The following is a 57,671-nucleotide window of genomic DNA, read 5'->3' on the forward strand; positions in this document are numbered from 1 at the left end:
AAGTTTATTTTGAAAAGTTGAAAATAGTGTATAAATATATTGAACCAAACGAGGTTTATTATTTTTCTAATGATAGGTTAATAAAGGCGAGGTGAAATATATGGGTAAATGGGATCCTGTAACTTCTATAGATATAGGTAATCATAGTATAAAAGGAGTTGTGATTAATTATTCTAATGATGGGAAAGAAGTTATTGCATATTCAACCATTAAGTCCAAAGGAATTGAATCAGGAGAAATAAAGGATGTTGTTGCGCTTAATGAATCTATGAATGTTTTGATTGAAAATTTGGAGGAACAAATTGGAAAAAATTTAAAAGGAGATTTTTTGGTCTCTTCAAGTGTGGGGAATTTCAAGCTTCAGGAGATTAGGGAAGAATTAATACTTACCGAATCTGAAAGTTCTGTTGCCATTAATGAGAAACACGTAGAAGAGTTGAAAAGTTTGATTTTAGGAACTATACTTGGGGATAATAATAATGTTTATCATTCATATATAAAGAAATATATTTTGGATGAAAAGAAAATAGTTTTTAATCCTGTTAACATGAATGCGAAAAAGTTAGAAGGTGTTTATTCATTTATAATTGGTGACAATATGCATAGAAGTATTGTAGATTATGCCACAAGGGATACAATAGGAGAGGCAGAATATTTCATATCTCCTATTTCAGCGGCAGAAGCTGTTTTGACTAGTTTTGAAAAGGATAGTGGAGTTGTACATGTGGATTTGGGACACTATTCAACTGTGGTTACCATATTCTTGAACAACGCACCTATAAAATTTGTGAGAATTCAAAAATCGATTAGGCATGTTGTATTAGACATAGCGAGGGTTTTGAAGACATCTATAAACGAAGCAGAAAGACTTTTAAAGATTTATGGAATAGCTGTTTTTGAAAATATTGAACCAAGTGTTATAGAATACAAGGCGTTGGATAACAGAACGAATTTAGAGGTAAATAGAGAACTTCTTGCAAGAATAATTTATGCAAGATTAAGGGAAATTTTCTTGAACGTTAGAAAAATTTATAGAGATGCAATGTTAGATTATAAAGAATTTAAAGATTTGGGAATACCAGGTGGTGTGGTTTTGACTGGTGGAGGTGCTAAAATTTCTAGGATTACAGATGTGGCCTCCGATGTGTTGAAATGTTCTGTGAGAGTTGGAAGCTTTGTAAATACAGATGAATTTATCATTGAGGAGAATGAACAAATATTGTCTGATCCGCAATTTTCAGCGGTATTTGGAAATGTTTTGCAATTTGAAAAAGAAGAGAGTTCAGAATTTATATCCAGTAAGAATAAATCAAAAAGTTCTTTTGGATTTGGTGAATTTTTTAGAAAATTGTTTAAGGGGGAATAAATATGGCATTTAATGTAAAAAAAGAAGAGAGTTTTTCAAAAATAATGCCTGTTATAAAAGTTGTTGGTGTTGGAGGAGCAGGTTGTAATGCCGTGAATAGAATGGTTGAGTCTGGTATAGATGATGTGAAGTTTATTGCCGTTAATACAGATGCACAAGTTCTTGAAGTAAGTAAAGCGGATGAAATTGTGCAAATTGGTGAAAAATTAACCAAAGGTTTAGGAGCTGGTGGTAATCCAAAAGTTGGTGAAGAGGCAGCACTTGAAGATAAAAAGAAGTTAGAAGAAATATTAAGGGGAACTGATATGCTCTTTATTACAGCAGGTTTTGGAGGCGGTACTGGTACTGGTGCAGCTCCAGTTATAGCAGAAATTGCTAAAAATTTGGGGATTTTAACTGTTGCAGTTGTTACTACACCGTTTTATTTTGAAGGTGATCCAAGGTGGAAAGCGGCAATGCAGGGAATTAGAAAAATACATCAACACGTAGATACATTAATAAAGATAAGTAATAATAAGTTATTGGAGGAGTTTTCTTCAGATATAACTTTTGTTGATGCTTTCAAAAAGGCAGATGAAACATTGTATCAAGGTATAAAAGGTATTTCCGAATTAATTACCAAAAGGGGCATTATAAATTTAGATTTTGCCGATATTGAATCTGTAATGAGAAATGCGGGAGCAGCAATGCTTGGAATAGGTGTTGGTAAAGGTGAAAATAGAGCTACAATTGCAGCGAGAAATGCGCTTGAAAGTAAATTAGTTGAACATCCTATTGAAAATGCAAATTCAATAATCTTAAATATAACAGCATCTAATAGTTTTAAATTACATGAGATGCAGGAAGCTGCTGTTATAATAAGACAAACATGCAGTGAGAATGCAGATCTCAAACTTGGTATAAATGTTGATCCTGAAATGCCTGAAGATGAAGTAAGAGTGACTTTGATTGCAACAGGTCTTGAGAGAGAAGAAGACTTTTTATACAGTCAAGAAGATATTCCTGCTTTGTTTAAATTTGGGTTGGAGGTAATGGGAAATGATGGAAAAAAAGTATAAACGATTGGGGGATATTTTAATTGATAGGGGGATAATTACAAAAGAAGATTTGGAATATGCATTACAGGTTCAAAAAAAGACAAGAAAGCCAATTGGAGAAGTTTTAGTTGAATTGGGATTTTGTACTTGGAATCAGATAGTAAAAGCATTGTCTAAGCAGTATGAAGTACCTTATTTTGCCGAAAAGCCCAAAGTAGATCCAACATTGAATTTGAATATGAAAAGAGAATTGATGGAGGAATTAAGGGCAGTTCCAATAAAGCTTGATGGAGATAAAATAGTAGTTGTTACAGATAACGTATATAACATTTCTTTGATAAAAAGAAGGTTGAAGTTTCTTTTTGGGAAAGAGATAGAAGTGTATCTTATAGCACCTGATATGTTTGAAGAAGTTTTAATGGAAGTTTCATCGGAAAAAAAGATGGAGTTTGAAGTTTCAGAATCATTATATGAGAATGAAGAAGGAGAAGAAGAGGAAGAAAATTTGGGTGAAATAGAAAATGAAGATACCCCCGTTGTTAGATTAGTAAACAATTTATTAACACATGCTATTGAATTAGATGCAAGCGATATTCATATAGAACCTACTGGGAAGAGAAATGTTGTTGTTAGATATAGAATTGATGGAGTTTTAAAGAAAATAACGGAATATCCAAAAAGTAGTCATGGTTCTGTTGTGGCAAGGATAAAAATTCTATCAAAACTTGATATCACTGAAAGACGAATACCACAGGATGGCAAGTTTTTTATGAATTTAAATTCTGAACAGTATGACTTTAGGGTTTCCACGATGCCGTCTGTTAATGGAGAAAAGGTTGTCATGAGAATTTTAAAAGTTTCTCAATCAAATAAAAAATTAGAAGAATTGGGCTATAGTGATTATAATTATGAAAGAATTAAGCAATTGATAACTCATCCATATGGAATTATATTGGTTACTGGTCCAACTGGTAGTGGAAAAAGTACTACATTGGTTGGAATAATTAATTCCCTTAACGATGAAGCTGTAAATATAGTTACAGCAGAAGATCCAGTAGAATATACTATTGAAGGTGTCACGCAATGTCAAGTAAATCCGGAAATAGGTCTTACATTTGCAAAGTATCTAAGAGCCTTTTTAAGACAAGATCCAGATATCATAATGGTCGGTGAAATTAGGGATAAGGAAACAGCAAATTTGGCTGTTGAGGCATCACTAACTGGGCATTTAGTTTTATCAACGTTGCATACAAATACTGCAGCAGGTGCAATTGATAGATTGCTGAATATGGGGATTGATCCAAGTCTTATCAGTTCTTCATTGATTGGAGTAATTGGCCAAAGATTGGTGAGAAGAGTTTGTAATAATTGTGCAAGAGAGGTATCCCTTGAGGGAGAGTATGCAGAATTTGCTAGAAAGCTTTTTCCTGAGATACCTTTAAAACAAAAAGTAGCAGTGGGATGTGAAGCTTGTAATAATACTGGGTATAAAGGTAGAACCGCTATTAATGAAGTTTTAATAGTAAATGATGAATTAAAATATTTAATAAATAATAGGGTATCACTTTCAGAGATAACAAAGGCTGCAAAGCGGGGAGGGATGCGTACTTTATTTGAGGATGGTCTTTACAAAGTTTTGAATGGAGAAACAACTCTTGAGGAAATTATAAGGGTGACAGGTGGAATGTATGAGGAATGAAGAATATAAGAAAAAATTGGAGGAAAAGGAAAAAAAACTAAAAGAAGAAATTCAAGGTTATAGAAAAAGAAGTATTTATATACTTTTTATAAATATAGTAGTTGTTCTTGTTATTTTTTTCTTGTTCAAAAGTTTGAATGTAAAAAATCCAAATTTAGTGAATGGATTTCAGGTTATTATTAAACATAAAACTGAGTTTTTTTCCAACGAAGAGATTGATGCAAAGGTTTATCTTATAAATACAAGAAATGCTTTGCAAAGTTTTGTGATTAATAATTTCCGTTTTAAAATTTTAAAAGAAAATATCCCTATATATAATTTCTACTACAATTCAAGTGTAAATTCTAATGTTGATAAACTTTCAAGTGTCTTGGTTTTTGATCTAAAGCGAGAAGTCACTATTAAGAATTTGACTGCTGGAATTTATAAAATTGTAGTTAATTTAAACTTAAATGGAAAAGATATAGAAGTTGAAAATACTTTCAATGTCAAAGAAGAAATATTAAAAGAAATATCTATGGATCCATTTTATATAGTTGGTGAAAAAATTTATCCACAAATTGTTATTGAAAATAAGACATCTACATCTGTGGAACTTAATGTAGAATCTTTAGAGTGGATTTTAGGAGGTAAATCATTTAAGGATATAAATTTAGGAAAATACAAACTTTTTAGTGGTGAAAGACTTTTTTTGGAATCTTCAAAACCATTTTTAGCCGAAAAAACGGGAATATTTACTTTAAAGTGTAGCTTAGTTATTAACGGACAGCTAAATGAGATTTTAAATAAATTTTTGGTTGTAAATGAGGTAGAAAGAAATTTAGAAGATTTAAAATTAAGAATATATTCCGATGAATATTTGAAGAAAAACTCACCTGTTAAATTTTCTTTTGAGATAAATAATCTCAAAAATAAAGAAAGGTATATTTTGATAAGAAAGGTAAATGTGTTAGTTCCAGAAGAAAATTATTCGTATGAAGTTAGTAATATGAAGGTTTTTTTAAACAAATATGGTGGGGTAACTTTATTTGAACTTCCTTTAATGTTTGAAAATAGTGGAAAGCACACGATAATTTTCAGATTAGTTTCCGACAATGAGATTTCGAAAGTTTTAACTTTAAATGTTCCGTGATATAATACATAAAGGAAAATAACAAATAATTTGGGAGGTGTTTTGATGAAGGAACCTATTATAAAGGAAACGGAAGAAAAGATGAAAAAAAGTGTGAATTCGATTGATGAAGAATTAAAAAAATTGAGAACAGGAAGACCATCTCCTGCACTTTTAGAAGAAATAAAAGTAGATTACTATGGAGTGCCTACTCCAGTAAATCAGGTTGCAACGGTAAATGTAACAGAAGAACGTTCGTTGATTATTAAGCCTTGGGAGAAAAATTTACTTGGAGCTATAGAAAAGGCAATTCAAAGTAGTGATTTAGGATTAAATCCAATGAATGATGGTAATGTTGTTAGATTGGTATTTCCTACTCCAACCACAGAACAAAGACAGAAATGGGTAAAAAAAGCAAAAGACATAGTTGAACATGGGAAAATTGCCGTTAGGAATATAAGAAGAGATAGTATAAAGGTGTTAAAAGAAATGAAAAAAGATGGAGAAATTTCTGAGGATGATGAAAGAAGGTTAGAAAAGGAAATACAAAACTTAACTGACAAATATGTTGAAGAGTTGGATAAGTTATTTGAGAAGAAAGAAAAGGAGATAATGGAGTTTTAATATGTTGCGGCATATAGCTTTTATAATGGATGGAAATGGAAGATGGGCGAAAAGACAAAATAAGCCTAGAATGTATGGTCATTACAAGGGAGCGTATAAAATTGAGGAAGTAGTAAGATGGTCTGCAAAACGTGGTGTAAAGTACACCACGTTTTATGCATTTTCAACGGAAAATTGGAAAAGACCGAAAAAAGAAGTAAATTTTATCTTTGGCCTTCTGCAGAGTAAAATTGCTGAATTTTACGAAAGAATGGATAAAGAAGGAGTAAAACTAGTCTTTTCAGGACGTCTAAAAGAATTGGGTGATAAGATATACAATATTTGTAGAGAATATGAAGAAAAGACGAAGAATAATGAGAGAATAGTTGTAAATATGGCAATAAATTACGGAGGGAGAGCAGAGATAATAGATGCTGTTAATAGAATTTTAGAGAGTGGACTACAGAAAATAGATGAAAATATTTTTAATTCGTTTCTTTATAGACCTGAAATTCCTGATCCAGATTTGATAATTAGAACTTCTGGAGAAATGAGGTTAAGTAATTTTTTAACATGGGAAGCTGCGTACAGTGAACTTTATTTTACAAATGTTTTGTGGCCAGATTTTTCAGAAAAAGATTTGCAAGAGGCGATAGATGATTATTTCAAAAGGAATAGGAGATTTGGGGGGATAAAGTGAAAGAAGAAACCAAAGTTAGGCTTTTTTCCGCATTAATTGTTGCGCCGGTTGTTGTTATATGCTTTGTTTCGTATCAAAGTTTGATAGGGCTAGTTTCCGCTATTGTTTTTTTGGCAAGTTCTGAGTTATATTTTTCAACGTTGATGAAGTACAAAAAAATGGGAGTAATTGTATTGTATATTATCATTGTTTCCGCATTTCCCGTTTTGTTTGGTTTATGGTTTATAAATTTTTCTATGGAATTGTTTAGTGTATTATTTATAATGGGTATTTTAGTAACATTAGTTTTGGTAAAGAATAAAGATATAGTTATGGAATATTTTGGTGTTTTTTCCATATCTATGATTTACATTTCATTTAATCTTTCTTTTTTTATTCCACTTTATAAATATTATGGTGCATCGCTGGCTTTACTAACATTAACTCTATCCTGGGCATATGATAGTTTTGCGTACTTTTTTGGTCTTGCTTTTGGGAAACACAAATTATCTAAAGTTTACAGTCCAAATAAAAGTTATGAAGGGCTTTTTGGAGGAATTTTTGGTACATTTATTTATGTTTTAATTTATTTTTATGTTATGAAAACCTTTTTTCAATGCAATACTAATATTAGTTATTTGTATTCTGTGCCTTTTGCTATAATTACAGGACTATTTGATACATTGGGAGATCTTTTTGAATCTGCTATAAAGAGGGCATATGGTTTAAAGCATATAGGAAAATTTATGCCTGGACATGGAGGAATGTTAGATAGAATAGATGGATTGTTATTTGTTGCTCCGATTATATTTATATTTTTGAAAATTTTTGTAGGTTAAGGAGGTAACTGTATGCAAAGCGAAGAGATAAGGCAGCTATTTCTAGAATTTTTCGAGAAGAAAGGTCATAAAATTTTACCTAGTGCTTCTTTGATTCCAGATGACCCACAATTAATGTTTACAGTTGCGGGTATGGTTCCTTTTAAACCTATTTTTTGGGGAAAGGTTGATCCTATTTATACACGTATAGCAACGTGTCAAAAATGTATAAGAACAACTGATATAGAGAATGTGGGAAGAACACCAAGACATCATACTTTTTTTGAAATGCTTGGAAATTTTTCTTTTGGTGATTATTTTAAAAGAGAGGCAATTGAATTGGCATGGGAATTTATAACACAAATTTTAAAAATACCAGAAGAGAAGTTGTGGATATCGGTGTATGAAAAAGATGATGAAGCATACGAAATTTGGAGAAATGTAGGAATACCTTCGCAAAAAATTTTAAGGTTGGGAAAGGAAGATAATTTTTGGGGGCCTGCGGGTCCTACAGGTCCTTGTGGACCGGACACTGAAATTTTTTACGATACAGGTATGGAAGTTGAAACTGCAGATGGCAAAGAACCAAATCCTGCAAATACAGAAGGGCGTTTTGTGGAGATATGGAATTTAGTTTTTACGGAATATTATCAAGATGAAAATGGAAATTTATTACCTTTGAAGAGAAGAAATATCGATACAGGTGCTGGGTTGGAAAGAATTGCCGCAATGATGCAAGGCGTATATTATAACTTTGATACTGATTTATTTTTACCTATTATAAATAGGATTTCTGATATTTTGAAAGTTGATTATGCAAAAGATCAGAGAAAGGACGTATCAATTCGTGTTATTGCTGATCATATTAGAGCTTTAGTATTTTTAATTTCCGATGGTGTGTTTCCATCTAACGAAGGAAGAGGCTATGTTTTAAGAAGAATTTTACGAAGGGCTGCAAGGCATGGTAAGTTACTTGGAGCAGATAGGCCATTTTTGTACAATGTTGTAGATGCTGTAGTAGAGAAAATGGGAAAGATTTACCCGGAAATTGTGGAGAAATCTAATTTTGTTAAAAAAATTATTCATGGAGAAGAAGAGAGGTTTTTACAAAATTTGAATAAAGGACTTGAAATTGTAGAAAAAGTTGTCAGAGAATCTGGGGGAAAAATAGATGGAAAATCTGCTTTTAAATTATACGATACTTATGGATTTCCACTGGATATTTTAAAGGATCTTGCAAATGAAAATGGATATGTACTTGATGAAGAGGGTTTCAATAAATACATGGAGGAACAAAGAAAAAAGGCGAGGAATGCAGCAGGAGAAGTTGAATTTTCTGAAAGAACAGAATATGAGTCTTTGAATTTTCACACAGAATTTGTAGGATACGATACACTAGAGACAGATGTAAAAGTTTTAAAGATTAAGACAGATGATTTTGTCGATAGTGTTGAAAACGTAGAATGTGAGTTGGTTTTTGATGTTACTCCTTTTTATCCTGAAAAAGGTGGACAGGTTTCCGATAAAGGTGTAATTAGTTTTGAAAATGGTAATTTTGAGGTCAAACATGTATATTTACCCGTTGAAGGAATAATAGTTCATAAAGGAGTGTTAAAGGGAAGGGTAAAAGTTGGTGATAAAGGTGTTGCAAGGGTGGACATGGATAAAAGAAAAGCTACTGCAAGAAATCATACAGCAACGCATTTATTGCATGCGGCGTTAAGAAAGATATTGGGGACTCATGTTAGACAAGCAGGTTCTTTGGTTGAACCTGAAAGATTGAGGTTTGATTTTACGCATTATGAAGCGTTAACAGAAAAGCAGATAAAAGAGGTTGAAAAGCTTGTAAATAAAATAGTTTTAGAAGCAATAGATGTGGAAACGGAAATTATGTCTTATGATGAGGCTGTTAGCAAAGGAGCGATGGCATTATTTGAAGAGAAGTATGGAGATAAAGTTAGAGTTGTAAAAGTATCAGATTTTAGTGAAGAGTTGTGTGGAGGTACACATGTAAAAAATACTGGAGAAATAGGATTGTTTAAAATTATCAGTGAGGGTTCAGTTAGTGCTGGTGTGCGAAGAATTGAGGCAATAACTGGAATGGTTAGTTTGAATTATTTAAAATCTCTGGAGAATAATTGGAAAAAGATTAAAAATTTACTTGAAGCAAATGACAGGGATGTATTTGCAAAAATTGAAAAATTGAAAACAGATATCAAGTTATTGGAATCAAAATTCAAAAAATTTCAGAAAAATATGGTTAATGTTGAGAAGTTATTGGAAGAAGTTAATTTGGAAAGTAACATAAAGTATTTAGTTAAAGAATTTGAAGGATTGGAAGTTGAGACATTAAGGGAGATATCCGATAGGATAATTGATAAGGGTGTGGATCTTGTAGTATTTTTTAACAAACAAAATGATAAGGTAGTGTTGATAGTAAAAAGAAGAAAAGACTTAAAAAAATTACATGCTGGTGAAATTGCAAAAACTTTATCTAAAGTTTTAGGTGGCGGTGGTGGTGGAAGACCAGATTTTGCCCAGGCAGGTGGCAAAGAAGTTTCAAAGATAAGTGATGCAAAGAAAAAATTAGTTGAAATTTTAAAGGAGTGTTAGTATGTTTAAAAGATACGATATGGGGATAGATTTGGGGACTGCTAATACATTAGTCTATGTAAGAGATAAAGGGATAGTAATAAATGAACCTTCGGTTGTTGCAATAAATGTAGAAAATGATGAAGTTTTAAAAGTTGGAAATGAAGCAAAAAATATGATTGGAAAAACTCCTTCATATATAAAAGCAATACGGCCATTGAAAGACGGAGTTATTGCTGATTACAATGTAGCACTTGCTATGCTTACTTATTTTATTAATAGAGCTCAAAATGGTTTTTCATTTTTCAGACCCATGGTTGTTGTTGGAGTACCTGTGGGAATTACTGAAGTTGAAAGTAGGGCAATACTTGAGGCAGGTAATGAAGCTGGTGCAAAACGAGTTTTTTTAATAGAAGAACCTATGGCTACAGCTATCGGTGCTAATTTGAATGTTGAGGAACCAACGGGCAATATGGTAGTGGACATAGGAGGAGGTACTACCGAAATTGCCGTTATTTCCTTGGGAAGTCTTGTTACTTGGACTTCAATTAGGGTTGCGGGAGATGAACTTGATGAGGCGATTATCCAATATGTAAGAGAAGTGTATAGAGTGATAATTGGTGAGAGAACAGCAGAAAGGGTTAAAATTGAGATTGGAAATGTATTTCCAGATAAGGAATATGATGAACTTGAAACGAGCATTACCGGAATAGATTTGTCAAGCGGACTTCCAAAAAGGCTTGTGTTAAGAGGTGGTGAAATAAGAGAAGCTTTGAAACCTATAATAATGCAAATTGTAGATTCTACAAAGGCAACTTTGGAAAAGACTCCTCCGGAGTTAGTGGCAGATATTACAGAGAAAGGAATAGTAGTTGCAGGTGGAGGAGCACTACTTAGGGGTATTACTACGTTGATGAAGAAAGAGACGGGAATAGAGGCGTTTGTTGCAGATGAACCTATGACTTGCGTAGCACGTGGTGCAGGGATGGTACTTGATAAAGTTTCAATATTATCAAGATTGAGGAGAAATGAATGAAAAAAGTAGAAATTCTGATGTTATCTTTTTTATTACTTATCTTTATTTTTATTTTTAATTATATGTTTGAAGATAAAGTTTTGGAAAGTGTAAATGTATTTTTTGAAAAAACATCTTATCCGTTTTTTTTACTAAGAAAAGGTTTAAATACTTTATTTGATGATGATGTAAAATATAAAATGGTGTATTTTGGCATCGAAAAGGATGAATTAGTTCCCTTAAGTTTTTCTGAAAAGGGGATTTACTTTTTTGGAGTAGATGCTACTGGTGTGATATTAACAAATGATAAAAGGTTATTTGGGATAGTAAATACTACTGGTAATTTTGTTTTTGTAAAAAAATGGTGGTATGATAAATTTGAAGTTACGGTGGTAACGGATAAGTTTGAAATTGAAGCGTTGCTTGATAATGGAAATTTGGAATTTTTTGATAGTGTAGAAGTAAAAAATGGAAATATATATTATTCAAAGTATTTACCATATGGAGTTTATTTGCACAATTTAGGTGTTAGGTTGGGTTATATAAAAGATGGGAAGGTCTATTTAAATCTTACAAATTTCAATCTAAATACACACTTTTTTTTATTAGAAGATTATATTAGGAGGAGATAGAATGGGTGAATATGAAAAAATGACAAAAGAGGAATTGATAGTTAGAATTAGAGAGTTAGAAGATGAGTTATTATTACTCAAAACAAGACAAAACGAGCTTGAAAGCTTGCTTACTGAATATTCAGAGATTGTAAAGAAGCAATTTGAAGCCTTTGATGATTTTATAAAAGATTTGGGAACAAAGAGAATGATTGACCCGTTAACAAGGGTTTATTCGAAAGAACATATATTGAAATTAATAAGCTATTATCATCAAAAAGCATTTGAAGAAAACTTTGAATATGCTATTATTCTGATTAAGTTGAGAGGAATAAATGAAAAAGAAGATTTTGAAAAGGAACAAATTATTATTACCTTAGGTAAAGTTTTAAGAGAATCGGTTAGAGTTCCTTTAGATAGTATTGGAAGATATTCATATGATTCATTCTTAGTGCTATTGACCGAAATTTCAAAAGAAAATGCAAATGTTGTAAAGGATAGAATAGAAAGTTTAATGAATATTAAACTTCCAGAAGTGGAGTTTGACATAAAAATGGCTACATATCCTTACGATTCAACAAACCTTGAAGAACTATTAAATATTGTGAAAGAATGAGGGATTAAATTGGGATATTTTGTGCTAGAAAAATCTGTATTAAATGGTGAAGTGGTTATTTCAGGTGCTAAGAATGCAGCGCTTCCTATTTTGGCAGCCACTATATTAATTGATGATGAAATAGAGTTACGTAATGTGCCCGATTTGCTTGATATTAGAACGATGATTGATATTCTAAAAGAGACGGGCAAAAATGTGTATTTTGAAAATAACATTGTTAGGATTTCGGGAGTTGCTAAGAATAAAGTGATTCCATATGATTTAGTAAGAAAAATGAGAGCTTCTTTTAACGTTTTAGGGCCTTTAGTGTTGAGGTTAGGAGAGGGGCAGGTTTCATTGCCAGGGGGGTGTGCAATAGGAGTTAGGCCAGTAGATTATCATATAATGGGGTTAAAAAAACTTGGTTTTAGTATAGAAATTGAACATGGCGAGGTTTTTGCAAAAAGAGGAAAAAGTGAAGGGGAAATTTTTATTACATTACCTTTTCCCAGTGTAGGTGCAACAGAACATTTAATGACAACTGCTGCATTATTAGATGGTGTAGAAGTTGTTATAGAAAACGCTGCAATGGAGCCAGAGATTGTTGATCTTCAGAAATTTTTGAACAAAATGGGAGCGAATGTAGTTGGTGCTGGAACGAGAAAAATTATAGTAAAAGGAGTTAAAAGACTTTCAGGTGGAACATATAGTGTAATGCCAGATAGAATAGAAGCGGGGACTTATGCTATATCTATAGCATCAACAGGTGGTGAAGGGGTTGTAAAAGGTATAATCCCAGAACATTTAGAGATATTATGGGAAGTATTGGAAGAAACAGGTACAAAGGTTGACATATTTGACTCATATGTTTATGTAAATGGTAAAAATAGGAAAAAGTCTATTAATATAAACATACAACCTTATCCAGGATTTCCCACTGATTTACAACCTCAAATTATGGTTTATTTATCTGTTGCAAATGGGGCTAGTATGATAATGGAAAATGTATTTAAAAATAGGTTTCATCACGTAGATGAATTGGTTAGAATGGGGGCAAAGATAAGAATATTTGATGGAACGGCGATAGTAGAAGGCGTCAAAAAATTAAGTGGAGCCAAAGTTGAGGGAACCGATTTACGTGCAACTGCTGCACTTATCATTGCAGGATTCCTTGCCGAAGGAAAAACAGAAGTACATAATGATTTTCATGCGCTAAGAGGGTATGAAAATATAGCGTATAAATTTAAAAAATTGGGTGGAAATATTAAACACGTAATTTGAGGTGATCTTTTTGAATAGAAAGGTTTTGTTGTTTTTTGTAGACGTATTCTCTACTTTAATAGCTGGAATTTTAGCTCTTTTTATTAGATTTGGTTTTAATTTTTCTGAGATGAGAAAATACGATGAGTCAATATACGTATACATTATAATTTCAGCGTTGGTATACATTTTTAATGGAAATTACAAAGTGGTGTGGAGATATGCAAACCAAAAGGATTTTTTGAAGCTTTTTAGAGCCTCTGTTATTTCTTATTTACTCGTTTTGTCATTTTTTCATTTTTATAAGGGAATAGTTTTACCAAGGTCAGTTGGGTTTGTAATGTTTTTATCTTCATTTATTTTACTAGTTGGTGTAAGACTTTTTTATCAATTTATAATAGAAATAAAAAAAAGTGTAGAAAACAAATACTTGATAATTGGAGCTGGAGATGTAGCTGTTTCAATTGCAGAAGAAATAATGAAATCTGGTATTGGTGATGTTGTTTGTTTTATAGATGACGATACAAATAAGATTGGCCGTACAATATTTGGAAGGAAGGTCTTTGGACCTCTTTCAAAAATTGATGAATATTTAAAGTTATTTTCGTACGATGAAATTATAATTGCTATACCAGAATTAAATAGTCAACGAATTAATAGTATAATTGAAAAAATAGATCTAAAGAAAACAAAAGTAAAAGTTATTCCTTCTTTCGAAGAACTTTTTAAAGATAAAATCAGAATTGAAGATATTAGGGAAATTTCTTTGGAAGATATAATCGGTAGAAAACCTGTAAGGGTTGATTTGAGCAGAATAAGGGAGTATATAAAAGATAAAGTTGTTATGATAACAGGAGCTGGTGGAAGTATAGGCTCTGAGATTTGTAGACAAATAGCTTTTCAAGAACCAAATCGAATTATTCTTTTGGGTAGAGGAGAAAACAGTATTTATGAAATTAACGAGGAAATAAGAGAAAAATTTCCCAATTTGGAAGTTTCAAGGGTGATTGGGGATGTGGAAAATTCGAAGTGGATGAGGGAAGTATTTAAAAAGTATAGTCCCGATATTGTTTTTCATACGGCAGCTCATAAGCATGTTCCTTTAATGGAAGAAAATCCATATGAAGCTATTAGGGTAAATGTATTTGGTACCGTGAATTTGGTGGAACTTTCATGTGAATTTAATGTTGAAAGATTTGTATTTATTTCCACAGACAAAGCGGTTAATCCAACATCTTTTATGGGGTTGAGTAAAAGAATTTCAGAACTTTATGTTCTAGCAAAAAAATGCCCTGTAAAGTTTTCAATTGTCAGATTTGGTAATGTTATTGGAAGTCGTGGGAGTGTTTTATGGAAATTTAAAAAACAAATTGAAAATGGAAGAGCAGTTACGATAACTCATCCGGAAATGAGAAGGTATTTTATGAGTATTCCAGAGGCTGTTTCGCTAGTTTTACAATCAACTATTTTGAATGGAAATTTGTTTGTTTTGGATATGGGAAAGCAGATATATATTGAAAGCGTTGCAAAAAAATTGGCAAAGATTCTAGGGAGGGATGATATTGATATAATTTATACTGGAATTAGAGAAGGCGAAAAATTATACGAGGAATTATTTTATCCTTACGAGGTTCCGTTAAAAACAGAACATCCTAAGATATATTCTGTGAATTTTTCGGTTCCAATTTCAACTGAACAAATTAAAAATCTTTCTAAAGAGATAATGGAGAATTTGTTAGTAGGAAATATTGAGAAAGCTGTTGGCATTGCTAGAAGAATTGTTCCAGAATTTAAATTTAAAGGAGGATTAAAATGAAGTTTATAGATTCATTTGTATTTAAATATGTAAAAAAAGAAAAAAAGAATGATTTTTCCAAAATTTTAAACGAGATATCTAAATTTTCAGAGCAAGGAATTAATTTTTCGGTAGAGTTAAATGAGAATATAGGGCGTTTAAGATTAGAATTGTACGAAACAAATCAAGAAAAAGATTTGATTTTTTTCAAGGGTTTATTATACACTAATATAGACAAAGTAGATTTTTCTAATTTGAGGGGATTTTCTGAAAAGATTGTATTACCATCTGGTTTAGTTTTAGATTATGCGATTTCCGAAGGTGCAAAGAGTGCCATTAAAGGGTTATTTTTAGACGGAGATGTAGCTTACGTAGTAGTTGACAGTAAAAAAACAGAAAAATTAACAAATAAAGCACTGGCAATTTTAGTGTTAGAATATTTGGTTAACAACGTCTTTGAAGTAAAGTTTAATCAAGATGATTATGAAATAGAGATTGAAACTGAATTAACTGATTATTTTATATAAAAAAGAGGTTAAAGCATGATAAGTGGTTTGGTATTATTATCAATAGGAGTGTTGCTATTATTTTCTATATTTTTTTCTTTTTCATTTTCTCTAATATTTTATTTTGGTCTTTTTATTGGAGTATTTGGTTTTTATAGGATAATAAAGGAATTTCCAAAAGGAGTTGCAGCTATTATATTGGGGATTATAGTTATACTGCATGGTTTAAGTTATATAAAATTAACATTTTTTGATTTCATTTTGGTACTAGTCAGTGCTGGGCTAATAGAAGTAGGCTTAGGATATATTGTAAAGAAAAAGTAACTAAAATGTGATATAATAGGGATTGCAATAAAAATAAATGGAGGTGGGCTAATGGGTGCTGTTGATAAAAAAAGAACTCTTACTCTGATAGGACATAATAGTTGTGGTAAAAGCATACTTTTATCTGCGATGTTGGTAAATGGAGGAAAGATTGATAAAGTTGGAAATAAAGAAGTAGATTTTGATCCCATTGAAGTAGAAAGAGGCTCAAGTATTTCTTCACACGTTGCAAAATTTGATTTTAATGGATATCAATTTACTGTTATTGATACACCGGGTTTTAGTGATTTTGTTGGTGATGTTATAAATGCGATATTTGTTGCCGAAAATATAGTTTCAGTGGTTAATGCAACAGCTGGAGTTGAAATTCAAACTGAAAGAACATGGAGTATAGCTGAGGAATTAAAAAAACCTATATCGGTGTTTATTAATCAGCTGGACAAAGAAAGGGCAAATTTTGAAGAAGCATTAGATAGTTTAAAAGAAAGATTTGAAAGAAAGTTTGTTCCAGTTTTTTACCCTATAGGTAAAGAAGATAGCTTTACGGGTATTGTAAATGTATTTTCGGGAGAAGCATTTGTTTACGAAAGTGGGAAGGCAAAAAAAATAGATATTCCCGAAGAACTAAAAGATAAAGTAGAAGAGTTAAGATCATCCATGATTGAAGATATAGTTTCTTTGGATGAGGAATTAATGGAAAGATATTTTGCAGATGAAGATATTAGTTCTGAAGAGCTTTTAAAAACTTTGAAAATTGGTTATAAAAATGGTGAAATTGTTCCAGTATTTTGTGGCTCTGCCGAAAAAAATATAGGTGTTGATAAATTTTTGGAAGTAATGTCAATTTTAGGTGTAAATCCACTAGAAGGAAATGCGTATAAAGCAGTTCTTGAATCTGGTGATGAAGTTGAGATTCTTCCATCAGAAGGTGAGCCCGTTGTTGCATACACCTTTAAAGCGATAGTGGATCAATTTGTCGGTAAGTTGAGCTTTTTGAAAGTAATTAGTGGAAAATTAACCGCAGGTGATACACTTGTTAATGTTAATAGAGGGGTAAATGAAAAAATTGGGCATATTTACTATCCTGTATTAAAAAATACAGAAGAAACTTCTGAAGCAACTTGTGGGGATATTATTGTTATTCCAAAATTGAAAGAGAGTGCCATTGGAGATACAATGACTCATAAAGATAGAAGATTAAAGATTGTATTACCTGAATTCCCAGAGCCAATGATTTCAAGGAGTATAAATCCAAAATCCAAGTCAGATATTGATAAAATTAGTAATGGACTTGCAAGACTTGCAGATTCTGATCCAACGTTTAGTTGGGAGTTTGATCCTGAAACTTCGGAAACAGTTATTTCGGGTATTGGAAATATTCATTTGGATGTAATGGTTGAAAGATTAAAGAACATATTTGGTGTAGATGTTGAAGTTGGAAAGCCAAAGATTGCATATAGAGAAACAATTACTGGAAAGGCGATTGGTGAACATAAACATAAGAAGCAAACAGGCGGGCATGGTCAATATGGACATGTGAAAATTGAAATAGAGCCAGTTGAAAGAGGAAAAGGGTTTGAATTTGTTGATAAAATAGTTGGAGGGGTAATTCCTAAAAACTTTATTCCATCTGTTGAAAAAGGAATCAAAGAGGCTATGAAAAAAGGATCACTTGCAGGATTTCCTGTAGTTGATATTAGGGTTACATTGTTTGATGGCTCGTATCATGAAGTTGATTCTTCTGATATTTCTTTCCAAATAGCTGCAATACAGGCATTTAGGAAGGCTTTTGAACAAGCAAGACCCGTATTACTTGAACCTATAATGGAAGTTTTTGTATTTGTACCAGATGAAAATGCAGGAGATGTAATGGGAGAAATTAGTTCAAGAAGAGGTAGACCACATGGAATGGAACCTGCAGGAAAAGGAGTTACAAAGGTAACAGCTGAAGTGCCACTTGCAGAGATGTTGGATTTCTCGGGTAGACTTTCTTCTATCACAAGTGGTAGAGGATATTTCACTATGAAATTTTCGAAATATGATATTGTTCCGCCAAACGTTCAAGAAAAAATTATTCAAGAAAGAAAAAGAGAAATGGAACAAGAATAATAAGTTTTAAATCTTGCGGGGCTAAAAGCCCCGCATTTTTTTAAGGAATAATTGTAGGTTGTGTAGAAAAATTTACTTGGAAAAGAATATTTGGAGGTTGAATATGGAGAAGAAAAACAAACTTCTAAAATTTCTAATAGCGTTTGTTATAGCAGTTTTAGTTATTTCGGAAATTTTGTTGTTTTCTTATTTTAATTTTTTATTAAAAAATGTATATGGTGTGGATGAATCATTGTTTTCAAATTTCAAGAGTTATGCTGCGTATTTGTTGAATAAAGTACCTATTTTAAATAGGTATGTAAAGTATGAGTCATTAAGTGTAAATGAACCCAAAAAGTACTTTACAGAAATATTTGAAAGTTATAAGAAAAATATAGAGGGGTTAATTAAGCAATCGGAAGAAAAATTGAAAGAGGCAGAAAAATTAAGAAAACAAAACGAAATTTTATACAATTCACTTAAAAGAATAGAGGATGAATGGAAAGAGAAAAAAATAAGTGAAGAATTATCCAAAACAAAAGTTTTTGATACTGCTAAGAATTTAAATAAATTAGTTGAAATTTTTAAAAATGGAGATGCAAATGAATTGGTACCGTTGATGAATAGTAAAGATGTGAATGTAGAGACATTAGCTGTAGTTTTTCAGCAGTTAGCTCCAGACTTAAGGAGTGAAATGGTACAAGCACTTGCAAAAGTAAATCCAACAAAAGCAGCTGCGGTTGTTAATAAAATTTACAATGTAAATGAAATTCTTAGTAATTTAAATGAAAAATTGGAATTTTTGAAAAAAGAGATTGATAAATTGTACACATTACAAAGTCAGTTGATATCACTTGAAGGATTTAACAAAGCAGTAAAAGGATATTTATCTTCATTAAGTGAAAACGAGATTTACTCAATGATTAATTTATACAAGGATTCTCCTAGAATTGTATATTATCTGCTATCTAATGTGGATGTCTCAATTACAAAAAGGATTTTAAAACGTTTAAAAGATGAAAATGAGAAACTTTTTGTTGAGTTAATAAAATTAGGTGGTGGAATAGAATGAATCTTTTAAAACAACTTATTGCTAATAACGTTGAAATGAATCATGGTAAAAATGTAAAATTAAAAAGCCAAAAAGAAAGTAATAGCGCTTTTAAACAATTAGTAGAGGAAAAAAAGAAAATTTTTGGAAAAACAGTTTCAAAAGAAATATTAAGGCTACAAGATGAACCTTTTGTAGATGAAAAAAAATTACTAAAGCATGTTATAGAAAGTTTGGAAACTTCTGTTAGTACTAAGAACTTAACAGAAGACGTTAAAGATAAGTTTTCAAATGTTGTTTTCGAAAGAAAAAATGGAGAGAATTCAAAAAAGAAAGAATATAAATTTAGTAATATGGATGGTAAAAAAGAAATTTTACCACGAGACGAAAAAACCATGCTGCAAGAAAAAAAGATAGTTAATATTTTTGAGAAAAAGGAAATCTTAGAGTTAGACAGATTAAAGTCGGAAAGATCAGAGGAAAAAAACGTAAAAAATAGTATTTTAAGAAAGATGATTAGTGATATAAAGGAAAATAATGAAAAGTTACTCGTCTTAAAAAGTAAAAAAGATGGAAAAGTAAAAATTATAAGTAAAGTTTTTGTTGAAAATGATATTGTTGAAAAGAAAAATTTTATAAAAGAAAATACAAATACTTTAAAAAAAGAAATTACAAAATTAAAAAAAGAACCATTGGAAACAGGGAAAGATCAGAAGTTTTTTGATATCTCAAAGAAAGATGAAAAATTAAAAAATTTACGGAGAAATGTTATAAAGAGTAAAGTAGTTGAAAATAGTAAAGTAATTGAAAAAAAGGAGGATATATCTCCTTTCCATTCAATAGAAAAAACTTATTTGAATGTAAAAGAATATGTAAATGGACTCAATGAAGATGGAATTTTTCAAGGTGATTTTGTTGGTGATATTAAGAAAAATATAACAAGTGAAAATATAAAAAATAATGATAAAAAGAAAAATATAATTCTAAATTCTTCAAAGAAGATGGATGTTAAAAATATTAAAGCTGTTAAGTATAGTAAAGCTAAAGAAGTGAAAAAATTGGATGTTCCTGCAAAAATAGGCAAAGAGATAGAAAAAAAAGAAACTAAGATAAATTTAAAAGTGCAAGAAGTTATAACGAATTTTTTAGAAAAGTTAGAAGGGAAAGAATCTTATCTTTTAGAAAACAATCAAGTGAGCTTAAATGTGGATATTAAGGATTTAAGATTGTTGTGTGAAAATGTAAAACATTTAAAAAATATTAAAATAAAAGATGTGAAGTTACCAAAGGATACCCCACCCAAGATTAAAGTAATTTTTACAAATGAGAATAACCTAGAAAAAAAGCTATTAAAAAGAGATGTAATATTGAATAGGAGTATAATTTTAAATAAAAAAAAGGATGTAGTTTACTTTTTCAAAGACAAAATATTTAGAATTGGAAATAAGACTATAAATTCTTTAATATTAATACCTATTTCTATGACAAATGAGAAATTATCCCCAATAATTAGAGAAAAAAATCCTCCAAAGACAAATGAAATTAATAGAAGGGTTAAAATTTTAGAGCGGTTTATTAGGGAAAACAATGTTTTTTTGAAGAATAATATAAAGGGGGATAGTGAACATAAGTTGAAAATAGAATTTATTTTTGAAAGCGAAAGAAATATAAAAAAACATGTAGCACGTAAGGAAGTTAATCCAAAAATTTCCAATGAAATTTTCAAATATCAAGCAAGAAAATTATATAAGATGCCAAAATATGAAGAAGTGCATACGAAAATTGATCTTTTGAATAATACAGAGAAGGCGAACAATTTACATGTAATTAGAACAGAACTAGAATCTCAAAATAGAAACATAGAGGAAATTTACAAAAAAATTACGGAGATGATAGAGAATAAAGGAAGTTATAAAGAAAAAGCAATAATTGATTTAAAACATCCAGCTTTTGGCAAGCTTGAGGTTAATTTGGAAAAAGTGGATAACGAAGTAGTTATAAGATTTGTTTTTGAAAATAAAGAATCAAGAGATATTGTAGAAAAAGGATTACACAATTTAAGGGAAAGATTTAATAATATAGGGCTTGAGATCAAAGAATATTCTTTTGAAGTTAAAGAAGAACAAGAATGGTATGAAGAAGAAAAACAAGACAAAGGAAATGAACAAAATAGAAAGCAAAAAAAGAGGTGGGTGAAAGATAATGATGAACTGGATACAAATGAATAATATTTATCCAATGGAAAATTCAAAAAATCACGGTGTAAAAAAAGAGTTAGACAAGGAAGCGTTTTTAGAACTATTAGTTACTCAATTAAAAAATCAGGATCCTTTAGAGCCATTAAAAGATAGGGAGTTTATTGCTCAAATGACGCAGTTATCTACACTTGAACAAATTACAAATATGAGTGAGTCAGTTCAAAAATTTGTTGAAAGTTCAGCATCGTTGTATAGAGCACAAGTTTCATCTATGGTGGGAAAGTATGCTGTTGTAAAGTCGAATATTATTGAGTTAAAAAACGGTGTGACAAATACCCAAGTTTTTAAATTAGAAGAACCTTCGCATGTAATTTTAAAGATATACGATGAAAATGGGAAAATTGTTAAAGAGGAAGACCTTGGAAATTTGGAAGCAGGTATGCAGACCTTTTTATGGGACGGTAGGAACAATGACGGAGTTGCTTTACCAGATGGGATTTATAATTTTGGACTTTATACGGTACAACCTGATGGAAGTTTAAGTGAAATTTCAGCTATGGATGGTGGAAAAGTTGAAGCAGTGCAGTTTAAAGATAATGATGTATATGTACTTGTGAATGGGAATTTGTATCCGATAAATTCAATAATAGAAATTTCTGAAGAGGGGTGAAATAGATGATAAGATCAATTTACAGTGGAGTAACTGGTCTTCAAGGATTTCAACAGGCTATTGATGTCGTAGGAAATAATATTGCAAATGTCAGTACAATAGGTTTTAAAGCATCGCGCGTAACTTATGCAACAACTTTTTCTCAGGTTTTGGAGTTGTCAAAAAGGGCAACAGAGCTTACAGGTGGGACAAATCCAAAGCAAATAGGCTATGGTGTAAAAGTTGCATCAATAGATAAGATAATGTCTCAAGGGAGTTTTCAAAACACGGGGAAAAAAACTGATCTTGCAATTCAAGGAGATGGTTTTTTTATTCTAAGAGATGGTACAGGAAAGACATATTATACTAGAGCGGGGAACTTTGATTTAGATGTGAATGGTACAATTATACAACCAACTTCAGGGTTAAAATTGCAGGGATGGATAGCCGAACCAGATCCAGAATCTGGCAAAAGATATGTAGATACAAATAAACCAATATCAGATATCCAAATTTCTGCTGGACTTTCTATGTCTGCAAAGAAGACTACTTCTATGACTGTGGCAAATAATTTAGATGCAAGAGTTGGCCCAGGTAAAACTGTTATGACATTGTCAGGTTACGGAGGAACTTCTGTAAATGTAAAGATAATTTTCGATAGAGATAAGGGAGGTTTACAGGATCCATTTGCAGATTATCAAATTTATAGAGCAAAAGTATACAGTGGAACAGATGATAATATCGATGGAGAGATATATATGAAATTTGACAAATTTGGTAATGTTGTACAATCTGGTGCAATAAAGCAAAAGTTGAGTGTTACAGCAACGACTGATGGAAGTGTTAATTTAAGTGGAATAGGTCAGGAGGATGGAAATTACACATTTATTATCAGAGATTCTAGTGGCAAAATTTTGGATGTTCAAACTGCTAGTGTAAGTTCAGGAACTACAATTGTTGCTTCTGATCAAATAAAGAATGGTAGTGATTATGTGATAGAAGTTGCAAAAGATGTTGTTGATCTTGCAACTCCTGGGTTTATCGCATCAACGGAAAATGGAACGGTGGTTTCAACTAATCAGTTGGATTTCACATATAACGGAGCAGATATTTCTTCCAATGCAAAAGTATTTGTTAGAGATTCAAACGGTAATTTGGTTGCACAATATGATTTTACTTCTGGTTTGATAAATGGTACAAACTATAGTTTGACGGGTGTTTTTGATCCAGCAGAGACTTATACGGTGGAAGTTTATAACGGTTCGACTGTAAATAGTCTAGTAGTTCCTGGAAGTGGTGAACCTAGATTTTACGAAGCGGATAATCCTACTAATTTTTCTGTTACAGATTTTAATTCACCATTTTATACAACATCGGTGCAGGTATATGATACGCTTGGTAACGCGTATACATTATATATAGATTTCGTAAAACTTTCTGCAAATTACAACGATGGTTCTGCAAATTATAAAAATGCTTGGGCATTTAGAGTAAGGAGTGCTTCGGGAGAGAATGTAAAATATTTAAGTAATTACGATACTGGGCAAGAGATAACAAGTGGTACAACTGGTGTTATGACTTTTGATGAGAGTGGAAGGTATACAGGATTGTATGCTTTTGATCCAATAACTGGTCAGATAAATCGTGGAGAATCTATTGATGCAATTAAATTTAATGCTGCAGAAAACGGAGATGGGGAAGTAAAAATTAAATTGAATCTGACTGGTATAACGCAGTTTGCTGCAACCTCTGATGCTTATGTTGTTGAACAAAACGGAAATGCTCAAGGTACTTTGGAGTCTTTCTCAATTGCAGAAAATGGAGATATAATTGGTACATTTAGTAATGGACTTACTGATAAACTTGGGAAGGTAGCACTTGCTATTTTTAATAATCCTGCGGGTCTTTTGGAGGCAGGGAACTCTCTTTACACGGAAAGTGCGAATAGTGGAAGCGCAATAATTAGACAACCTGGATTTGGGGGTTCTGGTGCATTGATTTCTGGAGCACTTGAAATGTCAAATGTAGATTTGTCCGAAGAGTTTACAAAATTAATAATTGCTCAGAGAGGTTTTCAAGCAAATGCGAGAGTTGTAACTACTGCTGATCAAATTCTTCAAGAAGTAGTGAATTTAAGACGATAAAATAAGGGGTGAAGTGTATTATCTTACTTACTTTTTTAAATAAGAAAAAATTTTATCTTAATGCAGAGTACATTGAAAAAGTAGAAGCTTTGCCTGATACAACTATTACACTCTACAATGGGAAAAAGTATATTGTATTGGAAAGTGTGGAGGAAGTAATTGAAGAAATAATGGAATATAGAAGAAGAATTTTGAGTATTCCCCCTTTATATAAGGATGGTGAGGAATAATGGATATAGCATTACTGGGTGGTATGGGTTTGGCCTTTATTATGGTTATTTATGGTATTATATCCGGTGGAGGTGACTTTGCGGCTTTTATCAATATTCCATCAATAGTTATAGTCATTGGTGGTTCGATAGGTGCTGCAGTTGCTGCAAATCCTAAAGATATAGCTTTTAAATTTGTCCAAGTTGCACTAGAGTCTTTAAAAGAACCAAAGACTGACTATGTAAATCTTTTGAAAACTTTGGTTTCGTTATCTGAAAAAGCTAGAAGGGAAGGACTTTTATCCCTAGAGGAAAATATTGAACAACTTGAAGATCCATTTATGAAAAAAGGGTTACAATTATTGGTTGATGGTACTGAACCAGAAGTTTTAAAGTCTATGATGGAAATTGAAATAGAAGTTGCTTCAAGTGAAATGAATTTGAAAAAAGGGTTATTTGATGCAATTGGAGCATATGCTCCTGCTTTTGGTATGATAGGTACTTTGATTGGTTTAATACAAATGCTTAAAAGTTTGAATGATCCAAATTCTTTAGGTCCATCTATGGCAGTTGCACTTATTACTACGCTATATGGTTCAATAATGGCTAATGCCTTTGCGTTGCCAATTTCAGAGAAAATAGGAAAAAGAATATTAAATATGGAATTAGAAAAAAACATGATATTAGAAGGTATTTTATCAATTCAAGCTGGAGAAAATCCAAGAATATTAGAAGAAAAATTAAAGGCGTTCTTACCTCAAGCGGCTAAAGCACAATACGAGGCATCTACTCAGGAGGCAAGTGCATAATGGCTAAAAAGCAAGAATGTCCAAAAGGTGCCCCTTTGTGGATGACCACATATGGTGATATGGTTACGTTGTTGCTGACATTTTTTGTGTTGCTCTTTGCAATGTCTAGTATTAGTCCAGGTAAGTTTCAACAAGTTGCGGTAGGTTTAACATCGGCTTTAAATGGAAATCCCCCAAGTGTTTTAACTGGTGGAAAATCTTTACAAACAGAACCATTAATTTCACAAAATCCTGGGGTTTATCAGGAGATTTTAAGGATATCAGAGGAATACAAAGGAAAGGTAACTGTACAGGAAAAAGATGAAGGTACATTAATTACAATTAGTGATTTGGATATATTTGAACCAGGGAGTGCAAGGTTAACTGCTGAAGCGAAAAAACTTTTGGAAAAATTGGGAACTGTGATAATTGAACATACTACTAATGTTCTCGAAGTATATGGTTTTGCAAATGAAATACCTTTGCCTGAGAATTCTATATATTTTTCCAATTGGCATCTCAGTGCTGCACGGGCTTCTAGTGTTGTTCTTTTCTTTACAACAGAATTAAAACAGAAACGTTCATTAGAAAGAATAGCGGATATCCAGTTAGGAAGGTTTGATCCAGATTACTATTATGCACCTGAGAGGTTTGTACCAATAGGGAAGGGTGATGTTGAAATACAAAAAGAAATAAAAGCATTGAGAAATTTATATGAATTTAAACTTGAAGAGATGAGAAAAAAGTTAGTTGCAGGTGAAATTACGAGAAACGAGTGGAATGATTTTGTTGCAAGACTCACTCAAGAAACCGATCAGAAAATCGTGGATTTAAGGCAAAAATATAGAAGAATTGATATTTTGATAAAGAGAGAATTAGCAAAATAGGAGGGGTTCAAATGCCAGAGGAAGAAATTCAAGAAGCTCAGCCAAAGAAAAAAAAGGGAATAATGGGATTGCTAATGCCAATTTTGATACCTTTAGTTATATCGTTAGTGGTAAGTGTTGCAGTGGTTATGTTCTTGGGCAATAACACTCAACCACAAGCTGCAAAAGAAACTACTCAATCTGAAACTACTTCTGCAGTTCCTATAAAAGCGGTTGTTATTCAGCCAGGAACTTATCAGACGTTTATGTTAAAAGGCGGAAAGGAAGTTGCTGTTATTGACTCGCTTTCGTTTAAGGTGGGAAGCGATCAATGTAGAGGTTTAATTGCAGAAAAGAATGATGAAATCATGGATGCTTTAATGCTTATTTTTCTTAGTAAAGAGAGAACAGAAATAAATACACCTGCAGGGATAGAACTTTTGAAAAAACAAATAAAAAATGCTGTAAATGAAATAACAGGATTTGTTGGTGAAAAAGAAAAACAAGGAGTGATAGATGTATATCTTTATATAAAAGCTGTTAGCTCTGTACAGTAATTGAGGTGATAATATGTCTGATGTTTTAAGTCAGGAAGAAATAGATAGGTTATTACAGGCTGTAAATCAAGGAGAAGTATCGATTGAAGAGGTAAAAAAAGAGGAAGAAGAGAAAAAAGTTAGAACTTACGATTTCCTAAGACCTAGGAAATTTTCCAAAGAACAAGAAAGAACATTGCAGATGCTCCATGAGAATTTTGCAAGAAGTTTATCAACGTATTTTTCTGGTAGATTGAGAAGTTTTGTTGCGGTTGATCTTGTAAGTATTGACCAGATGACATATGATGAGTTTATAAAGTCGATAAAAAATCCTTCCTTTATTACTGTATTTTCTGCAAAGGAATTTGTTGGAAGTGCTGTACTGGATATAGATTTAGAGATTTTTTACGGTATTTTGGAAATTTTACTAGGAGGTCCAGGAACTTCTGTTGAGTTAAATAGACCTCCAACAGGAACTGAAATAGAAGTTATGAGAAAAGAAGTTGTAAATATCTTGACAAATTTATCACAGGCGTGGAATAGTGTTTATTCTTTTGTTCCTGTTATTGAAGCTATTGAAACAAACCCACAATTTGTTCAAGTGGTGGCGTTAAATGAAATGGTTTTGGTGATAACGTTTTTCGTAAATATTGGTAAACTTGAGGGATATATAAATGTCTGTTGGCCTTCTTCATTGGTGGAACCAATTGGAGAAAAGTTAACTACCCAGAGTTGGTTTAAAACAAAACAGAAAATTGTTTCCGAGGAGGATATGAAAGCTTTAAGAGAGAATCTTGCAAGAACAATTGTGGAGTTATCTGCAACTATTGGAGAAACTAACTTGACACTTTGGGATATTTTAAATCTTGAGGTTGGTGATGTAATACGTTTAAATACTTTTAAAGAGGATCCTCTAAAGATAAAACTAAATGGGAAGGATAAATTTCTTGGGGTTCCAGGTGTTTTTAAAGGAAGGTATGCAGTTAGAATTGTAGAGGTGTTAGATGAGGAGGAGATAAAATGATGGGAGACGAACAATTTCTTTCGCAAGAAGAGTTGGACTCTCTTTTGAATCAAATAGATGATTCGCAAAATGAACTAACTGATCTTGAAAAAGATATGTTTGGTGAAATTGGGAATATAATAATGGGGAGTGGGACTACTGCTTTATCAACACTCCTTGGGAGAAAAGTTGATATAACTGTTCCTACAGTTGAAATGAAGAAACTCAAAGAAATAAGAAAAGAGGTTAAAGGTAAAAATGCGGTAGTTTCGATAAATTTTGTAGGAGAAATAGAAGGATTAAATGCCTTGGTTTTACCACAGATTGCAGTGGCAAGGATTGCAAATATTATGATGGGTGGTACTGGAGAAGTAGAATCAGAGGAAGTGGATGAAATATCATTGAGTGCAGTCTCTGAAGCAATGAATCAAATGATGGGGGCGGCAGCAACTTCTCTTTCAGATATGTTAAAAAAACCAGTGGATATAACACCTCCGGTCGTTGAATTGTTAGATTTTGATGATGAAAATGTTAAATTTCCACCGGTAGTTACTAACGAGGATGATGTTGTTGCAAAGGTTAATTTTAATCTTATAATCGAGGGGTTAGAACCTGCAGCCTTCTTTTTAACAATGTCACCACCTTTTGTAAAAAAATTGTATAAGATGTTATTTGGTAGTACTGAAACGGTACAAGAGGAAAAACAGTCTCCATTGCAGCCACAAACGCAAGTTAATAATCAATCTGGGAAGCCATCGATGGGAATGGCTACTTCTGAAAATGTTCAGAAAAATCCAGTTGCGGTTTCACCAGCTCAATTTCAATCTTTTGAAAGTGGAGGAACTGTAAAAAGTGGTACACAGATTCCAGATAGGATTCAAGCACTTTTAGATATTCCTTTAAATGTTGTTGTGGAATTAGGAAAAACGAAATTAACTTTAAAACAAGTTATGGAGCTTTCTGTAGGTTCGTTGATTGAACTTGATAAATTGACAGGTGAACCTGTGGATATTATAGTTAATGGGAAACTTATTGCAAGGGGTGAAGTCGTAGTAATAGATGAAAATTTTGGTGTAAGAATTACGGAAATTGTGAGTCCACAAGAAAGATTTTACACTTTAGAATAAAAAAGGCTTCGGAAGATCCGAAGCCTTTTTTATTTTTTCTTTGATTTAGCCGCTATTGAAAGGGACCAAAATAGTCCTCCAAATAAAACTACACCTGCAAAAATCATAAATATTATAGCACTTATGCTCATTTTGTCTCCTCCCTTTAAATTTCCTTCTTATAGTATTCGCTGTCCTTTGAAGGAATTTTTGAAAGAATAATAGCGATAATCGGAGTTGCAATTAGTATTGCAAAACCAGTTAATAATGCCCAAGTTGGATAACCCCCATATGGTTCTTTAATCTCATCTATTAATGTTAAAACAAGAACAGATATAAGTGCAGTTGGAATTATGAATTTTAACGATAAATTAAACCATTTTCCGATCTTTACTTCTGAAACTTTGTTGATATAATTTCTGAGTTTTTCCGCACCAAAAACCCAACCAATGATTATTGATTCCAAAATTCCAACAATTAATAATGCATATATACTAAGAAAGTGATCAATGATATCAAGCCAATACAGACCTCCTTGCGTGGAGAAAAGAAGTCCACATAGGAATCCAAATATTGAAAATCCTATTAAAAATGCCTTTTTGTTTGTTTTGAATTTATCAGATGCTGCTGCTTCTACCGCTTCAACTAGCGAGAAAGCAGAATCAATACCAAGTGTTAATAACATCAAAAAGAAAGCAAGACCAATAATTGATTGGATAATCATACCACCTGGGAATAAAGAGATAGCTTTTGGATAAACTACAAATGCGAGTCCAATTCCACCTTTTACAACTTCATTGACAGGACTTCCAGTTTGTAAAGCCATGTAACCTAGCACTGAAAATACGGCAATTCCAGCAAGAAATGATGTAGCAGAGTTTCCTAATGCCGTAATTATAGCGTTGTTTGCAATGTCTTCATCTTTTTTGTTGTAACTTCCGTATGCAATCATTATACCAAACGCCAAACTAAGCGTGAAGAATATTTGACCAAATGCATTAGCCCAAACTCTTGGATCTGCAAGCTTTGCAAAATTTGGTTCAAATAGATAATTTAATCCTTGTGTTGCACCATCTAAAGTAATACCTCTGATTCCAAGTAGAATTAATAAAACTACGGGTAATGGGACTGTCCATACAACTGTTTTTCCAACTGATGATGTGCCTTTTCTTAAGATAAAGTAAATCCATAACCATGCAAGTACAAGTCCAATTAATATTGGCCATCTTATGGAACCTAATTCACCAGGACCATTGGATATTTTTAGAAAATTTCCAAAGAAAAAGTTGCTTGGATTGTCTTTCCATGCAACACCGAAAGAGTGATAAAGGTAGTTAAATATGTATGCCATTATAACATTGTAATAGAATGTTATTAATGCACCAGTTATAACAGCCCACCAACCGATAAATTCTGCACCTTTTTTGATTTTTGCCATTGATTTTGGGGCACTGCTTTGGAATTTTTGTCCAATAGCAAATTCAGCCATAAGTAGTGGAATACCTGCTAAAAATAAAGCAATAAAGTATGGAACGTAAAAAGCACCTCCACCATTTGAATAGGCCATGTAAGGAAATCTCCAAGCATTCCCAAGTCCGGCAGCAGAACCAATTGCCGCAAGTACAAAAGCCCATCTTGAACCCCACTTTTGTCTAGCCATAAAATCCCTCCTTTGTTAAGGTTGTAAAAACATTTGTAACTTTTAAGAAATTTTCTTATAAATAATATAACATATTTAACATGTAAAAATCAAATAAAAAAATCCGTTCTAAAAAAACGGATTTTTAAAAATTTTTTGTTAATTTTGTATTTACTTAATGATGTATTTTTTTAATTATTATAAAATAACCCCTCACTTTGAGGGGTTATATAGATATTTTTTCCAGGATTTTATCACATATTAGACCTTTAAAGCCAGGTTCATTTGAAAGTTCGCTGAGTAATCGAACTAAACTAAAAAATACGTCTTTAGGTACAATTGAAGATACGGATAATAGATTTTTGGAAATAGTTTCCACGTTGTTGATTAAATTTTTTGCTTCATCTTCTGTCAAATTTGTCAAGAAATCAATTATTCTTAAAATTAAAGAGTTTGCATCGTGTAATTCTAGATTCTTTGGTATTTTTCCATTAATAATGATTTCTCTTGCGGTAGGAATATTAGAAGTGATATTCTCTATAAAGATTTTTGCAGCTTCTGGGCCTAAAATTCCAGATGCGAGTTGATATCCGTATTGTCTTTTTTCATCCTCGGTTAGATTTTTTAAAACATTTCCTAATTTGTACCAACTTCTAGGGCTTGGTTTTAGCGTAGTTTTTAAAGATATATAATTTGAAGTATGGAGAAATTCTGGATTTTTCTCTATAAATTCTATTATTTCATTTGGTAAATGATTATTTTTTGCCCAATTGATCCACTCAGTTGTATCTGGTGAAACTTCTAAGATAAAAAATCTTGATAAAAAGGCGGGATCAGTTATTAAATCTACTTGATCATACTCTTCATCTGGCGGGTTCATAGAAGCTACTATCCATGTTCCTTTTGGAAGAATATGGTTGTGAATACGCTTATCAATTAAGAGTTGCATTATTGCGTTTCTTATGCTTCTGTGAGAGCGGTTTATCTCATCTAAAAAAATTATGGTATTTTCGTATTCAGGCCACCAATCTGGTGCCAAAAAAACTGTTTTATTATTTTCTCTTGAAGGAAGTCCTATTAAATCTCCAGGTTCCATTTGGGATAATACAAGTATGATTAGTTTTCTGTTTGTTTCTTTTGCAATTTCTTTTATTATGTCAGTTTTTCCTACACCAAAATGACCTATTAGAAGTGGAATTTCGTTACTTTCCATTATTTTTTTCGATAGTATTTTGGCTTCTTCCAGCGTCAAATTGTACACCTCCTAATTCGACTAAGAGATCTTCAATAAAAGTTTCTTCTTTGAAAGTTTCAGTAAGGCTGTAAATGTATTTCCTCCCCTTCTTTTTTCTTTTTATAACGCCATTCATAAGTAATTGTTTTATAATGTTTGTTGAATCTTTTCCTCTGATTCCATCGATTTCCTTTTTGGTAGCGTTTTTTGTTGATGCAAGAAAGATAACAATTTCAAGTTGAGAAGTTGAGAGAGTACTCAAAGAACGCCTTTTAACCACTTTTTCAACATATGTTGAAAATTTTTTCTTTGTAAAAAATTTTATATATCCATCTATGTTTCTTAATTCTATACCTGATTCTTCGTTTAGATTGTATTTTTTTTCTAGATTTTTAATTATTTCTTCTAATTTTTTTTCGTCTATTTGTGTTATTTCAATTATCTTTTCTTTTTGAATACCTTTTGAAGCAAAAATTAATGACTCAACTATTGCTATTTTTTCCATATCCATTTTAAATTCTCCTTATAAAGAGGTTTTCTTCTATTATTATTTTTTTGAGTTTTACAAGTTCCAAAATTGCCAAAAATTTTATTATAATTTCATATTTGTTTTTTGAGTTTTTTAGAATATTTATTAAATTTTTTTCTGTATCATTTAAAATTTGACTCATTACTGTCTCAATAGAAATATCTTCTTTCTTTATTTTGTAAACTTTTTGTTTTAACTCCACTTCTTTTATGATAGAAGAGATTAGTTTCTGTAATTTTTTCTCGTTAATTTTAGGAAATACCGTTTTTACAGATACGGGAATATTTTTAATACTAACATTTTCTGCTTTTTTTATCTTTTTTACCATTTCTTTTAATTTAGCATATTGTTCGACTTGAAAGTAAAGTTTTTCTTTTGATTTTATAAATTCTTTATCTTCTGAGCTTCTAGGAAGTAGACTTTTAGATTTTAGCTCCATAAGATATGCAGCAGTTGCAATAAATTCAGATGTTATTTTTAGATTAAATTCTTTCATTTTTTGTAGATATTGATAAAATTCGTCAGCAAGCTGGGAAATCGGTATTTCCCTGATACTTAATTTCTTTTTTTGTATAAGAAAAAGAATTAGATCTAAAGGTCCTTCAAATTCTTCAAATTTGAAGATAAATTCCATTAAAATCCTTCTTCTTCAATGATTGAAAGGTATTTTATCTTGTATATTTCAAGTAAATTTGCAACTGTTTCTGGATCCTCGCATTGGATTTTTATAGATACTTGTCTTTTATCATTTTCCTTTAATGTTAATATGGAAAGTATATTCATTTTGTTATTTGCAAGGACATCAATAACCCTTTTTAATTCACCTGGTTTGTCTTCAAGTTCTAGTACAATCCTTGTGCCTTGTTCATCCATAGCAGAGAGTTCTGTAAATGCCTCAAGTACCTCCTGAACAGTTAATACACCAATTACTTCTGCGTTGTTATTGACGACTGGTAATATTTGGTCTTTGTTTTCAATTAACATTAATGCTGCTTCTTCAACATTTGAGTCTTCTACCACGTAAAAGTCTGGAAATGTTATATACATATCTAATGGCTCATCTAATTCTGAATCTCTAATGCTTGATTTGTATACTACTCCTTCAAATTTTTCATTTTCATCTAAAACTATACAATAATCACAAGAAAAGTCCCTCATTTTCCTTAATGCATTACCGATTGTTTCATTTTTTTTCAATGAAGGAAAATGTGTAAGTAACCATTTTTTTACATTCATAAATACAACCTCCTTTTAGAATATATTAATTACCCCATTTTCAGCACATATAACAAATACTTTATTTTTGTAAGAAAATATGTCGATAGGATATTTGTCAGTTTTAAATTCTTTTGTGTTGCCGTTAGAATTAAATACTATTAATTTATTATACGGTGCTGAAAGTATATACAATTTGTTGTTTATCACTTTTGCATTTGTTGGCGTATATTGTAACTTTTTCCATAACTCTATTTTATCATTTTTAATGGTGTAAATTTCATTACTAAACATTGAACCAAAGTAAATTTTTTTATTCCAATTTAATACAAATGAAATATAAGGAGATGTTTTGTAATTTTTGAAGTTAACCAAGTATAATATGTTACCACCACGTGTGTCTACGACGTAATCTTCTACAAGAAAAGAAGGGGTAATTAAATTGAAATTATACAATTTTTTTTTGTATTCTAAATCCACTTCTTTTTTCCAGATGAAAAGTCCTAAAGGATAGTTCTTATATATGTAGAAATAATTTGGAGCTGACAGGAATTTGTAGTAATATTCCAGGTGTAACGTGAAACTATATCCATACAAATTTCCATCTGTATCCAAAATGTAAACTTTATCTTTATCTCTCTGATAGAAGATAGGTTTTTTTTCAAGGTGTTTTAAATTTTTTTCGTGTGTTTTTAAGTTTAGGGAAATTAATTTTGTCCCTACTGTATCAATAATCAACAGTAAGTTTTTATCAAGATAAGATATTGCAGGAAAAATTCCCACATTGGTGAAGTAATATTCTATTTTTTCTGTTTCCATGTTATACACAATAACTGTTCTTTGAGTTGAACTTGTTAATATTAAGTATTTGTCAAATTGTGTATTCCTAAAGATGTATTTTACTCCCAAGTGTTGAGAAATTGAAAAAATTAACACGTTAAATATTAGAAGATATAGTATCAAGTATTTTTTTTGCAACGTATTCTTTACTCCCTTCAAATTTTAAAACTTGTGTTTTTGAAATTAAAAATACTTCAGAGTAATTGCTTCCCATTACTTTAGAAGCGTTATTTGCTATTATGTAATTAACTTGTTTTTTTTCTAACTTTTCTTTTCCGTATTCTATTATATTTTCCGTTTCTGCTGCAAATCCTACAATTACTTGGTTTTTAAGTCTTTGTCTAGAAATTTCTTTTAAAATATCTTTTGTTCTTTTAAGTTCTAGTATTAATGATTCATTAGCTTTTTTAATTTTTTTATCTTCCTTTCTAACAGGTGTGTAATCTGCAACTGCAGCAGTCATTATTACAATGTCAAAGTTTTTAAAACGTTTAACAACTTCATTGTACATTTCATCTGCCGTTCTAATTTCTATGTATTCATCTATAAAGTATGGTTTTTCAATGTTTGTAGGTCCTGAGATTAGTGTTACATATGCCCCCATTCTTTTTGAAATTTTAGTAAGTGCATATCCCATTTTTCCGCTAGAATGGTTGGTTATGTATCTTATAGGATCTATACTTTCTTGGGTTGGGCCAGCAGTAATTAAAATTTTTTTGCCGTTTAATTTTTTTTCTTCTAATATGATTTTCAACATTTCAATTATTTTGGAATTTTCTGGGTATCTTCCTTTTCCCACATCTCCACAGGCAAGGTGACCTGTTTCTGGTTCCACTAAATACCAGCCAATTTTTTTTAGTTTTTGTATGTTTTCTAGTGTGATTTTATTTTCATACATCCTAGTATTCATCGTTGGAACAAACACTTTAGGCGTATTATTTGGAAGTGCTATTGCCGTTGTTGTTAAAAGATTATCACCAAAACCGTTTGCAATTTTTGCAATTGTATTTGCAGTTGCAGGAGCAAGTAAAAAGATATCTGTTTTTTTGGAAAGTTCTGTGTGTATTATATATCCTCCATTTATTTGATATGTATCGGTGTATACGTTACAATTTCCAACTGCGGAGAAAACAGAAGGTGATATAAGTTTTGTTGTGTTTTCACTCATTATTACATCTATTTCAAAATTTTCTTTTCTTAATTTACTGACTAAGTCGACAGTTTTGTATATTGCTATACCACTTGACACGCCTAAAAGTATATGTGGCATTTTATTTTCCTCCTTTGAAGATATGTTTTTCTTCTGGAAATTTATTTGTTTTCACATCTTCTTTGTATGCATTTAGTGCATCTAGCATTATAGTAAATGTGTTGGCATATTGTTTTGAAAATTTTGGTTTAAATTCCGGATTTAGTCCAACTATATCATGAAATACCAAAACTTGTCCATCACAAAATCTACCTGCACCTATGCCAATTGTGGGAATAGAGAGTTTTTCTGTTATTTGTTTTGAAACATCTTCCGTTAGCATTTCAAGAACTATTGAAAATACCCCACATTTTTCTAATTGTACTGCGTTTTCAAGTATTATTTCTTTGGAACTTTGTTCTTTCCCTTGAACTTTATATCCACCAAAAATATTTAACGATTGAGGGGTAAATCCTAAGTGTCCCATAACTGGGATGCCAATATTTATGCATTTTCTTATTAAATTGCAGTGGATTTTCCCACCTTCGATTTTAACTGCATTTGCTCCATTTTTAATCAGTAATCCTGCGTTTTTAATGGATTCTTCTAAGCTACAACCATATGAAAGGAATGGCATATCTGCAACTATAAAAGAATTTGGAGCTCCCCTTTTTACTGCTTTGAGATGTATAATTATTTCATCCATTGTTACAGGAATAGTTGAATTGTATCCGAGTACATTATTTCCAAGTGAATCTCCTACCAAAATTATATCTACACCTGCTTTTTCGGCAATTTTAGCAGATGGTGTATCATAAGCTGTTACCATTACTATTTTTTCTTTGCCTTTCATGTTTATTAATCTTTGGATGTTCATATTTTTCACCCCTTCTTGTTACAATTTTAGCATAAAAAAACCCTCTTTTTTAAGAGGGAAGGAGATTTTCTAAACTCCATTTTAGTAATTCTGGATGTTTCCGATTTTTGAAATTCGGATCATTTTCTAATTTGTAGGCGTTTATATTTCCAGATTTCATTTGTTTTATTTTCTCTAAATAGTCAATCATTTTATCGATATCTTCTTTATTTCCAATTTTTCCATGTCCTGGAATTATGTTTGAAACTTTGGGCATATTTTCAAGTGTATTTATCCAAAGTTCTAGATCGCTATCTGGAACTATTTCTGGATGAATGTCTGTAATTATTGTATCTCCTGCAATTATGATATTTTCTGATTCAATGTGTATATAAGATGAATCTAAGGTATGACCAGGACCACTATATATAACAAGTTTTATACCGTCTTCATATTCAAAATAATTTTCAAATACTACATTTGGAAGTTTTATCTCAATGTCTTCTAATTTAAGTTGTTTTAGATAGTTTTCGTCCATTTGTTTCATAAATTCCCTTGTCAATTTATGTGAAACAATGGGACAATCAAATGCAGAGTTTCCAAAAGTATGGTCAGGATGATAGTGTGTGTTTATAACCAAAGAGATGTCCTTTCCAGAAATATCTTTTGAAAATTGCTTTATTTTCATTGCTTTTTTTGGGAAAAGTGAAGTATCTATTAGTATATTCCCTTTTTTCCCTATTATAAGTGTACTATTTGCGGCAAGTTCATTTTCGATAACATAAATTTTGTTGCTTATGTTTTTAATCATATTTATCCTCCTATATGATATACTTTTCATAGAAATATTTCTTTGTTAGGAGGGTGTATTCCTTGAATTTATCAAAAACTATACTACTTGTAGGATACTATGGTTTTGGAAATTTTGGTGATGAGCTTATGAGAAAAAGTATAAAAACATTTCTTAAAGGTAAGAACTTTAATGTTTTGGAGTTATTACCAAAAGATAAATTATCACATGGAGGTTACAATAGATTTAATTTAGTTTCTGTTATTTCCGCAATTTTAAAGTCAGACGTGGTCGTTTGTGGTGGTGGTGGCATTTTACAGGATAAGACAAGCTTAAGGAGTTTTATTTATTACTATACTATTTTTAAGTTATCATTGCTCTTGAAAAAGCCTGTTGTGTTTTTTGGAAATAGTTTTGGCCCTTTAAATTATTATTTTTCGCGGGTACTTTTAAAAGATTTGCTAAAAAATGATAATTTGTACATTTTTGCAAGGGATCCTGTTTCATACAAATTTTCAAAGTGTTTTAATGAAAACACATATCTTTGCACTGACCCTGGAATAATGGGCTTGAGTGATAAAGAACTTTCATTTGAGAAGAAGGCAGTAATAATTCCCAGAAAGATTAAAAGTTATATACCTATTTTATTCGATTTGAAAAGAAAAGGTATAAAAGAGGTAGTTTTTCTTCCGTTCTCTCCTGAGGATGTTAATCTTGCAAAAAAACTTTCAAATTTTTCAATTAAGGGTTTAAAAATGTACTTTTCTAGTGATATTAGTGAGATTTTTAGTTCAAGTATTGTGATCTCTGAAAGGTTTCACGGTTCTTTGATTGCGGCTTTCTATGGAAAACCATTTGTTTCAATTAAAGATGAAAAATTTAGAAGATTTTTTTCAAAATATGAAAATAACGATACATACTTTGCGAACAACTTATTTGAAGTTGCCTTAAAGTTAAAAGATATTCAACCTCCAAATATTAGTAAAAAGATGAAAGAAGAATGTGTTCAAATGTATAGAATGCTTGAAAAACTTCTTTTGAATATTATACGGTAACTACAGGATAATTATATACTGGATGATTTAGTATGTAAAATTCCTTATTGTATAACTTTTTAATATTTTCTTTGTTAATAACATCTTTGGGCGTGCCTTGAAATATTAATTCCCCATCTTTTAATGCATAGAGGTAATTACAATATTTTGAGGCAATATTAATGTTATGGAATGCGGCTAAAATACTTTTTCCTGATTCTGTAAGTTTCTTTAAAATTTCTACAATTTGAATTGCATGCGAAATATCCAAATGAGCAGTAAGTTCATCTACAATTATTATAGGGGTTTCTTGAAACAAACTTCTTGCTATTAAAACTCTACGTTGCTCTCCACCACTTAATGTGGAGAAGTATCTGTTTTCATATCCTGTTAATTCTACCATAGCTAGACATTTTTTTATTTTTGATGAATCATTAACGGTGTTAAAAAAACTTTTTTTTATATGTATAGCTCCAAGCTCGATAATATCCTTGACTTTGAATTCAAAAGTAGGGTTAAATTCTTGCCTTACGAAAGATACTTTTGAAGCTATAAAAGAGCGTGAGGCCTTTTCCAAGTTTTTTCCAAAAATAAATACTTTCCCAGATTTTGGCTTTATTAATTTTGTAATTAATTTTAAGGTAGTAGATTTTCCGCTACCATTTGGCCCTATTATTCCCACAAAATCTCCATGTTTTAAAGAGATATTTATGTTTTTTAATTTGAAATTTTCATATTCAAAACAAATATTTTTTGTCTCAAGAATTGTTTTCATATACACTTGCCACCTTTAACATTTGTTGGTATTTTTCTAATATTCTTTCAGCATATTGTTCTTTGTAAATACCACCGTTGTAGTGTTTTACAGCTTCTTGAATGTTTCCAAATTTATCGTAAAGGTACTTTAAATAATAACTTCCTATTTTTATATTTAATTTAAAATCCCACAATATTCTTGTCCAGCCTTCTTTAGGTTTTTTTAGGTTATAATAATTTGCAACAAAATCCGCCGTTTCAGGTTTTATCTGCATCATTCCAAGTTCCCCGTAAAGTCCTATCACATTTCTGAATTCACTTTCAACTATTATGACAGAAGTTATTAGAAGTGGATCAAGCCCTGTTTCCTTTGAAGCATCTAATATTGCATCTTCTATTTTTATTAACAACTCATCGTCTGCTGGTAAACCATATGCTCTTCTGTATTCTTTTACAAAATTTCTAAACCATTCACCGGGAAGAGCATATACGATTGAAAATAATATCAAAAACACAAAAACAAAAGTCCATTTTTTCATTGTTGCCCTCCTATTTTGGAATAATAAATGCCAAAAAAGTACCTAGTAGAAAGCCTGCAAGTGCTTCAATAAATGTATGACCACTATTTGGATCAACTTTTCTCCTTAACCCTACAGCATCAGATGCAATTATAGCAAGAAAAATAGCAGCTATTGCAGTATTAGGTGAGTCATATCCAGTAATACGTGCCACCTTCCAGGCCAGTGCAGATACAGTTGCAACATGTGCGCTTGGCATTCCTCCATACCTTCCAAAACTTTTAATATCTTTATAAATTAGAACTTTTAAAAATTGAGCGATTAAAAATGCGAAGAAGGCTGTTAACAATGCATTGTTTGCTAGTAAGTGCATTCTTCCCTCCTAAATTTCATACTTTTTTAATAGGTATAACAAATTTCCATTTTCTACATCTTTAAATTCCATTTTGTTGAATATCTTTTTTATTATGTATACCCCCAATCCCCCAGGTCTAATTTCTTCTAGTTTTCTTGGTTTTACTTTTGCAGGATCAACTTTTTCACCAAAATCTCTAAGATATACTTCCAATATATTGGGTTCAAGCCATTTTAAGGTCATTATTATTGTTTTATCTCTTTGAAATTTGTAAGTGTGCTCTATTACATTGGCGATTGCTTCGTTTACAGCAAGTTCTGTATCAAAAATATCTTGCTCTTTTATTCCTTTTTGAGCTAAGAAGTTTTGAATTACACTTCTTGCAATTTTTATATTTTCACTTCTTGAGAAAAAGGTTAAAGAAATAAAATCCATCATAGATTCTCCTTTATAATCTTTACTTTTTGGTTGTAATTTCCAAATTTATTCCAGCCTTCTTTTAGATTGAACTTGTTCTTTATATAGCTATCTACAATCAATATTTTGGGTCTTATTGATTTTACTACCTCAAAGAAGTTTTCTGTAATTTTTCTTTTGGATTCCTTTGTGATTTTAAAAGATTCTGGTAATATTTCCAAATTACTCAAACCAAGCTTTTCAAGATTATTTTTTGATCTTTCTAAAATCTTTTCAAATCTTTTTTTGCTTTCTATTTTTGAGAAAATACAACCACAATAGTTTTGTCTGTATATTTGGTTTTCTTTTACAAATTTTGCAGCAAGATGAGATTCATTACCTTTTCTAAAAAAGCTTTCAATATATTCAATTTTTTCCTCTTCCTCAACTATTTTACCAATATTGTTTATTTTTTCCAAAACTTTTTTTCTAGAAGCTGTTAAAGTTGTTGCAAAGGAACTTAATTTAAGTTCTTTTGCTTTTTTTGCGGTGTTTAATAGCCTAAAATAGATACATTTGTCGCATCTTTTTGAATTTTCACCAAGATTCTCTAACCCTTTTATTACTTTGAAGAATTCTTCTATGTTGTAATCACTTTCAATGAATGTCAAATTCCAGAGCTTTGCCAGTTTTTTAACTTCATTTAGCCTTTTTTTGTATTCTTCTTTAGGATGAATGTTGGGATTAAAAAAGTAAATGTATTTTATTTTATCTTTCCAGTGAAAGTACGCTGCTACAAGATCAGGAGCGCAACATACATGTAGTAGCATTAAAACACCTTCTTTGAGTCTAATAGTAAAGTTACAGGGCCATCGTTTTCTAATTTCACACTCATATTTGCTTTAAATTTTCCCGTTTCAACTTTGATATTATACTTTTTTACCTTTTCAACAAAATAATTGTATAAAATTTCTGCATCTTGCGGAGAAGCAGAATTGGAATATGAAGGTCTTCTTCCACGTCTACAATCCCCATACAAAGTAAATTGTGAAACAATCAGTATTTCACCTTTAATATCTAAAAGTGAAAGGTTCATTTTTCCTTCTTTATCGTCAAATATTCTCAAATTTAATATTTTTTCAACTAAGTAATCTGCATCCTTTTCTGTATCTTCCTTTCCAATACCTACAAATACCAATATTCCATTTTTTATTTTTCCAATTATTTTACTTTCTACTTCTACACTTGCATTATTTACTCTTTGTATTACCGCTCTCATCTTCTTCTCACCTTCAATATCCCCGCTTTTTTTTCTAAATCATTTATTACTGAGTAAAGCTCACTTAAAGATTTTACCACAATTGTTATATTTGCAAAGATAGTGTTCCAATTTTTTGATTCATTTAGTTTGAAGCTTGTAACATTAATTTTGTTTGAAATTAAGAGATTCATAATTTCTGGGAGTCTTTCTGTTTTATCAAATTCAATCTCGAGAATTGTTGTAAATCCATTTTCATTTGTTGTCCCCCATTTAGCTTCAAAGATTCTATCTTCATCAATGTGACGTATGTTTTTACAATTAATTCTATGTACAGTTATACCTCTTCTGCTTGCAACACCAACTATGTTATCACCTGGTACAGGCATACAACATTTTGCAATATGGACATCTAGATTTGATATTCCATCAATTATTACTATATTTTGGGGACTTGACTTTTTTTTATTTGATTTTTTCTTTTGCTGTTTTTCTTTTTTTTTCTCGATAATAGTCAGGATATCATTGAATGTAATACTTCCTTCACCAATTCTAGAGTAGAATTCTTCTACACTTAAATTATGACTTTTTAAAAAATTTTGGATTTTTTCAAGTTCGAAGAATTTTTCAATTGAAATGTTTAATCTCTTTGAAATTTTTCTGATTACGTCTTTCCCTGAATCAATTAGTTTTTCCTTTTCTTTTTCTCTAAAGAATCTTCTTATTTTTGCTTTTGTTCGAGGACTTTTTGCATATTTTATCCAGTTAAGACTTGGTCCTTTACTTGATTTATTAACGAGTATTTCAATAACATCTCCGTTTTTTAATTTGTAATCAATTGGAACGATTTTTCCGTTTACTTTTGCACCAGAAAAGTGGTGTCCGATTTCTGTGTGAATTGCGTATGCAAAATCTATTACAGTTGATCCAAATGGCATATGAATTATTTCACCTTTTGGTGTTAAAACAAAAACTTCTTCTAATTGTAGTTCATTTTTCAGTTCGGAAAGATTAGTATTTCCTTGTAATAACTCTTTCCGCCAGTCTAGTAATTGAATAAGCCACTTTTGCTTTAAGTTTACATCTTTTTCTTTATATATCCAATGTGCGATAAGTCCATATTCTGCTTCGTTGTGCATTTGTATATCCCTTATTTGAATTTCAAGTGGTTCACCATACTGAGTTATAACTGTTGTGTGTATTGATTTATAACCGTTTGATTTAGGTGCTGCTATGTAATCTTTAAATCTCCCGGGCAAAGGGACCCATATTTGATGTACAACTCCTAATGCAGAATAACAAAATTTTATATTATCAACAATTGCTCTTATACCGATTAAGTCGTAAATTTCTTCAAATTTTTTCTTTTTTTCTATCATTTTCTTCCAGATACTGTAATAGTGTTTATACCTTCCTTCCACTTTTGCATTAATGTTGTGTTCTTTTAGTGCTAATTTTAATTGGTTTACATATTCATTAGTTCTTTCTTCACGTTCTTTCTTTTTTTCAGAGACAAGTTCCTTTATTTTGTAGTATTCTTTAGGACGTAGTACTTTAAAAGATAGGTCTTCTAGTTCCCATTTTATAATATGGATCCCCAATTTGTGAGCAATTGGGGCATACACTTCAAGTGTTTCAAGAGCTTTATACTTTTTTTTATCTTCATTTTTAACAAATTGTATAGTTCTCATATTGTGCAACCTATCTGCAAGTTTTACAAAAATAACCCTGACATCTTCTGCCATGGCAAATAACATTTTTTGTATTGTTTCACTTTTTTTCTTTTGTTCTATATTCCCAACAGGTGCATTTATTTTGCTTACTTTAGTAACACCATCAACTATTAAAGCCACTTTTTCACCAAATTCATTTTTTATGTCATCGAGTGTAACTTTTCCTTCACTATCTTCAACTACATCGTGTAATATACCTGAAATTATAGTTTCGACATCAAGTCCCAAAGAGGCTAGAATTTTTGAAACTTCTAAGGGATGTGTAATAAAAGGTTCTCCTGATTTTCTAAAGAATCCTTCATGAGCATATTCTGCCATTTTTATGGCTTTTTTTATTTTTTCCTTTTCTAGATTGTTTAATTCTTTCTTTAGAAGCGTTTCCAAAGTTTTTATAAAATCTTCATATTTACTCAATTTAATCACTCCTCACTCTTTGGAAATAATTTTAACATATTTTTGTAAAAATATGTTATAATTCGTGTGATGATTATTTTCTTAAGCATATCTTAAAAAAAGGGAGGGGTCAAGGTGAAAAAGGTGTTCTTGTTTTCGGTTGTTTCAGTTTTACTTTTGTTATTACTAAGCGGTTGTTTTTTAGTTGATACCACACCTGTTACTTTGAAAGTATATGTTACTGATTATAACAGTGGGGCGGCGGTTTCTGATGCTAAAATCAGTCTGCTACATAATGGAATTGAAAAGTTAGATATTTATACCAATGAAAAGGGAGAGGCGTTAATTAATTTACCAACAAATCGCGATATTATCTATGTTGACTTAATAGTTACTAAAGATGGACATTCTGTTACTAGGATAAACAACCTTAAATTGGAAAAGGGAAAAGAAAATATTTTTGAAACACAACTTAGGGTAAGTTCTTTTGGTAAAACAAATGTTTTAGAACCTCTAACTGTTAATTTAGAGCTGTATGGAGATAGTGCAATGAGTAAAAATTTATCGTTTGTAGATAATGTACTGGATGTTTCAACGGATACTTTATATTACAAAGTAACCGTTGAAAGCAATGAGTATAAAGAAAAATACATCTATGTAAAATTAGGAAGTGTTCCAGGTTCTGGATTTTTTACAAATCCAAGGGATATTAATTATGGCTCACCAGCTGAAGGTAGTATTTCAACAGTTGGATTTGACGGATTGGTACCATTATATGTTGCTGCGTTTGATCAAAATGAAAATTTAGTTGTAAATGTATATTATCTAAATATCCATAGAAAGGGAAAAAGTGTAGATAACTATTATCAAGTCGAATATAAAGATGGTGCAAGGATTTTCGCGTATACCAGAAGAGGTGGAATAGCGTTTTATGGTGGTTCAGATAAGATAAATAAAAAGGCAGATATTACATTGAGAAAGCCACAAGCAGCTCCTGAAAAAGATACAAATCTTTGGGTAGAAGTAAAATGGATTTCTTGGGAGCAGTCAAGTGCATCTTCTACAACAGATCAACCTGATGCATATGTTGTATATAGAAGTTTTGATGGTGAAAGCTTTGAGGAAATAGCAACTGTTCCAGAGGGATACAATTACTATAGAGACAAATCTCCAAGACTTGAAGTTGGAAAAGAAGTTTGGTATAAAGTAGGCGCAAAATATGGAGATTATGTTGCAACTCCAACATTGTTAGGTTCTGTTGTTCCTTTGGATATTTTTGGTATAAAATACATTTCACCTGTTGATGGTGCGACAAACGTATCAACTAATCCAATATTTTCTTGGGAAATAGTAAATCCTGTAGAGTCAAAAGAAGGGACACCTGTTTATTACTTTGATATTTGGTTATACGATAACACCGTGAATGATTCTGGATATTATTCTTTAAGTAAATCTGGATATCCGAACTATAATTTTTTGATTACTACAGCAACGTCTATTGAAATTGAGTTTAGTAATCCTCCTTTAGGATTACGGTGGGTGGATTATGCGGCAAAGACGTGGTATCCATATGTTACTTTGCAAAAAAATAAAACATATGAGTGGGGAAATGAACTTGCAGTAGCAGTGGTAAGCGATGAAGATTCTGAAGCATATTCAATTTATGCTGATTTAGGCAAGATATTTGATCCATTTAAGATTGAAGCAGAAATATATAATACATTTACAACGGGTGAAAATTAAGAAAGGGGGTAGAAAGAGATGAGAAAAAGTTTAAAATTTATTTTTCCACTTATTTTGATAGTATTTTTGATATTTTCTTCCTGTGGATTAAATAGTGGTATAGTAAGTAATCCGGAGAATAATAATGTAAACAATGTAAAATTTGGCAGTTTAGAGGAAGAACACGAACAAGGAAAAGTATTGGTTGGATATGAAAATAGAGAAGATGTAGAAAAAGTAGTAGAGGCGTTGAATGGTAAAATTTCTGTTGATTTGCCACAAATTAAAGTTGTTTCAATTAAATTTGATGGTACGGTAAAAGATGCATATGAAAAGATTGTGAAATTAAATTTAAAGGGATTGAAATTTGTTGAGCCAAGTTACAAAAGATGGATAATTGATCCTAAACCTGTTTCTGATGAACATTTAATGATAAAATCAAATGGAGATTCCATGTTTTCAGAAAGAGGAGAAGAGGAATTTTCAAAGTACCTTTGGGGTCTTGAAGCAATAAATGTAAAAGCAGCATGGGATGCGGGATATAAAGGAAATGGTATAGTTGTTGCAGTTATAGATAGTGGTGTTGATGGTACACATCCAGACCTTCAAGGACAGGTTATTGAAGGTTATAGACCACTTACTAATGAAATGCTTTCCGCTGGAACAGATTCATCATTTGGTGGAGCTCATGGTACTCACGTTGCTGGAACGATTGCAGCATCGGAAAACTCTCTTGGAATCGTTGGAGTAGCCCCAGAGGCAAAGATAATGCCAATAGTAATTTTTGATGGTGCGGATGGTAAGTATATTGGTGATGACGAAGCTGCAGAAGGAATTATTTGGGCAGTTGATCATGGTGCGGATATTTTACAAAATTCTTGGGGAGGTTGGGGATACAGTTATACACTTAAGGCTGCATATGATTATGCTTTGGATAACAATGTAGTTGTAACTGTATCCGCTGGTAATGATCATACGGATCAACATGTGCATTATCCAAGTGGATATCCAGGAATTATACAAGTTGCAGCAGTAGAGTATAATGGTGGGAACTATAGGACAACGTGGTTCTCAAATAGAAGTGATGCAATAACAGTTGGAGCACCGGGCGTCTCAATTTTGTCGACAGTTCCATTGAGTACATCTAAAGGTTATGAAGGTCACAGTTTTGAAGATTCAGAGGGCGGATTGTACGATGTTTATCAGGGAACGTCAATGGCCTGTCCACATGTATCTGGTGTTGTTGCATTATTAAAACAAAAATATCCAAATGCAAAAGTATGGCAGATAAGAAAGCTTATAGAAGAAGGTGCTGTTGATATAGATGAAGCAGGTTTTGATCATTCATCAGGTTATGGACTTATTAATACAAAAAATTCAATTGGTATGGAATTACCAACAAGTGGAGGAATTGAATCATTTGATGTGAAAGTGGTTAATTCTCAAAATAATGGAATTTCCGGAGTTTTTGTTACATTAAAAAGACTTGAAGGTTTTGGTGGAGATTATTTTGCAAAGACAGATTCATATGGAATTGCTCACTTTTCAAATATTGATGCAGGAAAGTATGAAATAATAGCAGGTGGTCCCGATTCAAGCGATAGAAGCTATAATGGTGGATATCTTGGAAGTTATGCAACACGTAGAGAAGAAGAAAGGCAAGTTTCTAAAATATTGAATTTATCAACAAACACAACTCAAAAATTTACTTTTACTTCAACTTTCAAGTTTAAATTTGATGCACCATCGGTGAGTTTGGGACAGGCAACGGTGACAGTTGATTCTGCATTGCATGAGATTGTTTTGGGAAAAAGAGTTTCTTATAGTGAAGAAGAGTTTATTCCTGGAAATGAATATAATTGTTCAAACATTGCTGGTTTAGCACTGATAAGGATTGAAAGATCAAATGTTGGTGCAACTTGCACAGTCAATGGAACGGTAACTTTGAATGGTTATGAAATCCCAGTATACGGTACATTTGAATCAACAGATGCTACGCTTGCCACGGTAGATGAATTAGGTGGAGCAAAGCGTTGGTGGTTATTATTTGGTAGCAACTGATAAATTAATGGTAAAAATTCCCTCCCGTTTTCAGTCGGGAGGGTTTTTTTATAAATATTTTTTTATAAATATTTAAGTTATAGATAAATGAAACGAATGGAACAGCTTATTGTTAAAGTTTTTACACAGTGGTGTTTATTTTATAGCATTTAGTATCTTTTCTGGGGTTATTGGGAGTTGTGTAATTCTTACGCCGACAGCGTTATAAATGGCGTTAGCTATTGCTGCGGGTGGAGTGTCAATACCTATTTCACCTACTGATTTTGCACCGAAGGGGCCACTTGGTTCATAACTTTCGACAAATTTTACAATTATATTTCCAATGTCCATTCTTGATGGTATCTTATAATTCATTAAATTATTTGTTAATAATTTTCCATTTTGAGTGTATTTTACATCTTCAAATAGTGCCATACCTATACCTTGCACAATTCCACCTTCTATTTGTACTTTTGCAAGATTTGGATTTATTGTTACTCCACAATCTACGACACCTACGTAGTTTATAAGTTTCACCTTCCCTGTTTCAATATCTACTTCTACTTCTGCAAAACCTGCCATATAAGGTGGTGGAGATTCTTTGCCTACATAAGAAGCGTCTGCTACAAGTTGTTTTTGGTTTTCTGTGTAATATAGCACTGTGGCAAGTTCTTTTAGTGATACCCTTTTATTACCATCTTTTTCGTATATAAACTCACCATCAAAATCTGCCTTTTCTTCTGGAATTTCAAGTTTTTTAGCGCCTTCTTTAATTATTAATTTTTTCATTTTTTCTGCGGCAAGTTGTACAGCATGACCAGATACATATGTTGTACTTGATGCGTATGCTCCCGTGTCAAATGGTGTTAAATCAGTGTCAGATGAATACACAATTATATTTTCAGTTGAAACATTTAAGATTTCTGCAGCCATCTGTGCAAGAATTGTATCACTTCCTGTTCCAAGGTCTGTTGCACCAATAAGCAAATTAAAAGAGCCATCATCATTGAGTTTTAATATGGCAGATGCCATATCAATATTAGCAATTCCAGAACCTTGCATTGCTATAGCCATTCCTACACCACGAACTTTTGTTTCAGAAACTTTTATTCTTGGATATTTTTCTTTCCAACCTATTAATTTCATTCCTTCTTCAATACATTCATTAAGTTTACAACTTTTTATTATCATTTCAGCACCTTCACGACCTTCTCCCATAATTTTGAATATAGGAGATGTTTCACCTTCATTCATCATGTTCTTTTTTCGAAGTTCTACTGGATCTATTCCAAGTTTTTGAGAAAGTATATCCAGAGCAGATTCTAATGCAAAATTTGCCTGAATAGCACCATATCCTCTATAAGCACCTGCTGGTACTGTATTTGTATACACAACTTTTCCTTTAAAACGTACAGCATTTACTTTGTTGTATAGAGGAAGAGTTTTTGAACCAGCAACCATGAAAGTTGTAAGTGCGTGTTCGCCATAAGCTCCTGTATCAGAAAGCCCCTCCATATCAATAACTTTTAACTTACCATCTTTGGTGGCACCTAAGGTTACATCGAATCTCATACAATGTCTACGATAAGTGGATTCAAAAACTTCTTGGCGTGTGTATATTAATTTTGCTGGTTTTCCAGTTTTAAGTGTTACAGCTGCTACGAATGGTTCACCGTGGACTGCTTGTTTTCCGCCAAAACCGCCACCAATTCTTGGTTTAATTACTCTTATATTTCTTATTGGTATATCAAAAGCTTCAGATATTATTCTTCTAACGTGAAATGGGACCTGTGTGGAGCTGATTATTACAAGTCTTCCGTGCATATCAATGTAAGAAGTTGCTGAATGTGGTTCAAATGCAACATGGGCTTGGGCTTGCGTATAAAATCGTTCTTTTACAACTACTTCACATTTTTTTAGTTCTTCTTCTATATCTCCAATTTGCATTTCATACGATGCTGCAATATTTTTCGGTGCATTAAATCCTATTTCAAACATAGAATGTGCTTCTTTTTCTGGATGTATTATAGATGAATGTTCTTCGGCTTTTTCAAAATCAAGGACAGGTTCAAAAATTTCGTATTCAACTTTTATCTTTTTAAGTGCTTTTGTTACGGCATTTTCATTTTTTCCAGCTACAATAGCAACTTCATCACCTACATATCTTACATATTCATCTAATATATACCAGTCATGAGGTGATGGTTCAGGATGACCTTGTCCAGCTCGTGTTATTGGATTTTTTGGAACATCTTTATATGTTAATATACATTCAATTCCCTCAATTTTTTCCGCTTCAGATATATCAATGTGTTTTATTTTTGCAAATGCATGGGGGCTTCGCAAAATTTTTACTATTAAAGAATCTTTTGGAGCTAAATCGTTCGTATAGACGGGTTTTCCAAGCATTAATCCAAAAGCATCTTTTTTTATTATGTTTTTTGTAACTTCTTTCATTTTGTCACCCCCAAAAATTTCGTGATAGCTCTATGCTGACTTTCATATCCTGTACATCTACAAAGATTACCTATGAGTTTGATTTTTGCTTTGTTTAGGTCTTTAACACCAATTTTTTTGAGATACACAGTATTTAAAATCAGACCTGGGCTACAATAACCGCATTGGTCTGCTCCTTCTTCTGATAACAATTTTGCAAAAGCTTTTGCATCTTCAAGTCCTTCAACTGTAGTTATTTCGTGACCATCAGCCCTTGCTGCAAAAACTGAACACGATGGAATAGGTTTACCATCAAAGAGAACAGTGCAAATACCACACATTCCCGTGTCACATCCTCTTCTTACACTGTAATATCCCAATTTCCTTAAAACATCGAGTAATATTTCGTGTGGTTCAATATCTATTTCTTCAGTTTTATTATTTACTTTTAACTTTATTCTCATTGTATAACCTCCCTTAAAGCTCTTTTTAATAACGCTTTACAAACTTTTTGTCTGTATATTTTTGACGCTCTTAAGTCATCGGAAAATTTGATTTTATTTAATAAGGATTCTACGGCTTTGTCAATATCTTCAAAGAAATTAAGATCTTTTGTTATCAAAACTGCCATTGCTGGTCTTGCGCCTACAGCAATTTTTACTTCATTTTCCGATTTTGAAACGGCTATGTTTATTATTGAAAAATCATATTCTGAATTTTTGATATTTTTAAATGAGACCGCCAGAGGTTTTTTCTTAATTGTTATTTTTTCAAGTATATCTTTTTGAATTTTTGTATTTAGAAAGTCTTCTAGTCTTATTTTTCCATTTTTGTATAAATGTACTTCTGTTTCTAAAACTAATAGTCCGGTTATAAGATCTGAGAAGCCAAATTTTGGGAAGATAGTACCACCAACTGTTATGAGATTACGCATTTGAAAGCTCAAGATATTTTCGGTTATGTTTTTGAGAAATCCGTTATACAGATTCGAAATAATGGGATTATCTCCAAATTCGGATAAAGTTACCATTGCACCTATTTCAATTTCATTTTCACTTTCCCGTATAAAATCAAGTTTTGCATCTATTAAATCTATTGCTGTTTCAAAACTTTGGTTTGAAAGTTTTAGAAAAGTAGCACCACCTATAATTTTTGCATTTTTTGATGTTAATACTTCGTAAGCTTCTTGCAAATTTTTTGGTTTTAAATATTCTTTAAAATAAATCATATACTCACCACCTCATTTTTAAGGTTATAAAAAGCTTTTATTGTAAGGTTGTATACAAGTTTCTTTCTTTCACTTTTACTTGCTCTAACATCATTAATTGGTTTGGATAATTTTTCAAACTCATTTGCAAGGTATTTAAATAACTCAATTGAAAACTCTTCGCCAATTATTTTGCTTTCGATATTTTTATCTCTTAATATAGTTGGAGATACAGAACCAAAACAAATGGAAATATCTTCTATTTTCCCATTATTTTCTTTAAGTAATACAGCTATACTTGCTATTGAAATTATCATAGCATTTCTTTTTCCCACCTTTTCAAAGAAGAATTTGTAATTATTTTTTACATCTATTTCTATTGCGTATATGATTTCATTTTGTGCAAGATCGATTTTTGAAGGGCCTAAAATAAAATTTTCGATTGGTATTATTCTATTTGTTGGTTTTATTATTATATTTCCATTTAATAGGTAAGTTGCAAGAATAAAATCACCAGCGGGAGAAGCATTTGCGATATTACCAATAGGCGTGCCTCTATTTCTTATCATTGGAGAACCAATAAGTTTAATTATCTTTTCTAAAAATAAATTTGTTTTGTTTTTCTTTAAGAATTCCAAAAGATCTGTGTATGTTGTGTTGAGTGGAATTATTAATTTTCGATTTTCAAGTTTTATAGCTGATTTAATTTTTTTTGTGTCTATAACTGTTTGAGGTTTAATAATACCGTATCTCATTTTTACAAAAAGATCTGTTCCACCTGAAAATACCACTCCATTTGTGTTATTTTTAATTTTTAGAAGTTCATCTAAAGTTGAGGGGGAGTAATAATTTTTAATCATTATTCTCACATCCTTTTGCAGCTATCTTTACTGCTTCGATAATTTTTATATATCCTGTGCATCTACAGAGATTTCCTTCAAGTGCGTCTCTTATCTCTTCTTCGCTAGGAGTGGGATTGTTATCTAGAAGGTATTTTGTGGAAATGATAAATCCGGGTGTACAAAATCCACATTGAATTGCACCAGCTTTTACAAAAGCCATTTTAATAGAATCTTCTACTCCTTCAAGGGTTATTATCTCTTTCCCATCTAATTCTACTGCGAGCATAAGGCAAGAATGAACTGTTTTTCCATTAACAATTATTGTACAAGCACCACATTCACCTTCACCACATCCTTCCTTAATTGATGTTATTTTTAAATCATCACGTAAAAAATCAATGGCACGTTTATGTACTTCAACTTCTTTTGTTACTTCTTTCCCATTGAGTTTGAATTTTATCCTCATTTTATCACCTCTATGTATTTCAGTACTTCTTCTAATTTTGGAGGAATTTTTTTAATTTTTATATTATTTTTTATAGGATTTACATCTTTTAATCCGTTTCCAGTTATAAAGATGGCAATAGACTCATTTTTTGATATGAATTTTTGACTTAAGGCTTTTTTGAATCCTGCAAAAGCGGTTGCACCAGCAGGTTCTGCAAAAATCCCCGTTTTTTGTGCAAGCTCAAATATTGCTTTTTGTATTTCTATGTCTGATACTCTAATGAATTTTCCTTTACTTTTTTCAACATATTTACATGCTTTTATAACGTCTCTTGGCTTTCCAACTGAGATACTATCTGCAATTGTATTTGGTTGAATATCAAACGGAGTGTATGGTCTACCTTTTTCAAACGTTTTTGCTACAGCGTCTGCACCTTCTGCTTGAACACCAATTATCTTTGGTATTTTATTTGTTAGGTTTAATTTGTAAAAATCGTAAAATCCTTTGAAAATTCCACTAATCACAGTTCCGTCTCCTACACTTACAAAGACAACATCTGGCACATTGAAATCTAATTGAACTATAAGTTCCATTGCTCCTGTTTTTTTGCCTTCTAAAAGGTAAGGATTAATTGCTGAATTTCTCGAATACCAGTTTAATTTACTTCCAATTTTCATTGAAATATCAAAAGCTGTATCGTAATTTCCATCAATTTTTAATATATTTGCACCGTATACTACTAGTTGTGCAAGTTTTGCAATCGGTATATTTGATGGAACAAAAATGAAAGTTTTAAGTTTAGTGGTAGTTGTTAGTCCAGCAAGTGAACTTGCGGCATTCCCAGTTGATGCACAATAAATTGTGTCAAAGTTATATTCATATGCTTTTGAAATTGCAATAGCTGTTGCTCGATCTTTGTATGATCCTGTTGGGTTGGTTCCATCATATTTGAAGATTACATTTTTAACTCCATAAAAGTTTTTGAAAGAGAGGAGAGGTGTATTTCCAACTTTTTGTCTAATGGGATATTCTTTTATGGGAAGAATAGCTTTAAACTGTGAAATATCGCCGCATTTGTTAAATTGACTTTTCTTTAATTTTATTTTATCGTAGTCATATACTACTTCAATTGTGCCATACCTTGGGCCACATTTGTCACATGTATACAGAGTTGGTGATGGTTCAAACAACTTACCACATGTTATGCATCTTAACTTATACGTATTGCACATAAAATTCCTCCTTATTTTTTTTTAGATTATACTTTTATGTGGTTAAAAAATAAAAAAAGTAAAAACTAAAGAAAAATTAATTTGTTAGGTTATTTTCAAGTATAATAGAGTGTGGTTTGTGATATACTATAAATATGGAGGTGTAAGAATGAATAGAAACGAGGCGTTTGAATTATTAACAGAACACATAAAAACAAAAAATCTTATAAAACATTGTATTGCCACAGAGGCGTTAATGCGAAAATTTGCAAAGCATTTTAACGAAGATGAAGAGGAGTGGGGAATTGCGGGACTTCTTCACGATTTAGATTATGAATACACAAAAAATGATCCTGCACTCCATGGATTGAAAACAGTAGAAATATTGGGAGATAGTGTAAGTGATAGTATAAAAAATGCAATTTTAGCACATTGTGGTAAAAAAAGAAGGGAAACACTTATGGAAAAGGTAATTTATGCAACTGATCCAACCACTGGCTTTATCGTTGCATCAGCTCTTATTAGACCGGAAAAGAAGTTAGAGCCTGTGGATGTTAAATTTTTATTAAAAAGGTTTAAAGAAAAATCATTTGCAAAAGGAGCAAATAGGGAACAAATGAAAAGTTGTGAGGAATTTGGAATGGAACTTGAAGAATTTTTTGAAAAGTCTTTGGAAGCTATGAAAGAAATTTCCAAGGAGCTTGGTCTATGATTTTAAGAATAGTTTTGTGGACGCTTCCAGTTTTATTTATAAGTTTTGATTTAACTTTTAGCGATCTTTTTGTATTATTCCCTTTGTTTTTCTTTTTGGAATCTGTAGTTGATTTTAGTTTTGAGAAAGCTTTGAGATATGTTGTTTTTTTGAGTTTATATTCCTTTGTTGTATTTAAGGAGTTTGGAATAATTAACATACTTATAATCTTTTTTATTTTGTTCTTGGAATCATTTAGGGATAATTTTTTGAAATTATGGGTGCTTTCGTTATTGGAGAGTGTTGTTTATTTTGGTATTAGAATTTTTGTTGAAAGGAATATAGTTTTTATTATTTCCATATTAATTGCTTTTGGTTTTAATTTTTATTTGTTAAAAAAGAAAATAATAGAGTATAGATAGGAGGTATTATTTATGAGGGTTACTTTCCCAGATGGCAGTATAAAAGAGTTTAATAGTGGTATTACACCAGGGGAGATAGCAAAGAATATTAGTGAGGGGTTATTTAGAAACGCAGTAGGTGCGTTGGTTAATGGGAAATTGTGGGATTTGAATAGACCCATTGAATTTGACTGTGAATTGAAAATAATTACAAAAAAAGATGAAGAAGCACCTGAAATATACAGACATACAATGTCACATATTTTGGCACAAGCGGTTATGAGGATATACGGTGCTGAAAATGTGAGGTTGGGCATTGGTCCAACCATTGAAAATGGATTTTATTATGATTTTGATATTGTAAACGCTACTATTAAAGAAGAAGATTTGGAAAAAATTGAAAAAGAAATGAAGAAAATAATAAAAGAAGATTTGCCAATTGAAAGGTTTGAACTTCCAAAAGATGAGGCAATTAAATTAATGAAAAGTAAGGGACAAATTTACAAGGTAGAATTAATAAAAGAAATTGAGGATAAAAAGGTTAGTTTTTATAAGCAGGGGGAATTTGTTGATTTGTGTAGAGGACCTCATTTGCCAAGGACTGGAATGATAAAGCATTTTAAATTGCTTTCAGTATCTGGCGCATATTGGAGAGGTAGTGAAAAAAATCCAATGCTCCAAAGGATATATGGAACATCTTTTGCTTCAAAAGAAGAACTTGATAATTACTTAAGAATGATTGAAGAAGCCAAGAAGAGAGATCACAGAAAACTGGGACCTAAGTTGGGGTTGTTTTTTATAAATAGTGAAGTTGCAGCCGGAATGCCCATCTTTTTGCCAAAAGGTGCAACTATTTTAAATGAGTTAATGAATTTTTCGCGAGAATTACATAAAAAATATGGTTATACTGAAGTGATAACTCCATTAGTTATGAATGTTAAGCTCTGGCATCAAAGTGGTCATTGGGATCACTATAAGGAAAATATGTATTTTACGGAAAAAGAAGAAATAGAATATGCAATAAAACCTATGAATTGTCCTGGACATATTTTAATTTACAAAAACGATGTAGTTTCTTATAGAGATTTACCTATTAGGTTATTTGAGTTTGGGAAGGTTCATAGATATGAAAGAAGTGGAGTATTGCACGGACTTTTAAGGGTAAGAGCATTTACTCAGGATGATGCACATATATTCTGTAGACAAGATCAAATAGAAGAAGAAGTTAGTAAAGTAGTTAAATTAATAGATGAATTGTACAAACCATTTGGATTTTCATATAGAGCAACTTTAAGTACAATGCCAGAAGATCACATGGGAGATGAGGAAACTTGGAATAAAGCAACTGATGCTTTGAAAAAAGTTTTAGAGGATATAAATCTTAACTTTGATATAGCAGAAGGTGAAGGTGCTTTTTACGGTCCAAAAGTTGATTTTCACGTAAAAGATTCCTTAGGAAGAGAGTGGCAATGTGCAACTATACAATTGGACTTTCAAATGCCTGAAAGGTTTGAAATTAGTTATGTTGATAAAGATGGCAGCGAGAAAAGACCTGTTATGATACATACTGCTAAATACGGTTCTTTGGAAAGATTTTTTGGAATATTAATTGAGCACTTTGCAGGTGCGTTTCCTTTGTGGCTTTCACCAATTCAAGTGATTATATTGCCGGTTTCCGATAAGTTTGTTGATTATGCAGAAGAAATTTATAAGATACTTGAAAATAATAATATTAGAGTATCATTAGATGATAGAAATGAGACTTTGGGTTACAAAATACGAGATGCTCAAATAAATAAAATACCATACATGATTATTGTAGGAGAAAAAGAGGCGGAAAGTGGTAAAATTAGTATTAGAAAAAGAGATGGAAGTGAGCAAAAAGATATATTAATAGACGAATTTATTGAAAATATAAAGAATATGATAAAAGATAGAAGGTGAGAATTTGATTAATGAAAAATTGTTAAAATATGTAAAAAAATATAAAAGTGAAATAGGTTTTAAAAAGGGAGAAAAAAGGGTAAATGTATTTAAAGAAGAAAAATTTCTGAAAATAGAAAAGGATAACAAAGTATTATTTGAAATTGTGGATGATGAAAATTATTATGAGTTAATTCCTATTGTTATGGAAAAGGTATTGAAGGGGCATTTAAATATATTAACAAAAGAAAAGGCAGAAGAGATTATTGTCAATTTATTGGTAAATATTATAGTTTTAAGTGAAGTAGAAGATGAAGAAGGTTTTAGCCATACGCAAAGAGTTTCAAAACTTGCGGAAAAATTTGGAAAATTTTTAGGAATGGATGAAAAAGAATTAAGAAAATTTGTAAGGCATGCTTATTTACATGATGTTGGGAAAATAAGCTTGGAACAGGTGATGCTGTATTCGCCAACAAGAATAAGTCTTTTTGAAGAAAATTATCAAGATCACACTATAATGGGAAGTATTTTTCTTTCAATGTTTGACGTTTTGTGGGAATATATACCCACTGTTAGATATCATCATGAGCGGTGGGATGGAAAAGGATTTCCCGATGGATTATTTGGTAAACAGATACCATTTTATGCACGTGTTATCGCAATAATTGATTTTTTTGATGAGACAACTCATTTTATTTCGTCTGAGTGGGAGGCTTCATTAAAGACGCCAAAAGAGGCTTTGGAATTAATTAAAAAATTGTCTGGAAAATACTTTGATCCTGATTTAGTTGAAAAATTTGAAGAATTTTTGAAAAGTGAGGGGGTGGTATAATTAATCCAGTTGTATTTTGGATTGTATTGGGTCTGATTTTAATGGTAATGGAGATTTTAATACCAACATTTTTTATATTTTGGTTTGGAGTAGGGGCTTTAGTATCATCTTTAGTTGCTTATTTTATTGGAAATACGATTTGGGAGCTTGTCGTGTTTATAGTAGTTTCTGGGATATTGGTTGTTTTTACAAGACCTCTTGTGGATAAGATAACGGGAGAACAAACAAGGAAAATAAATATTGATGATATTATTGGAAAGAAGGCTTTAGTTTTAGAAGATATTGATAATAAATCTGGTAAAGGGATTATTAAGGTTAATGGAGATACTTGGAGGGCTTTTTCAAAAGAAGATGAAATAATCGAAAAGGGAAAATATGTGAAAATTTTAAAGGTAGAAGGAGCTCATTTGGTTGTGACAAAACTGGAAAATGAGGGGGGAGATTGATGTACTTGTTATTTTTGATTTTTATATTTTTCTTGTTTATAGTAGCTTTATCTGGTATAAAGATTGTTAGGCCATATGAAAGAGGATT

Annotated in this window: 59 protein-coding genes (2 of these 59 only partly in view); 36 read left to right on the plus strand and 23 right to left on the minus strand. The window is 31.4% G+C overall.

Annotation, left to right across the window (positions count from 1 at the left end):
• The 27 genes from XJ44_RS07130 to fliY form a co-directional block, all read left to right on the plus strand.
• Positions 1-95, plus strand: partial view of a DUF4894 domain-containing protein gene (locus XJ44_RS07130; RefSeq protein WP_232218175.1) — the 3' portion only. The gene continues 388 nt to the left of window position 1, outside the view; only the last 95 of its 483 coding nucleotides appear in the window; the start codon falls outside the window, past its left edge; it ends in the stop codon at positions 93-95.
• Between the two features lie 5 nt (positions 96-100).
• A complete protein-coding gene (gene ftsA / locus XJ44_RS07135; RefSeq protein ID WP_077198537.1) occupies positions 101-1,366 on the plus strand; it encodes a cell division protein FtsA in 1,266 nt (421 codons plus the stop codon).
• Between the two features lie 2 nt (positions 1,367-1,368).
• Complete coding sequence (gene ftsZ / locus XJ44_RS07140) at positions 1,369-2,424, plus strand: cell division protein FtsZ (protein WP_075666297.1); 1,056 nt, start codon at positions 1,369-1,371, stop codon at positions 2,422-2,424.
• Positions 2,405-4,102, plus strand: a complete 1,698-nt coding sequence (locus XJ44_RS07145) for a GspE/PulE family protein (RefSeq protein ID WP_084758784.1) — start codon at positions 2,405-2,407, stop codon at positions 4,100-4,102. The genes ftsZ and XJ44_RS07145 overlap by 20 nt, the downstream gene beginning before the upstream one ends.
• Entirely contained in the window at positions 4,092-5,234 is a 1,143-nt protein-coding gene (locus tag XJ44_RS07150; RefSeq protein WP_075666298.1) for a hypothetical protein, read from the plus strand. Before XJ44_RS07145 ends, XJ44_RS07150 begins: the two co-directional genes overlap by 11 nt.
• A gap of 45 nt (positions 5,235-5,279) precedes the next feature.
• A complete protein-coding gene (gene frr / locus XJ44_RS07155) occupies positions 5,280-5,837 on the plus strand; it encodes a ribosome recycling factor (RefSeq protein WP_077198538.1) in 558 nt (185 codons plus the stop codon).
• Position 5,838: 1 nt separating this feature from the next.
• Positions 5,839-6,516: a polyprenyl diphosphate synthase gene (uppS, locus tag XJ44_RS07160; protein ID WP_075666300.1), complete on the plus strand. Its 678-nt coding sequence runs from the start codon at positions 5,839-5,841 to the stop codon at positions 6,514-6,516.
• Entirely contained in the window at positions 6,513-7,334 is an 822-nt protein-coding gene (locus XJ44_RS07165; RefSeq protein ID WP_077198539.1) for a phosphatidate cytidylyltransferase, read from the plus strand. The genes uppS and XJ44_RS07165 overlap by 4 nt, the downstream gene beginning before the upstream one ends.
• Before the next feature lie 12 nt (positions 7,335-7,346).
• Positions 7,347-9,926, plus strand: coding sequence for an alanine--tRNA ligase (gene alaS / locus XJ44_RS07170; RefSeq protein ID WP_077198540.1), 2,580 nt, complete (start codon positions 7,347-7,349; stop codon positions 9,924-9,926).
• A gap of 1 nt (position 9,927) precedes the next feature.
• Positions 9,928-10,941, plus strand: coding sequence for a rod shape-determining protein (gene mreB / locus XJ44_RS07175; RefSeq protein ID WP_075666303.1), 1,014 nt, complete (start codon positions 9,928-9,930; stop codon positions 10,939-10,941).
• Positions 10,938-11,552, plus strand: coding sequence for a hypothetical protein (locus tag XJ44_RS07180; RefSeq protein WP_077198541.1), 615 nt, complete (start codon positions 10,938-10,940; stop codon positions 11,550-11,552). The genes mreB and XJ44_RS07180 overlap by 4 nt, the downstream gene beginning before the upstream one ends.
• 1 nt (position 11,553) lies before the next feature.
• The gene (locus tag XJ44_RS07185) at positions 11,554-12,147 is read left to right on the plus strand and encodes a diguanylate cyclase domain-containing protein (protein ID WP_075666305.1); all 594 of its coding nucleotides are present in this window, start codon (positions 11,554-11,556) and stop codon (positions 12,145-12,147) included.
• Positions 12,148-12,156: 9 nt separating this feature from the next.
• The gene (gene murA / locus XJ44_RS07190; RefSeq protein ID WP_077198542.1) at positions 12,157-13,407 is read left to right on the plus strand and encodes a UDP-N-acetylglucosamine 1-carboxyvinyltransferase; all 1,251 of its coding nucleotides are present in this window, start codon (positions 12,157-12,159) and stop codon (positions 13,405-13,407) included.
• 1 nt (position 13,408) lies between these two features.
• The gene (locus XJ44_RS07195; RefSeq protein ID WP_233119536.1) at positions 13,409-15,202 is read left to right on the plus strand and encodes a polysaccharide biosynthesis protein; all 1,794 of its coding nucleotides are present in this window, start codon (positions 13,409-13,411) and stop codon (positions 15,200-15,202) included.
• A complete protein-coding gene (locus XJ44_RS07200; protein WP_077198544.1) occupies positions 15,199-15,708 on the plus strand; it encodes a hypothetical protein in 510 nt (169 codons plus the stop codon). Before XJ44_RS07195 ends, XJ44_RS07200 begins: the two co-directional genes overlap by 4 nt.
• A 15-nt stretch (positions 15,709-15,723) precedes the next feature.
• On the plus strand, positions 15,724-16,011 hold the full coding sequence (locus XJ44_RS07205; RefSeq protein ID WP_077198545.1) for a hypothetical protein: 288 nt from the start codon (positions 15,724-15,726) through the stop codon (positions 16,009-16,011).
• A gap of 51 nt (positions 16,012-16,062) precedes the next feature.
• A complete protein-coding gene (gene fusA, locus XJ44_RS07210; protein ID WP_077198546.1) occupies positions 16,063-18,120 on the plus strand; it encodes an elongation factor G in 2,058 nt (685 codons plus the stop codon).
• Between the two features lie 103 nt (positions 18,121-18,223).
• The gene (locus XJ44_RS07215) at positions 18,224-19,171 is read left to right on the plus strand and encodes a hypothetical protein (RefSeq protein WP_077198547.1); all 948 of its coding nucleotides are present in this window, start codon (positions 18,224-18,226) and stop codon (positions 19,169-19,171) included.
• Complete coding sequence (gene fliK / locus XJ44_RS07220; protein WP_077198548.1) at positions 19,168-21,378, plus strand: flagellar hook-length control protein FliK; 2,211 nt, start codon at positions 19,168-19,170, stop codon at positions 21,376-21,378. The genes XJ44_RS07215 and fliK overlap by 4 nt, the downstream gene beginning before the upstream one ends.
• Positions 21,353-22,018: a flagellar hook assembly protein FlgD gene (locus XJ44_RS07225; protein ID WP_075666312.1), complete on the plus strand. Its 666-nt coding sequence runs from the start codon at positions 21,353-21,355 to the stop codon at positions 22,016-22,018. Before fliK ends, XJ44_RS07225 begins: the two co-directional genes overlap by 26 nt.
• A gap of 5 nt (positions 22,019-22,023) precedes the next feature.
• The gene (locus XJ44_RS07230) at positions 22,024-24,141 is read left to right on the plus strand and encodes a flagellar hook-basal body complex protein (protein WP_077198549.1); all 2,118 of its coding nucleotides are present in this window, start codon (positions 22,024-22,026) and stop codon (positions 24,139-24,141) included.
• Between the two features lie 17 nt (positions 24,142-24,158).
• Positions 24,159-24,371, plus strand: coding sequence for a flagellar FlbD family protein (locus tag XJ44_RS07235; protein WP_075666740.1), 213 nt, complete (start codon positions 24,159-24,161; stop codon positions 24,369-24,371).
• Complete coding sequence (locus XJ44_RS07240) at positions 24,371-25,159, plus strand: motility protein A (protein ID WP_075666314.1); 789 nt, start codon at positions 24,371-24,373, stop codon at positions 25,157-25,159. Before XJ44_RS07235 ends, XJ44_RS07240 begins: the two co-directional genes overlap by 1 nt.
• The gene (locus XJ44_RS07245) at positions 25,159-26,025 is read left to right on the plus strand and encodes a flagellar motor protein MotB (RefSeq protein WP_075666315.1); all 867 of its coding nucleotides are present in this window, start codon (positions 25,159-25,161) and stop codon (positions 26,023-26,025) included. Before XJ44_RS07240 ends, XJ44_RS07245 begins: the two co-directional genes overlap by 1 nt.
• Before the next feature lie 11 nt (positions 26,026-26,036).
• The gene (locus XJ44_RS07250) at positions 26,037-26,561 is read left to right on the plus strand and encodes a flagellar basal body-associated FliL family protein (RefSeq protein WP_077198550.1); all 525 of its coding nucleotides are present in this window, start codon (positions 26,037-26,039) and stop codon (positions 26,559-26,561) included.
• A gap of 13 nt (positions 26,562-26,574) precedes the next feature.
• Entirely contained in the window at positions 26,575-27,564 is a 990-nt protein-coding gene (gene fliM, locus XJ44_RS07255; protein ID WP_075666317.1) for a flagellar motor switch protein FliM, read from the plus strand.
• Positions 27,564-28,670 carry a flagellar motor switch phosphatase FliY gene (fliY, locus tag XJ44_RS07260; protein ID WP_077198695.1) on the plus strand — a complete coding sequence of 369 codons (1,107 nt, stop codon included), beginning with the start codon at positions 27,564-27,566 and terminating at the stop codon, positions 28,668-28,670. The genes fliM and fliY overlap by 1 nt, the downstream gene beginning before the upstream one ends.
• A gap of 29 nt (positions 28,671-28,699) precedes the next feature.
• On the opposite strand, the gene XJ44_RS09210 is transcribed toward fliY, so the two are convergent.
• The 10 genes from XJ44_RS09210 to XJ44_RS07305 form a co-directional block, all read right to left on the minus strand.
• The gene (locus XJ44_RS09210) at positions 28,700-28,801 is read right to left on the minus strand and encodes a MetS family NSS transporter small subunit (protein WP_143609009.1); all 102 of its coding nucleotides are present in this window, start codon (positions 28,799-28,801) and stop codon (positions 28,700-28,702) included.
• A 14-nt stretch (positions 28,802-28,815) separates the two neighbouring features.
• Positions 28,816-30,309 carry a sodium-dependent transporter gene (locus XJ44_RS07265; RefSeq protein ID WP_077198551.1) on the minus strand — a complete coding sequence of 498 codons (1,494 nt, stop codon included), beginning with the start codon at positions 30,307-30,309 and terminating at the stop codon, positions 28,816-28,818.
• 205 nt (positions 30,310-30,514) lie between these two features.
• Entirely contained in the window at positions 30,515-31,540 is a 1,026-nt protein-coding gene (locus tag XJ44_RS07270; protein ID WP_077198552.1) for an AAA family ATPase, read from the minus strand.
• On the minus strand, positions 31,491-32,033 hold the full coding sequence (gene scpB, locus XJ44_RS07275) for an SMC-Scp complex subunit ScpB (protein ID WP_077198553.1): 543 nt from the start codon (positions 32,031-32,033) through the stop codon (positions 31,491-31,493). The genes XJ44_RS07270 and scpB overlap by 50 nt, the downstream gene beginning before the upstream one ends.
• 1 nt (position 32,034) lies before the next feature.
• Positions 32,035-32,685, minus strand: a complete 651-nt coding sequence (locus tag XJ44_RS07280; RefSeq protein WP_077198554.1) for a segregation and condensation protein A — start codon at positions 32,683-32,685, stop codon at positions 32,035-32,037.
• The gene (locus XJ44_RS07285; protein ID WP_075666322.1) at positions 32,685-33,287 is read right to left on the minus strand and encodes a CBS domain-containing protein; all 603 of its coding nucleotides are present in this window, start codon (positions 33,285-33,287) and stop codon (positions 32,685-32,687) included. The genes XJ44_RS07280 and XJ44_RS07285 overlap by 1 nt, the downstream gene beginning before the upstream one ends.
• A gap of 15 nt (positions 33,288-33,302) precedes the next feature.
• Positions 33,303-34,229, minus strand: a complete 927-nt coding sequence (locus XJ44_RS07290) for a hypothetical protein (RefSeq protein ID WP_233119537.1) — start codon at positions 34,227-34,229, stop codon at positions 33,303-33,305.
• Positions 34,204-35,376 (minus strand): bifunctional phosphopantothenoylcysteine decarboxylase/phosphopantothenate--cysteine ligase CoaBC, encoded by a 1,173-nt coding sequence (coaBC, locus tag XJ44_RS07295; protein WP_077198556.1) that lies wholly within the window; start codon positions 35,374-35,376, stop codon positions 34,204-34,206. Before coaBC ends, XJ44_RS07290 begins: the two co-directional genes overlap by 26 nt.
• A 1-nt stretch (position 35,377) precedes the next feature.
• The gene (panB, locus tag XJ44_RS07300; protein ID WP_077198557.1) at positions 35,378-36,172 is read right to left on the minus strand and encodes a 3-methyl-2-oxobutanoate hydroxymethyltransferase; all 795 of its coding nucleotides are present in this window, start codon (positions 36,170-36,172) and stop codon (positions 35,378-35,380) included.
• Positions 36,173-36,221: 49 nt separating this feature from the next.
• Positions 36,222-36,962 (minus strand): MBL fold metallo-hydrolase, encoded by a 741-nt coding sequence (locus tag XJ44_RS07305; protein WP_077198558.1) that lies wholly within the window; start codon positions 36,960-36,962, stop codon positions 36,222-36,224.
• Between the two features lie 62 nt (positions 36,963-37,024).
• Between XJ44_RS07305 and XJ44_RS07310 the strand changes: the two genes are divergently transcribed.
• Entirely contained in the window at positions 37,025-37,996 is a 972-nt protein-coding gene (locus tag XJ44_RS07310) for a polysaccharide pyruvyl transferase family protein (RefSeq protein WP_233119538.1), read from the plus strand.
• Here XJ44_RS07310 and XJ44_RS07315 read toward each other — a convergent pair.
• From XJ44_RS07315 to XJ44_RS07345, 7 genes are read right to left on the minus strand one after another with little or no spacing between them, the layout of a single operon-like run.
• Positions 37,986-38,750 carry an ABC transporter ATP-binding protein gene (locus tag XJ44_RS07315; RefSeq protein WP_077198560.1) on the minus strand — a complete coding sequence of 255 codons (765 nt, stop codon included), beginning with the start codon at positions 38,748-38,750 and terminating at the stop codon, positions 37,986-37,988. The genes XJ44_RS07310 and XJ44_RS07315 overlap by 11 nt on opposite strands.
• On the minus strand, positions 38,734-39,270 hold the full coding sequence (locus XJ44_RS07320; RefSeq protein WP_077198561.1) for a transglycosylase SLT domain-containing protein: 537 nt from the start codon (positions 39,268-39,270) through the stop codon (positions 38,734-38,736). Before XJ44_RS07320 ends, XJ44_RS07315 begins: the two co-directional genes overlap by 17 nt.
• A 10-nt stretch (positions 39,271-39,280) precedes the next feature.
• On the minus strand, positions 39,281-39,622 hold the full coding sequence (locus tag XJ44_RS07325) for a divergent PAP2 family protein (protein WP_077198562.1): 342 nt from the start codon (positions 39,620-39,622) through the stop codon (positions 39,281-39,283).
• A 9-nt stretch (positions 39,623-39,631) separates the two neighbouring features.
• Positions 39,632-40,039: an ATP-binding protein gene (locus XJ44_RS07330; protein ID WP_084758785.1), complete on the minus strand. Its 408-nt coding sequence runs from the start codon at positions 40,037-40,039 to the stop codon at positions 39,632-39,634.
• Complete coding sequence (locus tag XJ44_RS07335; RefSeq protein WP_077198564.1) at positions 40,039-40,830, minus strand: epoxyqueuosine reductase QueH; 792 nt, start codon at positions 40,828-40,830, stop codon at positions 40,039-40,041. Before XJ44_RS07335 ends, XJ44_RS07330 begins: the two co-directional genes overlap by 1 nt.
• Positions 40,830-41,279 carry a D-aminoacyl-tRNA deacylase gene (gene dtd / locus XJ44_RS07340; RefSeq protein WP_077198565.1) on the minus strand — a complete coding sequence of 150 codons (450 nt, stop codon included), beginning with the start codon at positions 41,277-41,279 and terminating at the stop codon, positions 40,830-40,832. Before dtd ends, XJ44_RS07335 begins: the two co-directional genes overlap by 1 nt.
• A complete protein-coding gene (locus tag XJ44_RS07345) occupies positions 41,276-43,405 on the minus strand; it encodes a RelA/SpoT family protein (RefSeq protein ID WP_077198566.1) in 2,130 nt (709 codons plus the stop codon). The genes dtd and XJ44_RS07345 overlap by 4 nt, the downstream gene beginning before the upstream one ends.
• A gap of 114 nt (positions 43,406-43,519) precedes the next feature.
• Between XJ44_RS07345 and XJ44_RS07350 the strand changes: the two genes are divergently transcribed.
• Together XJ44_RS07350 and XJ44_RS07355 are read left to right on the plus strand one after the other, a co-directional pair.
• Complete coding sequence (locus XJ44_RS07350) at positions 43,520-45,127, plus strand: hypothetical protein (protein WP_077198567.1); 1,608 nt, start codon at positions 43,520-43,522, stop codon at positions 45,125-45,127.
• An 18-nt stretch (positions 45,128-45,145) separates the two neighbouring features.
• Entirely contained in the window at positions 45,146-47,167 is a 2,022-nt protein-coding gene (locus XJ44_RS07355; protein WP_077198568.1) for a S8 family serine peptidase, read from the plus strand.
• A 135-nt stretch (positions 47,168-47,302) separates the two neighbouring features.
• Here the strand turns inward: XJ44_RS07355 and XJ44_RS07360 are convergent, their stop codons facing one another.
• Genes XJ44_RS07360 through thrC form a run of 6 tightly spaced genes read right to left on the minus strand, consistent with a single transcriptional unit; the run spans position 47,303 to position 53,311 of the window.
• Positions 47,303-49,603 (minus strand): xanthine dehydrogenase family protein molybdopterin-binding subunit, encoded by a 2,301-nt coding sequence (locus XJ44_RS07360; RefSeq protein ID WP_077198569.1) that lies wholly within the window; start codon positions 49,601-49,603, stop codon positions 47,303-47,305.
• On the minus strand, positions 49,600-50,046 hold the full coding sequence (locus XJ44_RS07365; protein WP_075666338.1) for a (2Fe-2S)-binding protein: 447 nt from the start codon (positions 50,044-50,046) through the stop codon (positions 49,600-49,602). The genes XJ44_RS07360 and XJ44_RS07365 overlap by 4 nt, the downstream gene beginning before the upstream one ends.
• Positions 50,043-50,810 carry an FAD binding domain-containing protein gene (locus XJ44_RS07370; RefSeq protein WP_077198570.1) on the minus strand — a complete coding sequence of 256 codons (768 nt, stop codon included), beginning with the start codon at positions 50,808-50,810 and terminating at the stop codon, positions 50,043-50,045. The genes XJ44_RS07365 and XJ44_RS07370 overlap by 4 nt, the downstream gene beginning before the upstream one ends.
• Positions 50,807-51,649, minus strand: coding sequence for an FAD binding domain-containing protein (locus tag XJ44_RS07375; RefSeq protein WP_075666340.1), 843 nt, complete (start codon positions 51,647-51,649; stop codon positions 50,807-50,809). Before XJ44_RS07375 ends, XJ44_RS07370 begins: the two co-directional genes overlap by 4 nt.
• On the minus strand, positions 51,642-52,097 hold the full coding sequence (locus tag XJ44_RS07380; RefSeq protein ID WP_075666341.1) for a (2Fe-2S)-binding protein: 456 nt from the start codon (positions 52,095-52,097) through the stop codon (positions 51,642-51,644). Before XJ44_RS07380 ends, XJ44_RS07375 begins: the two co-directional genes overlap by 8 nt.
• The gene (gene thrC / locus XJ44_RS07385) at positions 52,094-53,311 is read right to left on the minus strand and encodes a threonine synthase (protein WP_077198571.1); all 1,218 of its coding nucleotides are present in this window, start codon (positions 53,309-53,311) and stop codon (positions 52,094-52,096) included. The genes XJ44_RS07380 and thrC overlap by 4 nt, the downstream gene beginning before the upstream one ends.
• A 148-nt stretch (positions 53,312-53,459) precedes the next feature.
• Here thrC and XJ44_RS07390 point away from each other — a divergent pair, with 148 nt between their 5' ends.
• The 6 genes in view from XJ44_RS07390 to XJ44_RS07415 are tightly spaced (at most 41 nt apart) and all read left to right on the plus strand, a layout consistent with a single transcriptional unit that may run on beyond the window.
• Positions 53,460-54,002, plus strand: coding sequence for an HD domain-containing protein (locus tag XJ44_RS07390; RefSeq protein ID WP_077198572.1), 543 nt, complete (start codon positions 53,460-53,462; stop codon positions 54,000-54,002).
• Entirely contained in the window at positions 53,999-54,403 is a 405-nt protein-coding gene (locus XJ44_RS07395; protein WP_077198573.1) for a hypothetical protein, read from the plus strand. Before XJ44_RS07390 ends, XJ44_RS07395 begins: the two co-directional genes overlap by 4 nt.
• Positions 54,404-54,415: 12 nt before the next feature.
• Positions 54,416-56,326, plus strand: coding sequence for a threonine--tRNA ligase (gene thrS, locus XJ44_RS07400; RefSeq protein ID WP_077198574.1), 1,911 nt, complete (start codon positions 54,416-54,418; stop codon positions 56,324-56,326).
• Between the two features lie 4 nt (positions 56,327-56,330).
• A complete protein-coding gene (locus tag XJ44_RS07405; protein ID WP_077198575.1) occupies positions 56,331-57,137 on the plus strand; it encodes an HD-GYP domain-containing protein in 807 nt (268 codons plus the stop codon).
• A gap of 41 nt (positions 57,138-57,178) precedes the next feature.
• Positions 57,179-57,583, plus strand: a complete 405-nt coding sequence (locus tag XJ44_RS07410) for an NfeD family protein (protein ID WP_158071832.1) — start codon at positions 57,179-57,181, stop codon at positions 57,581-57,583.
• Positions 57,583-57,671, plus strand: partial view of an SPFH domain-containing protein gene (locus XJ44_RS07415; protein WP_077198576.1) — the 5' end (the start) only. 826 nt of this gene lie beyond the right edge of the window; the window shows 89 of its 915 coding nt (coding positions 1-89); it begins with the start codon at positions 57,583-57,585; its stop codon lies beyond the right edge, outside the window. Before XJ44_RS07410 ends, XJ44_RS07415 begins: the two co-directional genes overlap by 1 nt.

The organism is Thermosipho affectus (genome assembly GCF_001990485.1).
Lineage (GTDB): Bacteria > Thermotogota > Thermotogae > Thermotogales > Fervidobacteriaceae > Thermosipho > Thermosipho affectus.

Excerpts from the sequence above, each read along its gene's own strand:
- fliY (WP_077198695.1), top strand. The coding sequence starts at position 27,564 with ATGGGAGACGAACAATTTCTTTCGCAAGAAGAGTTGGACTCTCTTTTG.
- XJ44_RS07325 (WP_077198562.1), bottom strand. The coding sequence starts at position 39,622 with ATGCACTTACTAGCAAACAATGCATTGTTAACAGCCTTCTTCGCATTT.
- XJ44_RS07370 (WP_077198570.1), bottom strand. The coding sequence starts at position 50,810 with ATGATTTATTTTAAAGAATATTTAAAACCAAAAAATTTGCAAGAAGCT.
- XJ44_RS07365 (WP_075666338.1), bottom strand. The coding sequence starts at position 50,046 with ATGAGAATAAAGTTAAAAGTAAATAATAAAACTGAAGAAATAGATATT.
- XJ44_RS07285 (WP_075666322.1), bottom strand. The coding sequence starts at position 33,287 with ATGAATGTAAAAAAATGGTTACTTACACATTTTCCTTCATTGAAAAAA.
- fusA (WP_077198546.1), top strand. The coding sequence starts at position 16,063 with ATGGGTGCTGTTGATAAAAAAAGAACTCTTACTCTGATAGGACATAAT.
- XJ44_RS07335 (WP_077198564.1), bottom strand. The coding sequence starts at position 40,830 with ATGCTACTACATGTATGTTGCGCTCCTGATCTTGTAGCAGCGTACTTT.
- frr (WP_077198538.1), top strand. The coding sequence starts at position 5,280 with ATGAAGGAACCTATTATAAAGGAAACGGAAGAAAAGATGAAAAAAAGT.
- XJ44_RS07315 (WP_077198560.1), bottom strand. The coding sequence starts at position 38,750 with ATGAAAACAATTCTTGAGACAAAAAATATTTGTTTTGAATATGAAAAT.
- thrS (WP_077198574.1), top strand. The coding sequence starts at position 54,416 with ATGAGGGTTACTTTCCCAGATGGCAGTATAAAAGAGTTTAATAGTGGT.
- thrC (WP_077198571.1), bottom strand. The coding sequence starts at position 53,311 with ATGTGCAATACGTATAAGTTAAGATGCATAACATGTGGTAAGTTGTTT.
- ftsA (WP_077198537.1), top strand. The coding sequence starts at position 101 with ATGGGTAAATGGGATCCTGTAACTTCTATAGATATAGGTAATCATAGT.
- XJ44_RS07225 (WP_075666312.1), top strand. The coding sequence starts at position 21,353 with ATGATGAACTGGATACAAATGAATAATATTTATCCAATGGAAAATTCA.
- XJ44_RS07390 (WP_077198572.1), top strand. The coding sequence starts at position 53,460 with ATGAATAGAAACGAGGCGTTTGAATTATTAACAGAACACATAAAAACA.
- XJ44_RS07375 (WP_075666340.1), bottom strand. The coding sequence starts at position 51,649 with ATGATTAAAAATTATTACTCCCCCTCAACTTTAGATGAACTTCTAAAA.
- XJ44_RS09210 (WP_143609009.1), bottom strand. The coding sequence starts at position 28,801 with ATGAGCATAAGTGCTATAATATTTATGATTTTTGCAGGTGTAGTTTTA.
- XJ44_RS07280 (WP_077198554.1), bottom strand. The coding sequence starts at position 32,685 with ATGGAATTTATCTTCAAATTTGAAGAATTTGAAGGACCTTTAGATCTA.
- XJ44_RS07230 (WP_077198549.1), top strand. The coding sequence starts at position 22,024 with ATGATAAGATCAATTTACAGTGGAGTAACTGGTCTTCAAGGATTTCAA.
- uppS (WP_075666300.1), top strand. The coding sequence starts at position 5,839 with ATGTTGCGGCATATAGCTTTTATAATGGATGGAAATGGAAGATGGGCG.
- XJ44_RS07355 (WP_077198568.1), top strand. The coding sequence starts at position 45,146 with ATGAGAAAAAGTTTAAAATTTATTTTTCCACTTATTTTGATAGTATTT.
- alaS (WP_077198540.1), top strand. The coding sequence starts at position 7,347 with ATGCAAAGCGAAGAGATAAGGCAGCTATTTCTAGAATTTTTCGAGAAG.
- panB (WP_077198557.1), bottom strand. The coding sequence starts at position 36,172 with ATGAACATCCAAAGATTAATAAACATGAAAGGCAAAGAAAAAATAGTA.
- fliM (WP_075666317.1), top strand. The coding sequence starts at position 26,575 with ATGTCTGATGTTTTAAGTCAGGAAGAAATAGATAGGTTATTACAGGCT.
- XJ44_RS07265 (WP_077198551.1), bottom strand. The coding sequence starts at position 30,309 with ATGGCTAGACAAAAGTGGGGTTCAAGATGGGCTTTTGTACTTGCGGCA.
- XJ44_RS07330 (WP_084758785.1), bottom strand. The coding sequence starts at position 40,039 with ATGGATTTTATTTCTTTAACCTTTTTCTCAAGAAGTGAAAATATAAAA.
- XJ44_RS07320 (WP_077198561.1), bottom strand. The coding sequence starts at position 39,270 with ATGAAAAAATGGACTTTTGTTTTTGTGTTTTTGATATTATTTTCAATC.
- XJ44_RS07360 (WP_077198569.1), bottom strand. The coding sequence starts at position 49,603 with ATGAAAGAAGTTACAAAAAACATAATAAAAAAAGATGCTTTTGGATTA.
- XJ44_RS07305 (WP_077198558.1), bottom strand. The coding sequence starts at position 36,962 with ATGATTAAAAACATAAGCAACAAAATTTATGTTATCGAAAATGAACTT.
- XJ44_RS07250 (WP_077198550.1), top strand. The coding sequence starts at position 26,037 with ATGCCAGAGGAAGAAATTCAAGAAGCTCAGCCAAAGAAAAAAAAGGGA.
- XJ44_RS07240 (WP_075666314.1), top strand. The coding sequence starts at position 24,371 with ATGGATATAGCATTACTGGGTGGTATGGGTTTGGCCTTTATTATGGTT.
- XJ44_RS07380 (WP_075666341.1), bottom strand. The coding sequence starts at position 52,097 with ATGAGGATAAAATTCAAACTCAATGGGAAAGAAGTAACAAAAGAAGTT.
- mreB (WP_075666303.1), top strand. The coding sequence starts at position 9,928 with ATGTTTAAAAGATACGATATGGGGATAGATTTGGGGACTGCTAATACA.
- ftsZ (WP_075666297.1), top strand. The coding sequence starts at position 1,369 with ATGGCATTTAATGTAAAAAAAGAAGAGAGTTTTTCAAAAATAATGCCT.
- dtd (WP_077198565.1), bottom strand. The coding sequence starts at position 41,279 with ATGAGAGCGGTAATACAAAGAGTAAATAATGCAAGTGTAGAAGTAGAA.
- XJ44_RS07150 (WP_075666298.1), top strand. The coding sequence starts at position 4,092 with ATGAGGAATGAAGAATATAAGAAAAAATTGGAGGAAAAGGAAAAAAAA.
- XJ44_RS07185 (WP_075666305.1), top strand. The coding sequence starts at position 11,554 with ATGGGTGAATATGAAAAAATGACAAAAGAGGAATTGATAGTTAGAATT.
- XJ44_RS07395 (WP_077198573.1), top strand. The coding sequence starts at position 53,999 with ATGATTTTAAGAATAGTTTTGTGGACGCTTCCAGTTTTATTTATAAGT.
- XJ44_RS07200 (WP_077198544.1), top strand. The coding sequence starts at position 15,199 with ATGAAGTTTATAGATTCATTTGTATTTAAATATGTAAAAAAAGAAAAA.
- fliK (WP_077198548.1), top strand. The coding sequence starts at position 19,168 with ATGAATCTTTTAAAACAACTTATTGCTAATAACGTTGAAATGAATCAT.
- XJ44_RS07205 (WP_077198545.1), top strand. The coding sequence starts at position 15,724 with ATGATAAGTGGTTTGGTATTATTATCAATAGGAGTGTTGCTATTATTT.
- scpB (WP_077198553.1), bottom strand. The coding sequence starts at position 32,033 with ATGGATATGGAAAAAATAGCAATAGTTGAGTCATTAATTTTTGCTTCA.
- XJ44_RS07245 (WP_075666315.1), top strand. The coding sequence starts at position 25,159 with ATGGCTAAAAAGCAAGAATGTCCAAAAGGTGCCCCTTTGTGGATGACC.
- XJ44_RS07215 (WP_077198547.1), top strand. The coding sequence starts at position 18,224 with ATGGAGAAGAAAAACAAACTTCTAAAATTTCTAATAGCGTTTGTTATA.
- coaBC (WP_077198556.1), bottom strand. The coding sequence starts at position 35,376 with ATGCCACATATACTTTTAGGCGTGTCAAGTGGTATAGCAATATACAAA.
- XJ44_RS07145 (WP_084758784.1), top strand. The coding sequence starts at position 2,405 with ATGATGGAAAAAAAGTATAAACGATTGGGGGATATTTTAATTGATAGG.
- XJ44_RS07180 (WP_077198541.1), top strand. The coding sequence starts at position 10,938 with ATGAAAAAAGTAGAAATTCTGATGTTATCTTTTTTATTACTTATCTTT.
- XJ44_RS07410 (WP_158071832.1), top strand. The coding sequence starts at position 57,179 with ATGGTAATGGAGATTTTAATACCAACATTTTTTATATTTTGGTTTGGA.